Origin of the sequence: Pseudomonas sp. YNh (genome assembly GCF_037993085.1) — a bacterium.
Classification (GTDB): Bacteria; Pseudomonadota; Gammaproteobacteria; order Pseudomonadales; family Pseudomonadaceae; genus Aquipseudomonas; species Aquipseudomonas putida.
The window spans coordinates 55840-112539 of the sequence record NZ_JBBMRJ010000018.1 but is presented as its reverse complement, the minus strand read 5'-3'; the positions used below and the strand labels follow the sequence as shown (position 1 = coordinate 112539).

55 protein-coding genes and 1 pseudogene (2 of these 56 cut by a window edge) are annotated in these 56700 nt (G+C 62.7%); 32 read left to right on the top strand and 24 right to left on the bottom strand.

Annotated features, from left to right (window positions below):
- From WF331_RS18995 to WF331_RS18950, 10 genes are all read left to right on the top strand, one after another.
- Positions 1 to 668, top strand: partial view of a LysR family transcriptional regulator gene (locus WF331_RS18995; protein WP_016497450.1) — the 3' portion only. Its footprint begins 232 nt before the window's first position; only the last 668 of its 900 coding nucleotides appear in the window; the start codon falls outside the window, past its left edge; its stop codon occupies positions 666 to 668.
- A gap of 436 nt (positions 669 to 1104) precedes the next feature.
- Positions 1105 to 2226 carry a Re/Si-specific NAD(P)(+) transhydrogenase subunit alpha gene (locus WF331_RS18990; RefSeq protein WP_016497449.1) on the top strand — a complete coding sequence of 374 codons (1122 nt, stop codon included), beginning with the start codon at positions 1105 to 1107 and terminating at the stop codon, positions 2224 to 2226.
- An 11-nt stretch (positions 2227 to 2237) separates the two neighbouring features.
- Positions 2238 to 2552 carry an NAD(P) transhydrogenase subunit alpha gene (locus WF331_RS18985; RefSeq protein ID WP_016484308.1) on the top strand — a complete coding sequence of 105 codons (315 nt, stop codon included), beginning with the start codon at positions 2238 to 2240 and terminating at the stop codon, positions 2550 to 2552.
- Between the two features lie 2 nt (positions 2553 to 2554).
- On the top strand, positions 2555 to 3991 hold the full coding sequence (locus WF331_RS18980; RefSeq protein ID WP_229609753.1) for an NAD(P)(+) transhydrogenase (Re/Si-specific) subunit beta: 1437 nt from the start codon (positions 2555 to 2557) through the stop codon (positions 3989 to 3991).
- Between the two features lie 186 nt (positions 3992 to 4177).
- Positions 4178 to 5671, top strand: a complete 1494-nt coding sequence (locus tag WF331_RS18975) for an acetyl-CoA hydrolase/transferase family protein (protein ID WP_049273105.1) — start codon at positions 4178 to 4180, stop codon at positions 5669 to 5671.
- Positions 5672 to 6054: 383 nt separating this feature from the next.
- Positions 6055 to 6270, top strand: coding sequence for a DUF1127 domain-containing protein (locus tag WF331_RS18970; protein WP_016497446.1), 216 nt, complete (start codon positions 6055 to 6057; stop codon positions 6268 to 6270).
- Positions 6271 to 6573: 303 nt separating this feature from the next.
- Entirely contained in the window at positions 6574 to 6891 is a 318-nt protein-coding gene (locus WF331_RS18965) for a DUF2388 domain-containing protein (protein WP_043198703.1), read from the top strand.
- A gap of 88 nt (positions 6892 to 6979) precedes the next feature.
- Positions 6980 to 7273 carry a DUF2388 domain-containing protein gene (locus tag WF331_RS18960; protein ID WP_016497444.1) on the top strand — a complete coding sequence of 98 codons (294 nt, stop codon included), beginning with the start codon at positions 6980 to 6982 and terminating at the stop codon, positions 7271 to 7273.
- Positions 7274 to 7310: 37 nt separating this feature from the next.
- The gene (locus WF331_RS18955) at positions 7311 to 7631 is read left to right on the top strand and encodes a DUF2388 domain-containing protein (protein WP_019473446.1); all 321 of its coding nucleotides are present in this window, start codon (positions 7311 to 7313) and stop codon (positions 7629 to 7631) included.
- The gene (locus WF331_RS18950; RefSeq protein ID WP_340623202.1) at positions 7628 to 9583 is read left to right on the top strand and encodes a DUF7844 domain-containing protein; all 1956 of its coding nucleotides are present in this window, start codon (positions 7628 to 7630) and stop codon (positions 9581 to 9583) included. Before WF331_RS18955 ends, WF331_RS18950 begins: the two co-directional genes overlap by 4 nt.
- A 127-nt stretch (positions 9584 to 9710) precedes the next feature.
- Here the strand turns inward: WF331_RS18950 and WF331_RS18945 are convergent, their stop codons facing one another.
- Positions 9711 to 10112 (bottom strand): GFA family protein, encoded by a 402-nt coding sequence (locus tag WF331_RS18945; RefSeq protein ID WP_151325808.1) that lies wholly within the window; start codon positions 10110 to 10112, stop codon positions 9711 to 9713.
- Between the two features lie 267 nt (positions 10113 to 10379).
- On the opposite strand from WF331_RS18945, the gene WF331_RS18940 reads away from it, so the two are divergent.
- The 9 genes from WF331_RS18940 to WF331_RS18900 all read left to right on the top strand — a co-directional run bounded on the left by WF331_RS18940 (position 10380) and on the right by WF331_RS18900 (position 20576).
- A complete protein-coding gene (locus WF331_RS18940; RefSeq protein ID WP_016497440.1) occupies positions 10380 to 11687 on the top strand; it encodes a CitMHS family transporter in 1308 nt (435 codons plus the stop codon).
- 69 nt (positions 11688 to 11756) lie between these two features.
- A complete protein-coding gene (locus WF331_RS18935; RefSeq protein ID WP_016497439.1) occupies positions 11757 to 12527 on the top strand; it encodes a TerC family protein in 771 nt (256 codons plus the stop codon).
- 199 nt (positions 12528 to 12726) lie between these two features.
- Positions 12727 to 14385 carry a Na/Pi cotransporter family protein gene (locus WF331_RS18930; protein WP_016497438.1) on the top strand — a complete coding sequence of 553 codons (1659 nt, stop codon included), beginning with the start codon at positions 12727 to 12729 and terminating at the stop codon, positions 14383 to 14385.
- Positions 14386 to 14415: 30 nt separating this feature from the next.
- The gene (locus tag WF331_RS18925; RefSeq protein ID WP_241800260.1) at positions 14416 to 15822 is read left to right on the top strand and encodes a M16 family metallopeptidase; all 1407 of its coding nucleotides are present in this window, start codon (positions 14416 to 14418) and stop codon (positions 15820 to 15822) included.
- 121 nt (positions 15823 to 15943) lie between these two features.
- Positions 15944 to 16966, top strand: a complete 1023-nt coding sequence (locus WF331_RS18920; protein ID WP_016484295.1) for a DUF5924 family protein — start codon at positions 15944 to 15946, stop codon at positions 16964 to 16966.
- A gap of 114 nt (positions 16967 to 17080) precedes the next feature.
- Positions 17081 to 18214 (top strand): ABC transporter permease, encoded by a 1134-nt coding sequence (locus WF331_RS18915; protein ID WP_041167477.1) that lies wholly within the window; start codon positions 17081 to 17083, stop codon positions 18212 to 18214.
- Complete coding sequence (locus tag WF331_RS18910) at positions 18211 to 19002, top strand: ABC transporter ATP-binding protein (protein WP_049273090.1); 792 nt, start codon at positions 18211 to 18213, stop codon at positions 19000 to 19002. Before WF331_RS18915 ends, WF331_RS18910 begins: the two co-directional genes overlap by 4 nt.
- Before the next feature lie 3 nt (positions 19003 to 19005).
- Complete coding sequence (locus WF331_RS18905; protein ID WP_016497434.1) at positions 19006 to 19944, top strand: MlaD family protein; 939 nt, start codon at positions 19006 to 19008, stop codon at positions 19942 to 19944.
- On the top strand, positions 19941 to 20576 hold the full coding sequence (locus tag WF331_RS18900; protein WP_197899058.1) for an ABC-type transport auxiliary lipoprotein family protein: 636 nt from the start codon (positions 19941 to 19943) through the stop codon (positions 20574 to 20576). Before WF331_RS18905 ends, WF331_RS18900 begins: the two co-directional genes overlap by 4 nt.
- Here WF331_RS18900 and WF331_RS18895 read toward each other — a convergent pair.
- The 6 genes from WF331_RS18895 to WF331_RS18870 form a co-directional block, all read right to left on the bottom strand.
- The gene (locus WF331_RS18895; RefSeq protein WP_016497432.1) at positions 20558 to 21787 is read right to left on the bottom strand and encodes a nucleoside recognition domain-containing protein; all 1230 of its coding nucleotides are present in this window, start codon (positions 21785 to 21787) and stop codon (positions 20558 to 20560) included. The genes WF331_RS18900 and WF331_RS18895 overlap by 19 nt on opposite strands.
- A 173-nt stretch (positions 21788 to 21960) precedes the next feature.
- Entirely contained in the window at positions 21961 to 23289 is a 1329-nt protein-coding gene (gene gltP, locus WF331_RS18890; protein ID WP_016497431.1) for a glutamate/aspartate:proton symporter GltP, read from the bottom strand.
- A gap of 744 nt (positions 23290 to 24033) precedes the next feature.
- Positions 24034 to 24504 (bottom strand): inhibitor of vertebrate lysozyme family protein, encoded by a 471-nt coding sequence (locus WF331_RS18885; protein WP_041167476.1) that lies wholly within the window; start codon positions 24502 to 24504, stop codon positions 24034 to 24036.
- Positions 24505 to 24506: 2 nt separating this feature from the next.
- Positions 24507 to 24668 (bottom strand): DUF1328 domain-containing protein, encoded by a 162-nt coding sequence (locus WF331_RS18880; RefSeq protein ID WP_003252966.1) that lies wholly within the window; start codon positions 24666 to 24668, stop codon positions 24507 to 24509.
- Positions 24669 to 24711: 43 nt separating this feature from the next.
- Complete coding sequence (locus tag WF331_RS18875; protein ID WP_049273081.1) at positions 24712 to 25002, bottom strand: hypothetical protein; 291 nt, start codon at positions 25000 to 25002, stop codon at positions 24712 to 24714.
- A 174-nt stretch (positions 25003 to 25176) separates the two neighbouring features.
- Positions 25177 to 25998, bottom strand: a complete 822-nt coding sequence (locus tag WF331_RS18870; protein ID WP_016497428.1) for a BON domain-containing protein — start codon at positions 25996 to 25998, stop codon at positions 25177 to 25179.
- Between the two features lie 210 nt (positions 25999 to 26208).
- Here WF331_RS18870 and algB point away from each other — a divergent pair, with 210 nt between their 5' ends.
- Positions 26209 to 27555 (top strand): sigma-54-dependent response regulator transcription factor AlgB, encoded by a 1347-nt coding sequence (gene algB, locus WF331_RS18865; protein WP_016497427.1) that lies wholly within the window; start codon positions 26209 to 26211, stop codon positions 27553 to 27555.
- Positions 27552 to 29333 carry a KinB sensor domain-containing domain gene (locus tag WF331_RS18860; RefSeq protein ID WP_016497426.1) on the top strand — a complete coding sequence of 594 codons (1782 nt, stop codon included), beginning with the start codon at positions 27552 to 27554 and terminating at the stop codon, positions 29331 to 29333. The genes algB and WF331_RS18860 overlap by 4 nt, the downstream gene beginning before the upstream one ends.
- Before the next feature lie 38 nt (positions 29334 to 29371).
- Here the strand turns inward: WF331_RS18860 and WF331_RS18855 are convergent, their stop codons facing one another.
- The 7 genes and pseudogenes from WF331_RS18855 to WF331_RS18825 form a co-directional block, all read right to left on the bottom strand.
- Positions 29372 to 30976 carry an EAL domain-containing protein gene (locus WF331_RS18855; RefSeq protein WP_016497425.1) on the bottom strand — a complete coding sequence of 535 codons (1605 nt, stop codon included), beginning with the start codon at positions 30974 to 30976 and terminating at the stop codon, positions 29372 to 29374.
- A gap of 173 nt (positions 30977 to 31149) precedes the next feature.
- Positions 31150 to 31938 (bottom strand): N-acetylmuramoyl-L-alanine amidase, encoded by a 789-nt coding sequence (locus tag WF331_RS18850; RefSeq protein ID WP_016497424.1) that lies wholly within the window; start codon positions 31936 to 31938, stop codon positions 31150 to 31152.
- A 79-nt stretch (positions 31939 to 32017) separates the two neighbouring features.
- Positions 32018 to 33937, bottom strand: a complete 1920-nt coding sequence (locus WF331_RS18845) for a GGDEF domain-containing protein (protein WP_340623201.1) — start codon at positions 33935 to 33937, stop codon at positions 32018 to 32020.
- Positions 33938 to 33964: 27 nt separating this feature from the next.
- Positions 33965 to 34797 (bottom strand): annotated as a pseudogene (locus WF331_RS18840) (endonuclease/exonuclease/phosphatase family protein).
- A gap of 34 nt (positions 34798 to 34831) precedes the next feature.
- On the bottom strand, positions 34832 to 35464 hold the full coding sequence (gene dsbA, locus WF331_RS18835) for a thiol:disulfide interchange protein DsbA (protein ID WP_016497421.1): 633 nt from the start codon (positions 35462 to 35464) through the stop codon (positions 34832 to 34834).
- Between the two features lie 151 nt (positions 35465 to 35615).
- Positions 35616 to 36233 carry a c-type cytochrome gene (locus WF331_RS18830; RefSeq protein WP_016497420.1) on the bottom strand — a complete coding sequence of 206 codons (618 nt, stop codon included), beginning with the start codon at positions 36231 to 36233 and terminating at the stop codon, positions 35616 to 35618.
- Positions 36234 to 36264: 31 nt separating this feature from the next.
- Positions 36265 to 36567 (bottom strand): c-type cytochrome, encoded by a 303-nt coding sequence (locus WF331_RS18825; RefSeq protein ID WP_340623200.1) that lies wholly within the window; start codon positions 36565 to 36567, stop codon positions 36265 to 36267.
- A gap of 201 nt (positions 36568 to 36768) precedes the next feature.
- Between WF331_RS18825 and yihA the strand changes: the two genes are divergently transcribed.
- Positions 36769 to 37401: a ribosome biogenesis GTP-binding protein YihA/YsxC gene (gene yihA, locus WF331_RS18820; RefSeq protein WP_016497419.1), complete on the top strand. Its 633-nt coding sequence runs from the start codon at positions 36769 to 36771 to the stop codon at positions 37399 to 37401.
- Positions 37402 to 37826: 425 nt separating this feature from the next.
- Here yihA and polA read toward each other — a convergent pair whose 3' ends face one another.
- A complete protein-coding gene (gene polA / locus WF331_RS18815) occupies positions 37827 to 40574 on the bottom strand; it encodes a DNA polymerase I (protein ID WP_197899062.1) in 2748 nt (915 codons plus the stop codon).
- Between the two features lie 75 nt (positions 40575 to 40649).
- On the opposite strand from polA, the gene WF331_RS18810 reads away from it, so the two are divergent.
- On the top strand, positions 40650 to 40937 hold the full coding sequence (locus WF331_RS18810; protein WP_003252997.1) for a DUF2782 domain-containing protein: 288 nt from the start codon (positions 40650 to 40652) through the stop codon (positions 40935 to 40937).
- A 69-nt stretch (positions 40938 to 41006) separates the two neighbouring features.
- The gene (locus WF331_RS18805) at positions 41007 to 41957 is read left to right on the top strand and encodes a homoserine kinase (RefSeq protein WP_016497417.1); all 951 of its coding nucleotides are present in this window, start codon (positions 41007 to 41009) and stop codon (positions 41955 to 41957) included.
- A 111-nt stretch (positions 41958 to 42068) separates the two neighbouring features.
- Here WF331_RS18805 and WF331_RS18800 read toward each other — a convergent pair whose 3' ends face one another.
- Positions 42069 to 43025: a zinc ABC transporter substrate-binding protein gene (locus tag WF331_RS18800; RefSeq protein WP_016497416.1), complete on the bottom strand. Its 957-nt coding sequence runs from the start codon at positions 43023 to 43025 to the stop codon at positions 42069 to 42071.
- Between the two features lie 18 nt (positions 43026 to 43043).
- Between WF331_RS18800 and zur the strand changes: the two genes are divergently transcribed.
- The 4 genes from zur (at position 43044) to WF331_RS18780 (ending at position 45909) form a co-directional block, all read left to right on the top strand.
- Entirely contained in the window at positions 43044 to 43529 is a 486-nt protein-coding gene (gene zur, locus WF331_RS18795) for a zinc uptake transcriptional repressor Zur (RefSeq protein ID WP_016497415.1), read from the top strand.
- Positions 43526 to 44299 carry a zinc ABC transporter ATP-binding protein ZnuC gene (gene znuC, locus WF331_RS18790; protein ID WP_012269923.1) on the top strand — a complete coding sequence of 258 codons (774 nt, stop codon included), beginning with the start codon at positions 43526 to 43528 and terminating at the stop codon, positions 44297 to 44299. Before zur ends, znuC begins: the two co-directional genes overlap by 4 nt.
- A complete protein-coding gene (gene znuB, locus WF331_RS18785; protein ID WP_016497414.1) occupies positions 44292 to 45074 on the top strand; it encodes a zinc ABC transporter permease subunit ZnuB in 783 nt (260 codons plus the stop codon). Before znuC ends, znuB begins: the two co-directional genes overlap by 8 nt.
- A gap of 127 nt (positions 45075 to 45201) precedes the next feature.
- The gene (locus WF331_RS18780) at positions 45202 to 45909 is read left to right on the top strand and encodes a PA5502 family lipoprotein (protein WP_284363580.1); all 708 of its coding nucleotides are present in this window, start codon (positions 45202 to 45204) and stop codon (positions 45907 to 45909) included.
- 110 nt (positions 45910 to 46019) lie between these two features.
- On the opposite strand, the gene katE is transcribed toward WF331_RS18780, so the two are convergent.
- Positions 46020 to 48164: a catalase HPII gene (gene katE, locus WF331_RS18775; protein WP_059395861.1), complete on the bottom strand. Its 2145-nt coding sequence runs from the start codon at positions 48162 to 48164 to the stop codon at positions 46020 to 46022.
- Between the two features lie 227 nt (positions 48165 to 48391).
- Between katE and WF331_RS18770 the strand changes: the two genes are divergently transcribed.
- The 3 genes from WF331_RS18770 to WF331_RS18760 all read left to right on the top strand — a co-directional run bounded on the left by WF331_RS18770 (position 48392) and on the right by WF331_RS18760 (position 50905).
- Entirely contained in the window at positions 48392 to 49399 is a 1008-nt protein-coding gene (locus WF331_RS18770) for a methionine ABC transporter ATP-binding protein (protein ID WP_016497411.1), read from the top strand.
- Positions 49399 to 50070: a methionine ABC transporter permease gene (locus tag WF331_RS18765; RefSeq protein ID WP_012269918.1), complete on the top strand. Its 672-nt coding sequence runs from the start codon at positions 49399 to 49401 to the stop codon at positions 50068 to 50070. Before WF331_RS18770 ends, WF331_RS18765 begins: the two co-directional genes overlap by 1 nt.
- A gap of 64 nt (positions 50071 to 50134) precedes the next feature.
- A complete protein-coding gene (locus WF331_RS18760) occupies positions 50135 to 50905 on the top strand; it encodes a MetQ/NlpA family ABC transporter substrate-binding protein (RefSeq protein ID WP_340623199.1) in 771 nt (256 codons plus the stop codon).
- Positions 50906 to 51027: 122 nt separating this feature from the next.
- Here the strand turns inward: WF331_RS18760 and WF331_RS18755 are convergent, their stop codons facing one another.
- The 5 genes from WF331_RS18755 to WF331_RS18735 are packed head-to-tail and all read right to left on the bottom strand — an operon-like array spanning position 51028 to position 54911.
- Positions 51028 to 51660, bottom strand: a complete 633-nt coding sequence (locus WF331_RS18755) for an SCO family protein (RefSeq protein ID WP_049275720.1) — start codon at positions 51658 to 51660, stop codon at positions 51028 to 51030.
- Entirely contained in the window at positions 51657 to 52550 is an 894-nt protein-coding gene (cyoE, locus tag WF331_RS18750) for a heme o synthase (RefSeq protein ID WP_234226116.1), read from the bottom strand. The genes WF331_RS18755 and cyoE overlap by 4 nt, the downstream gene beginning before the upstream one ends.
- Positions 52535 to 53614, bottom strand: coding sequence for a COX15/CtaA family protein (locus WF331_RS18745; RefSeq protein ID WP_016497407.1), 1080 nt, complete (start codon positions 53612 to 53614; stop codon positions 52535 to 52537). The genes cyoE and WF331_RS18745 overlap by 16 nt, the downstream gene beginning before the upstream one ends.
- A 9-nt stretch (positions 53615 to 53623) precedes the next feature.
- Positions 53624 to 54205 carry a hypothetical protein gene (locus WF331_RS18740; RefSeq protein WP_023047106.1) on the bottom strand — a complete coding sequence of 194 codons (582 nt, stop codon included), beginning with the start codon at positions 54203 to 54205 and terminating at the stop codon, positions 53624 to 53626.
- Positions 54174 to 54911, bottom strand: coding sequence for an SURF1 family protein (locus WF331_RS18735; protein WP_174371211.1), 738 nt, complete (start codon positions 54909 to 54911; stop codon positions 54174 to 54176). The genes WF331_RS18740 and WF331_RS18735 overlap by 32 nt, the downstream gene beginning before the upstream one ends.
- 51 nt (positions 54912 to 54962) lie before the next feature.
- Between WF331_RS18735 and WF331_RS18730 the strand changes: the two genes are divergently transcribed.
- Positions 54963 to 55166, top strand: a complete 204-nt coding sequence (locus WF331_RS18730; protein ID WP_016484259.1) for a twin transmembrane helix small protein — start codon at positions 54963 to 54965, stop codon at positions 55164 to 55166.
- A gap of 111 nt (positions 55167 to 55277) precedes the next feature.
- Here WF331_RS18730 and WF331_RS18725 read toward each other — a convergent pair whose 3' ends face one another.
- Positions 55278 to 56165 carry a cytochrome c oxidase subunit 3 gene (locus WF331_RS18725; RefSeq protein ID WP_016497404.1) on the bottom strand — a complete coding sequence of 296 codons (888 nt, stop codon included), beginning with the start codon at positions 56163 to 56165 and terminating at the stop codon, positions 55278 to 55280.
- A gap of 16 nt (positions 56166 to 56181) precedes the next feature.
- Positions 56182 to 56700: the 3' portion of a cytochrome c oxidase assembly protein gene (locus WF331_RS18720; RefSeq protein ID WP_016484257.1), read on the bottom strand. 48 nt of this gene lie beyond the right edge of the window; only the last 519 of its 567 coding nucleotides appear in the window; the start codon falls outside the window, past its right edge; its stop codon occupies positions 56182 to 56184.

Here is a 56700-nt window from a genome sequence, read left to right as displayed (position 1 = left end):
ACGCCGTAGAGCGCGATACCCTGTCGGTGATGGGCCAGCAGGGCGCCAGCGTGGTCGAACTGGCCGTAGTGCCTACCTTTGGCACCCAATGGCTGCTTCCGCGCCTCAAGGACTTCCAGCAACGCCACCCGGAGGTCACGATCAACCTCACCAACCGCACCCGGCCATTCCTCTTCGCCGACACCCCCTTTGATGCCGCTATCTATTTCGGTGATGCCGACTGGTCCGGCACCCAGTCGCACCGGCTGATGGGGGAGAACCCGGTCCCCGTCTGCAGCCCGGCATTGCTGGCTGGGCAGGGCATGCTCGAAGCACAGCGCATCGCCCAACTGCCGCTGCTGCAGCAAAGCACGCGCCCCTACGCCTGGCGGCAGTGGTTTGGCAGCCTGGGGATGAATGTGGAGCGCGACATGACAGGCCCGCGTTATGAACTATTCTCGATGCTCGCCCAGGCGGCGATACATGAAATGGGGATCGCGCTGATTCCCCCGTTCCTGATCCAGCGCGAGTTGGGGGAGGGTAGGTTGGTGGTCGCTAACAGGCATGCCCTGAGCAGCAACAAGGCCTACTATCTGATGATTCCGGAGCGCAAGGTGGAGTCGGCCTCGCTGCGCGCCTTCCGTGACTGGCTGGTGAGCCAGGCCCGGGCCTACACCGCAACAAACTGACCAAGTGCGACAAATTGACTCTGTAGTCAATTATTTTAAACACCTACAGATATATGTATTTGTCGCATATGCATAAACTGTTATGCCAGCGTGTAAACCCTCTTTAACCCTGCTAACCACGCGGCTTTGCGCGGTATTTTGCGACATTCACCGTGCAATAAGCGAATTGACCGAAATATTTTTGATTTTCTCTCCTAATCTCCCAATAGCCTATGTTTGACGGGCTGGAGCCTTACCGCTGCGACAAGCGGTCACAGGGTGACTTGTAGTTTTAACTTCGTTTCGCTCCATAACCGGTTGAAGGCCTCAGGGTTCGTCTGCAAAATGCTTCGCCCGCCCGGGATTCGGCGGGTCGGCGCTCCACAGCCGCCCCAGCGCACCATCCGAAGTGCGCTGGCTCTTACAAAGACAAAAGGTCACCGCAGGAGAAATAGTCGTGCACATTGGTGTTCCTCTCGAGACGCAGACCGGTGAGACAAGGGTCGCTGCGACCCCGGAAACCATCAAGAAACTGATTGGCCAGGGCCATCAGGTCACCGTCCAACGGGGGGCAGGGCTCAACGCCAGCATTCCGGACAGTGCCTATGAGGCCGTGGGCGCTTCCCTTGGGAGCGCAGCCGATGCCTACGGCGCCCAATTGGTACTCAAGGTGGTCGCCCCCAACGACCAGGAGCTGGCCCTGATCAACAGCGGCAGCCTGCTGGCGGGCATGCTCAACCCCTTCAACAGCGAGCTGATCGGCAAGATGGCCGAACGCGGTATCACCGCTTTCGCCCTAGAAGCCGCGCCACGCACCTCGCGGGCGCAGAGCCTGGACGTGCTGTCGTCGCAGGCCAACATCGCCGGTTACAAGGCCGTGCTACTGGCTGCCCACTACTACCCACGCTTCATGCCCATGCTGATGACCGCCGCCGGTACCGTGAAGGCCGCGCGCGTGCTGATCCTGGGGGCGGGTGTTGCCGGCCTGCAGGCCATCGCCACCGCCAAACGCCTGGGTGCAGTGATCGAAGCGTCCGACGTACGCCCGGCCGTGAAGGAGCAGATCGAGTCGCTGGGTGCCAAGTTCATCGACGTGCCTTACGAGACCGATGAGGAACGTGAGTGCGCTGAAGGCGTCGGCGGTTACGCCCGCCCCATGCCCGCCAGCTGGATGCAACGCCAGGCCCAGGCGGTGCACGAGCGCGCCAGGCAAGCGGATATCGTCATCACCACGGCGCTGATCCCAGGCCGCAAGGCACCCACGCTGCTCAGCGCCGAAACCGTTGCGCAGATGAAGCCCGGCTCGGTGGTCATCGACCTCGCTGCAGCCCAGGGTGGCAACTGCCCGCTCACCGTTGCTGACCAGGTGGTAAAGGAAAACGGCGTGACGATCGTCGGCCCGACCAACCTGCCGGCCCAGCTGGGTGCCGATGCTTCGGCGCTGTATGCGCGCAACCTGCTGGACTTCATGAAGCTGCTGTTCGACAAAGACGGCGCGCTGGTCATCAACCTCGAAGACGACATCGTCGCGGCCTGCCTCATGTGCCGTGATGGTCAAGTCGTCCGCAAGAACGGCTAAGGAGCACGACAATGGAAGACATGCTGATTTCCCATGGCATCTACAACCTCATCATCTTCGTGCTGGCCATCTATGTGGGCTACCACGTGGTGTGGAACGTCACCCCGGCACTGCACACGCCGCTGATGGCCGTGACCAACGCCATCTCTGCCATCGTGATCGTCGGTGCCATGCTGGCCGCCGCCCTCACCGTGACCCCTGCCGGCAAGCTGATGGGCACCCTCGCCGTGGCCCTGGCCGCGGTCAATGTGTTCGGTGGCTTCCTGGTCACCCGCCGCATGCTTGAGATGTTCAAGAAGAAAGCCAAGAACGAGGGGCAGAAGTAAGCATGAGCATGAATCTGGTAACACTTCTGTACCTGGTCGCTTCGGTCTGCTTCATCCAGGCGCTCAAGGGCCTGTCGCACCCGACCACGTCGCGGCGCGGCAACCTGTTCGGCATGATCGGCATGGGCATCGCCATGCTCACCACGGTTGGCCTCATCTATAAGCTGGGCGCCGAGCTGGCTACCGCGGGTATTGGCTACGTCGTCGTCGGCCTGCTGGTCGGTGGTACTGCCGGTTCGATCATGGCCAAGCGCGTCGAGATGACCAAGATGCCGGAACTGGTCGCCTTCATGCACAGCATGATCGGCCTGGCTGCGGTGTTCATCGCCATTGCCGCCGTGCTGGAGCCGCAGTCGATGGGCATCGTTGCCGCAATCAGCGACCCGATCCCCACCGGCAACCGCCTGGAGCTGTTCCTCGGCGCTGCAATCGGTGCAATCACCTTCTCCGGTTCGGTGATCGCCTTCGGCAAGCTGTCGGGCAAGTACAAGTTCCGCCTGTTCCAGGGCGCCCCGGTACAGTTCCCCGGCCAGCACAAGCTGAACCTGATCCTCGGCCTGACCACCATCGCCCTGGGCCTGCTGTTCACCTTCACCGGTCATTACAGCGCCTTCACCCTGATGCTGGCCCTGGCCTTCGTCATGGGCGTGCTGATCATCATCCCGATCGGCGGCGCCGACATGCCGGTGGTGGTGTCGATGCTCAACAGCTATTCGGGCTGGGCAGCCGCCGGTATCGGCTTCTCCCTGAACAACTCGATGCTGATCATCGCAGGCTCGCTGGTGGGTTCGTCCGGTGCCATCCTCTCGTACATCATGTGCAAGGCGATGAACCGGTCGTTCTTCAACGTCATCCTCGGTGGCTTTGGCGGCGATACCGACGCCGGCGCCGCTCAAGGCTCGAAAGAGCAACGCCCGGTGAAGTCCGGTTCGGCCGACGATGCCACCTTCCTGCTCAGCAACGCCGACAGCGTGATCATCGTCCCGGGCTATGGCCTGGCGGTGGCCCGTGCCCAGCACGCGCTGAAGGAGCTGACCGAGAAGCTGACCCACAACGGCGTGACCGTGAAGTATGCCATCCACCCGGTGGCGGGGCGCATGCCCGGGCACATGAACGTGCTGCTGGCCGAGGCCGAGGTGCCGTACGATCAGGTGTTCGAGATGGACGACATCAACGCCGAGTTCGGCCAGGCCGACGTGGTGCTGGTGCTGGGTGCCAACGACGTGGTCAACCCGGCGGCGAAGAATGACCCCAAATCGCCAATCGCCGGCATGCCCATCCTAGAAGCGTTCAAGGCCAAGACCATCATCGTCAACAAGCGCTCCATGGCCAGCGGCTATGCCGGCCTGGATAACGAACTGTTCTACCTGGACAAGACCATGATGGTGTTCGGTGACGCCAAGAAGGTCATCGAAGACATGGTCAAGGCGGTGGAGTGAAAACCGCCGCTGCAAACCAACTGATATAAAGGAAGCCCCGGTCAGATTCTGCCGGGGCTTTCCTTTTATTGATCCGGATCAACGGCTCTACTTCAAGGCTTCTCATACGACCATGGTCGTGGGACGGCAATGGGCTAAATCTCTAGACTGCGCTGCAGTAGTTTCAGTAGCCCGAGATAACAATCCATGTACCGTGATCGTATCCGCTTGTCCTCCCTGCACAGCAAGGTAATGAGTGCGGCTGATGCCGCTGGTCTGATCGAGGACGGCATGACCGTCGGCATGAGCGGTTTCACCCGCGCCGGCGAAGCCAAGGCCGTACCGCATGCACTGGCCGAACGTGCCAAGCAGTCGCCACTGAAAATCAGCCTGATGACCGGCGCCAGCCTGGGCAACGACCTGGACAAGCAACTGACCGAGGCCGGCGTGCTGGCTCGCCGCATGCCGTTCCAGGTCGACAGCACCCTGCGCAAGGCCATCAACGACGGCCAGGTGATGTTCATCGACCAGCACCTGTCGGAAACCGTCGAACAATTGCGTAACCAGCAGCTGAAGCTGCCGGACATCGCTGTCATCGAAGCCGTGGCCATCACCGAACAAGGCCACATCGTGCCAACCACGTCGGTAGGCAACTCGGCCAGCTTCGCGATCTTTGCCAAGCAGGTGATTGTCGAGATCAACCTCTCGCACAACCCCAACCTCGAAGGCCTGCACGACATCTATATCCCGACCTACCGCCCGACCCGCACGCCAATCCCGCTTGTCAAGGTCGATGACCGCATCGGCAGCACCGCCATTCCGATCGACCCGGCCAAGATTGTCGGCATTGTCATCAGCAACCAGCCGGACTCACCGTCCACCGTACTGCCGCCGGACGACGAAACCCAAGGCATCGCCGACCACCTGATCAACTTCCTCAAGAATGAAGTTGAAGCCGGCCGAATGACCAACAAGCTCGGCCCGCTGCAAGCCGGTATCGGCAGCATCGCCAACGCCGTGATGTGCGGCCTGATCGAGTCGCCGTTCGAAGACCTGACCATGTACTCCGAAGTACTGCAGGACTCCACCTTCGACCTGATCGACGCCGGCAAGCTGAGCTTCGCGTCGGGCAGCTCGATCACCTTGTCCGGCCGCCGCAATGCCGACGTTTTCGGCAACCTGGAGCGGTACAAGGACAAGCTGGTGCTGCGCCCGCAAGAAATCTCCAACCACCCGGAAGTGGTTCGTCGCTTGGGCATCATTGGTATCAACACCGCCCTGGAGTTCGATATCTACGGCAACGTCAACTCCACCCACGTGTGCGGTACCCGGATGATGAACGGCATCGGCGGCTCGGGTGACTTCGCCCGCAACGCCCACCTGGCCGTATTCGTCACCAAGTCGATTGCCAAAGGCGGCGCGATCTCCAGCGTGGTGCCGATGGTCAGCCATGTCGACCACACCGAGCACGACGTGGACATCCTGGTCACCGAGCAAGGGCTGGCCGACCTGCGTGGCCTGGCGCCGCGCGAGCGGGCACGGGCGATCATCGACAACTGCGTGCACCCAGACTACCGCGCTGCGCTGAACGATTACTTCGATCGCGCCTGCCAGCGTGGCGGCCACACTCCGCACATCCTGCGTGAAGCGCTGAGCTGGCACGAGAACCTGGAAGAAACCGGGCGCATGCTGGCTAGCTGATGCAGATGGGCTGCACAGCAGCGCCTCCAACTCAGCTGTGACATCGCAATACTGGGGCCGCTCTGCGGCCCTATCGCGACACAAGGCCACCCCTACAAGCCTGTGCTACACAGTTGGGTCATCTACCTCGACATAAACTGTTCTACTGTACCGGTTTTGTGCCGGTCCCTGCCGTTCAAAACCTTCTCACGACCTTAAAATGCACCATATTCGTGCAGACCAGTACAGTTGCGCCATTTTCGAGTGCAACAGTAGGGTTACACAGTTAACTGAGCCATCGTCTTTCAACAGAACTGTATCTACTGTTATGGACAACAGAGGAGGATCATTGGCATCAGTTAAATCACTACCTAATCCCGCCATAAGCGGAAGGATGAAGCATCATGGAACGTACCCTCAGTTCCGGTCTGGTTTTTGAAAGCAACGCCCAGCAATCCAACGCCTCGCTGCCCCTGCGCGCACTGTCGACCCTGCTGCTGTGGCAGCGCCGTATGGCCAGCCGCCGTCAACTGGCTCGCCTGGACGGCCGTCTGCTGGCTGACGCCGGTATCAGCGAGTCGCAGCGTTACGAAGAGCTGAGCAAGCCTTTCTGGCGCTAAGCTCCGGCTTGCCGGCTTCGCTGGCACCGCGAATTCCCAAACCCGTTGCAGGTGACTGCGACGGGTTTTTTTATTTCCAGGCCGCGCGCTAGAGCCGTTTTCATGCTAATAGGTACAGTTTATAAATATTGAAAAAAAGCCAGTACAGTTATCTGGCGTGCCGTTCATTAACTTCCACAAACAACGGCGCGTGATACGCTTGGCTTAACAGTCTGTTGAAAGCCGCTGTTAAACGTACCGCGACGAGCTGTATGAGCGTCCGATAAACAGAACCACCCGATCCTAGTCCAGGAGTTCACCATCATGTCCCGTAAATACCTGATTGGCGCCGCCCTGATGCTGAGCCTGGCCGGCACCGCACACGCCACCAGCTTCGTTGTCACCACCGACGCCGTCGTTGGCGCAGTAGCCGCATCCACCGATGCCACTTCCGATATCTCCTCGTCTTTCAAAGACGACAAGATCGTGCAGGCCGCCCGTGACGACGCCGCCAGCTTCGTTGGCAGCCAAGGCGACATCCGCGGTGCCAAGCTGGAGAGCGCTTTCCTGCACATCCGCTCGCAGATGCCGGCCCTGCAGGCCAGCGACGCGCAACTGGCCCAGGCCATCCTGGCGCTCTGAGCCCGGCTGAGCCGTTCAGCTGTGCTGGTCACCCCCAGCACAGCCGCACCCAACTTTGCCGCCCACGTTCCGAGCCGTTGTAGAGCCCATGCGTTATCTGTTGCCGCTGCTGTTCTCCGTTGCCGGCATGGCCAGTGCCCATGCCATGGATACCACCACGCAAAGCCTGGTCATCACCGGCTATGTCACCAGCCAGGTCACCACCGCACCGTTTGATCGCAAGCTGGTTCGCCAGGCGCGCGACGATGCGGCTGCCTTCGTTGCCAGCGACGGCCAGATCCGCGGCGTGCGGCTGGAGGCCGCGCTGGAATCATTACGCCACAATTGTTCACAGCACGCCGTCGGCGACCTGGAACTGGCGCAGGCGATTCTCGTCCAATAACTACATCTGACTCCCTGTATTTTTTCGGAGATGCTCCATGCGTAAACCGCTGATTGCCGCTACCCTCGGCATGCTGCTGCTGGCCGACCTGGCTCATGCACAGACCTTGGTGGCCACCAGCAACATCATCGTGCGTGCCTTTGGCCGCTCGATCGACTTCACCTCAGACACCACCACATCCATTCGCGACTCCAAAGTGGTACGCGAAGCCCACGATGACGCCGCCAGCTTCGTCGCCAGCAATGGTGACATTCGCGGTGTCCAGCTCGAGGCCGCCTTCAGCACCCTGCGCGAGCGTGTGCCAGAAGCCCGCGGTGCCAGCGATCAGGTACTGGCTGAAGCCATCCTCGCGCTGTGAACCGCATACGTGCCTGGCTGCTCGGCTGCGTCCTGACGCTGCTCGGCACACCCGCATTGGCCGACCTGCAGCTTGAGCTGCAGGCATCCGGCCTTGACCCCCAACAAACCCAAGCCACCCAGGCCCTGCTCGACGAGGCCATGGGCAAGCTGCCTCCGCGCTTCAAGCAACAGCTGGACCGCCGCGTGCGGGTCAGCTGGAGCGACAACATGCCTGCCGACGCCTACGGCCAGGCATCGCTGGTGTCCACACTCGAACTCAACCGTCGCCTGCTGCCCGGCCTCACCGATGGCAGCGCCGCCACCGAGCGCACCAACCGCCCGCATGGCACGGTACGTGAGGAGCTGCTGGCCACCGTGCTGCACGAGCTCACCCATATCTACGACCGTGCCCGCCTGTGGACCGGTGCCGAGAATTCGCTGATTGCCCGCTGCAAGCGCCAGCAAGGCACACTGGGCAAGATTGGCCTGCCCGAAGAATGCCGCGGCCAGGCCGAGCGCCGCTTCACCCTCAGCGACGACCCGCGCCTGCTCGACCTGGCCGGCTGGCAGCAATATGTGGGCCGACGCGGGGAGCGCGAACAGCACAATGGCCAGTTCGTGCGCAGCCCCGACAGCTATGAGCTGAGCAGCCCCAAGGAGTACATCGCGGTCAACATGGAGTACTTCCTCCTCGACCCGAGCTACGGCTGCCGCCGCCCGGCACTCAACCAATACCTGCGCGAACATTTCGGCTGGGCACCCCAACAGGACACTTGCGCCAAGGGCCTGCCGTTCATCAACGCGGGCAGCGACTTCGCCCGCCAGCCGCTGGGTGAAATCGACCCCGAGCGGGTGTATGAAGTGGATTACCTGCTGGCCGAAGCCAACCAGAACCTGGTCAGCCGGTGGGGCCACAGCATGCTGCGCCTGGTGATCTGCAAGCCCGGCCGCCCACGCGGGCCGGACTGCCGCCTGGACCTCGACCAGAGCCTGGTGCTGTCGTACCGCGCCTTCGTCAACGACGTGCAGCTGTCCAGCTGGGACGGCCTGGTGGGTGTCTACCCCTCGCGATTGTTCGTACTGCCGCTGGGCCAGGTGATCGATGAGTACACCAAGACCGAACTGCGTAGCCTGGCGTCGGTACCCCTGAAGCTCAGCCGCGATGAAGTCGAGAACCTGGTGCGTCAGGCCGCCGAGATGCACTGGAGCTATGACGGCAACTATTGGTTCCTGTCCAACAACTGTGCGGTGGAGTCACTGAAACTGCTGCGCAGCGGCACCGCCAACCCACGCCTGAACGACCTCGACAGCATCATGCCCAACGGTTTGCTGGCCGTGCTCAAGGGCAGGGGGCTGGCCGACACCAGCGTACTCGACGACCCACGCGAGGCGTTGCGCCTGGGCTACCGCTTCGACTCTTACCGCGACCGCTACCAGGCCATGTTCGAGGTACTGAGGAAACAGCTGCCGATCAAGCAGGCCCTGGTTGAAGACTGGCTGGCCCAGGATGCCGAACAGCGCCGCCCCTGGTTCGCCAAGGCCGACCTGCGCACCAGCGCTGCGTTGCTGCTGCTTGAACAGGCCAGCTTGCGCCGGCAACTGCTGCTGGCCCAGGACGAGGTCAAGCAACGTTACCTGAATGCCGCAGCGCTGAAAGATGGCAGCATCAACAAAGCTGACGCCACCCTCAAGCAGATGCTCGCCAACAGTGGTTTCCTCAGCCGCCCGGCAGAGTTGCTCGATGCCAAGGGCTACGGGCTGCCACAACCCGAAGAGCGCAAGCACCTCGAGCAGGTCAGCAGCGAACGCCAGGCGCAGCTGCTGCGCTTGAGCACCAGCCTGGACAAAGAGGTGAGGGCGCTGCTGGAACCATCACGGGCCAAGGAAATTGCCGCGGTCGAGGCCAATGTGAAGCAGATCGGTGAGCATTTGCGGGCGCTGCATAAAGCTGCGGGTGGCCTGCAATTGTAAGCATGGCTGTGCCGGCCCTATCGCCGGCAAGCCAGCTCCCACAAATTCTGCACAGGCCTTGAATATTGCGCAGTACCTGTAGGAGCTGGCTTGCCGGCGATAGGGCCTGCAGCACCAGCACAATTGCTTACTGGCTTTCGCCATCCTCTTCTGGCAAATCCTCATCCAGATGCAACCACGGCAACCGGCTGCCCACCCAGATATGCCGGTTGGCCCGCACCCGCTCCGGGTGATCCAGCGTCGCCACCGTCACGTCGATCGTCTCAGGGCTGTGCGTGGTCACCAGCGCGACGTGCGCCCCACACTGCCCGCAGAAGTACCGGCTGCAACTGGCCGGTGCCACATAGCAGTTCGGTTCACCCGCCAGCCACACAAACCCCGAACGGGGCAGGGTGACCCAGGTCACAACCAGCCCACCGCTTACCCGGCGGCAAATCGTGCAGTGGCAGTGGGCAATGTCTGTCAGGTCACCCTCCAACCGGTAACGCAAGGCGCCGCAATGGCAGCCCCCTTCGGTCACATTCTGCATCACCTACCTCTCGTCGCCTTTGCCTCAGCGAAAGCTGGCTGAAAGCTTGCCCTCATAGGATAGCCGCCACTACCGGCACAAGACCGGTCAGCCAGGGCACCCGGTAAACACTGCGCCCGGCCCAATCAACAACAACAATGGTGATTCTGATGTATTCCTGTGCCCGCCTTCCTGCAGTACCCCTCCGCATGCTCCCTGCGCAGCGCCTGACGCGCTGATCCGCCCGAATAGACTTTCCTTTCGCCGCGCCACCCCTGGAGTATTGCCATGCTGACCTTCCTCGGCTTTGCCATGGTCATCACCTTCATGTACCTGATCATGACCAAGCGCCTGTCGGCCTTGATCGCACTGATCCTGGTACCGATCCTGTTCGCCCTGTTCGGCGGTTTCTCCGCCAAGATCGGCCCCATGATGCTCGAAGGCATCAGCAAGCTTGCGCCTACCGGCGTGATGCTGATGTTCGCCATCCTCTACTTCGCCCTGATGATCGACTCCGGCCTGTTCGACCCAGCCGTGCGCAAGATCCTCAAACTGGTCAAGGGCGACCCACTGAAAGTCTCGGTCGGTACCGCCGTGCTGGCCCTGGTGGTCTCGCTCGACGGTGACGGCGCCACCACCTACATGATCTGCTGCGCCGCCATGCTGCCTATGTACAGCCGCCTGGGCATGAGCCCGCGGATCATGGCCGGCCTCATCATCCTCGCCGGCGGGGTGATGAACATGACCCCTTGGGGTGGCCCGACCGCCCGTGCCGCCAGTGCGCTGCATGTGGACCCTTCGGACATCTTCGTGCCGATGATCCCGGCCATGCTGTTCGGCGTGGTGGCGATCCTGGCCATTGCCTACATGTACGGCAAGCGTGAACGTGCCCGCCTGGGCGAACTGCACCTGCCGACCGACGATATCGACCACAGCGAAATCACCGTTTCGCAATTCCCGGAGGCACGCCGGCCCAAGCTGCTGTACTTCAACGGTGCCCTGACCGCCGCCCTGATGGTCGCGCTGATCGCCGGCGTGCTGCCACTGCCCGTGCTGTTCATGATCGCCTTCAGCATCGCCATGATCGTCAACTACCCGTGCCTGCAGCAGCAGAAGGACCGCATCGCCGCCCACGCCGGCAGCGTGCTGGCCGTGACCGGGCTGATCTTCGCTGCTGGCATCTTCACCGGTATCCTGTCGGGTACCGGCATGGTCGACGCCATGTCCAAGAGCCTGCTGGCCGTCATCCCCGAAGCGCTGGGCCCTTACCTGGCGGTAATCACCGCGATCGTGAGCATGCCGTTCACCTTCTTCATGTCCAACGATGCCTTCTACTACGGCGTATTGCCGGTGCTGGCCGAAGCCGCCAGCCACTACGGCATCACCCCGGTGGAAATGGCCCGTGCGTCGATCGTCGGGCAACCGGTACACCTGCTCAGCCCGCTGGTACCCTCCACCTACCTGCTGGTGGCCCTGGCCGGCATCGAGTTCGGCGATCATCAGCGCTTCACGCTCAAGTGGGCAGTGCTGGTGTGCCTGTGCATAATGCTCGCCGCACTTCTGATGGGGATTTTCCCGCTGTTCAGTAGTCTTTAATACAGACGTATCAACTACGCGACGCGCCCTGACCGGGGCGCGTTGCCATTACCGCTCGAAGGAAATTACATGGAATGGCTGACCAGCCCGGAAATCTGGGTTGCCTTTTTTACCCTCACCGCGCTTGAGATCGTCCTCGGGATCGACAACATCATCATGATCTCGATCCTGGTCAGCCGCATGCCCAAGCACATGCAGCCGCGCACCCGGATCTTCGGCCTGGCCCTGGCCATGGTCACCCGTATCCTGCTGCTGCTGTCGATCACCTGGGTCATGCGCCTTACCGCCGACCTGTTCGTGGTGTTCGGCCAAGGCATCTCCGGGCGTGACCTGATCCTGTTCTTCGGTGGCCTGTTCCTGCTATGGAAGAGCTCGCAAGAGATCTACCACGGCCTGGAAGGCGAAGACGAAAACCCGGATGAGCCGAAAGGCGCAGGTGGCAAGTTCTTCTACACCATCATCCAGATCGCCATCATCGACATCGTGTTCTCGCTGGACTCGGTAATCACTGCAGTGGGCATGGTGTCCCACGTGCCGGTGATGATCGCCGCCATCGTTGTCGCCGTACTGGTGATGATGCTGTGCGCCGGTGCCATCAGCAATTTCATCGACAAACACCCGTCGCTGAAGATGCTCGCACTTTCGTTCCTGATCGTGGTCGGTACCGTACTGATCGCCGAATCTTTCGACGTGCACGTGCCGAAGGGTTACGTCTACTTCGCCATGGCGTTCTCGCTGGCGGTGGAAGCCATCAACATCCGCATGCGCACCGCCTCAGCCCGCAAAGAGGGCAAAGAGCAAGACCCGGTGAAACTGCGCAAAGACATTCCGGGTCAATAACCCCCGGAAGTGCAAAACAGAAAGGGCCCTTCGCAGGGCCCTTTTTTCATGTCTGATCGTTTTCAAACAAATGACAGCCATGCGAAGCTGGCGACAGCTGCGCAAAACAACTAAAGCTTTGAGTGAGCACTGAAAATTCTTCAAAAGCTCACGTATCTTTTCTTGGCCCGGTGGGCCAGTGCAACAGGGGGCCTTCGCCATGCTGACCCTGCTCAACCTGCTCTCAGCCGTGACGCTTCTGGTCTGGGGCACCCATATCGTGCGTACCGGCATCCTCCGGGTATTCGGCTCGAACCTGCGGCGCATCATCAGCCAGAACATGGACAAGCGACCGCTGGCGTTCATCGCCGGCATTCTGGTCACCGCCATGGTCCAGAGCAGTAACGCCACGGCCATGTTGGTCACATCTTTCGTCGGTCAGGGCCTGATGGCCATGACCCCGGCCCTGGCGATCATGCTGGGTGCCGATGTGGGTACCGCGCTGATGGCCCGTGTACTGACCTTCGACCTGTCGTGGCTGTCACCGCTGCTGATTTTCCTGGGCGTAATCTTCTTCCTCTCGCGCAAACAGACACGGGCAGGCCAACTGGGCCGGGTTGGTATCGGGCTTGGCCTGATCATTCTGGCACTGGAACTGATCGTGCAGGCAGCTGCACCGATCACCCATGCCCAAGGCGTTAAAGTGCTGTTCGCTTCACTAACCGGCGACATCATGCTGGACGCCTTGGTCGGCGCCATGTTCGCGATGGTTTCCTATTCCAGCCTTGCCGCCGTGCTGCTCACCGCAACGTTGGCAGGCGCCGAAGTCATCAGCCTGCCGGTGGCCATCGGCCTGGTGGTCGGCGCCAACATCGGCAGTGGCTTGCTGGCCTTCATCAGCACCAGCATGCAGAACACCGCCGGGCGCCGGGTGGCCTTGGGCAGCCTGCTGTACAAGCTGCTCGGCCTGCTGCTGATCATTCCCGTGCTGCACCCGCTGGTGGAGTGGATGGACTCCCTCAGCTTCAGCCCGCAAGAGCTGGTGATCGGCTTCCACCTGCTCTACAACACACTGCGCTGCCTGCTCATGCTACCCACAGTCAAACTGATGGGCCGGCTATGCAATACCCTGCTGCCCGAGCGCGAAGCCGGCAACGGACAAGTGCGCCCACGCCACCTCGACGCCTCGGCACTGGAGACGCCCAGCCTGGCCTTGGCCAACGCCTGCCGCGAAACCCTGCGCCTGGGCGATATCGTCGACAGCCTGCTCGAAGCCGTGCTCGGTGCCCTGCGCGGCACCCAGACCGCCCTGCCACAGCAGGTCCGCGTCCTGGGCGAAGACGCCGAAGCGCTGTACAGCGCGATCAAGCTGTACCTGGCGCAAATGTCGCGCGAGGACCTCAGCGAGCCGGACAACCGCCGCTGGGCCGAGATCATCGAGCTGGCGATCAACCTCAAGCTGGCCTGCGACCTGATCGAGCGCATGCTACGCAAGGTCCAGCAGCAGAAAACCAGCCAGCGCCGGGAGTTTTCCCAGACAGGCCTGGAAGAGCTCACCGGCCTGCAGGAGCAATTACTGGCCAACCTGCGCCTGGGTCTGTCGGTGTTTCTCAGCGCCGACCCGGAGAGCGCCCGCTTGCTGCTGCGTGAAAAACGCCGTTTTCGCGCCCAGGAACGGCGCTTGGCGCACGCCCATGTCAGCCGCTTGCAGCGTAAGGTGGTGCAAAGTATCGAGACCAGTTCGCTACACTTGGAGCTGATTGCCGACATGAAGCGGTTGAACTCTTTGTTCTGCAGCAGTGCCTATGTGGTACTGGGCGGCTCGGACACCGGCGGCCTGATGCTCGACAGCGTGCCGGACGAAGCCCGTCTGCCCTGATTTTGCCTACCAGAGGATTCTCGCTCGCCCATGCGTTGCCTGATGTTCGTTTGTCTGCTGATCTGCAGCCTGTCCTCATTGGCCCTCGACCGCTCACGCGTTGAGGGCTACCTGCTGCCCAACGGCCTGCAGGTCATCCTGAAAGACGGCTACGAGCGTGACCATGTGGCGATCCGCCTGGTGGTCGGGGTCGGCCTGGACGACTTCGATTGCGAGCAGAAAGAACTGCCGCACCTGCTTGAGCACCTGCTGTTCAGCGGCATCGACGAAACAGGCGAGGGCGGCCTGGAAGAGCGTTTGCAAACGCTGGGCGGCGAGTGGAACGCCTATACCAGCAGTGCCGACACCACCTTCGTGATCGAAGCCCCGGCGCGCAACCAGCGCAAGGTACTCGACCTGCTGCTGGCGGTCATCCGCGACACCCCTATCGATGCCAAGGCCCTGGTCACCGCCAAGCGCATCATCGAACGCGAAGATGGCGGTCATTATGGCCACCTGCAGCGCTGGCTCGACCGCCAGGACATCGGCCACCCCGCCAGCGATCAGCTGGCCACCGAGCTGGGGCTGAAATGCCCGGAGCGCTCCAATATCGACGACATGACCCTGGAGCAGGTGCAAGCCTTGCGTGACCGCTGGTACGCGGCCAACAACATGACCCTGATCATGGTCGGCGGCCTCGACCGGCTGCTGCCGGCTTATCTGGAACGGACCTTTGGCGAACTGCCAGCCACCGAACCGGAGGAGCGCCGCAACCTGGAGAGCATCACCCACCAGGCCGAACAACGTCGCGACCTGACCCGGGGCTGGCTGGGTGACAGCGTCAAACTGCACTGGCTGTTCATCGAGCCGGTGCTGGACAACGACCACCAGGCCACCCTCGACCTGCTGTCGCGCTACCTGGACTGGGCGCTGTACGACCAGCTACGCCTGCGCAACGGGCTGTCCTACGGTCCATCGGTGCAGCGCGAGAGCTTTGGCGACACCGGCCTGCTCAGCCTCAACGCCGACCTTGAGCGCGATGACATCGACAAGGCGGTAAAGGTAATGCAGGCCCTGTTCGAGCACCTGCGCAAGGAAGGCCTGGACCCGGACACCTTCGCCCGCATCAAGGACGCTAGCGTCGCCAAGGAGAGCTGGAGCACCCAAGGCAACAGCGCCCTGGCCGACTATTACTGGGGCGCGCTGAACGACTATACCGACGGGCGTTTTGCCAACCCGGTGCGCAAGCTGCGCCAGGTCAGCCTGGAACAGGCCAACGCGGCGCTGAAAGAACTGCTCAGGGAAGAGGGCTACCTGCGTATCGAGAAGCCGTTGCTTGGCTACGACGAGCTTTACGGGCTGGCCGCCTTGCTTGTGGGGCTGATCCTGGCGGCAGGGTTGCTGCGCTGGCGACGGCATGGGCCTGAACGGCCGAGTGGTGCTACACGGGAGCGGTGAATCGGCGGTATCCTTTTGCCAGTACCGGCCCCTTCGCGGGCGTTAGCGCCGAACCCTATGGGAGCGGGCAAGCCCGCGAAGGGGCCGTACAGCCACCTCACCCTTTCTGTTGTAGCCCCCAATGCCCCAAATCCCCCATATCGTCCAGCGCATCATCGAACTGCTCAAACGCTACCCCGGCATCATCGCGCTCGGCGGTTTCCTCTCCGGTATCGGCAGCTTCATCCTGGTCGACCGCCAGGCCGGCCTGGCCAGCTGGGTTGCCGTACTCATGCTGGTCAGCTGGGTCTGGCTGATGCTGGAAAACACCCTCACCGGCCTGTTCGCCCGCACCTTCAACCGCGAAATCCCGCAGCCGCTGTTGCGCTACGCGACGCAGATGATCCACCAGGAAACGCTGTTCTTCGTGCTGCCGTTCTTCTTCATCACCACCACCTGGAACAGCGGCCAGCTGGTATTCACCGGCTTGCTCGGCGCCGCGGGCCTGATTTCGATCATCGACCCGTTGTACTACAAGTGGCTGGCACCGCGGCGCTGGCTGTTCCTGGCGCTGCATACCCTGACGCTGTTCGCCGCCCTGCTGACCGCACTGCCGATCATCCTGCATCTGACCACCGCGCAAAGCTTCAAGCTGGCCCTGATCGCGGCCATGGCCCTGTCGTTCCCCAGCCTGGCCAGCAGCTTCCCGATCAACAACTGGCGCCGCGCCGTGGCGCTGGTACTGGTTACCCTGTCGGTCGGTGCCGGGGGCTGGCTGCTGCGCTCCTGGGTACCGCCAGCCACCCTGTGGATGACCGAGGTGGCGGTGAGTACCGAAGTGCTGAACCGCCAGCCAGGCGAGTCGCTGGACGAGATTGCCGCCAGCCGCATCCGCAGCAGTGGCCTGTACGCCTACACCGCCATCAACGCACCCCGCGGCCTGAACGAGCGGATCTACCATGTGTGGCAAAAGGACGGTAAGGAAGTTGACCGCATCGCCCTGGACATCCACGGCGGGCGCAAGGAAGGCTACCGGGCCTGGACCCACAAGCAGAACTTCCCGCCAAACCCGGTGGGCAAATGGCAGGTCAGGGTGCTGACCGAAGATGGCCAGGTGATTGGCGTACTGCGCTTCAAGGTGGTCGACGACACGCCAGCGCAGTAAATGAAAGGGGGCGCTATGCGCCCCCGGGGCATCAACACACAGCACATAATCACCAAACAGCCCATGCCCGCTGCGCTATGATCAGCCCCTAAGCCTTAGCGCCGAGTCAATTGCATGGAGCCTATGACCACCCCCAGCGCCACCCTGGACGCCAGCAGCCAACCGGCCTGCCTGCGCATAACCGGTGACTGGACCCTGGCGCACTACGCCAGCCTCAGGCGCGAGAGCGAGCAGCTGCGCGCCCAATACCCTGCCGACACCGTCGCCGATCTCAGCCAACTGGGCCGCCTGGACACCGCCGGGGCATCGCTTCTGGCCGAGCTGCTTGGCTCCGAGCGCCTGTCACACTGCACCGAAGACCTGCCCGAAGCCAGCCGCGCACTGCTCAAGAACGTCTACTGCTCGGTCCAGGACTACTGCATCCCGGTCAAGGAACCCGAGCGCAACGTACTGCTGATGCTGCTGGAACGCATCGGCCGTGCCGTCGGCACCCTGTGGCAAGACTCCATGCAGTTGCTGGGCTTCATCGGGGTCATCCTCGAAACCCTGCTGCGCCGCGCCCTCACACCGCACCGCTGGCGCCTCACGCCGGTTGTTGCACATATCGAGCAGACCGGGCTGGACGCAGCCCCTATCGTCGCCTTGCTGACCTTCCTGGTAGGCGCGGTGGTGGCCTTCCTCGGTGCCACGGTGCTGGCCGCGTTCGGCGCGACCATTTTCACCGTCGACCTGGTGGCGTTCTCGTTCCTGCGCGAGTTCGCCGTGCTGCTGACCGCCATCCTCATGGCCGGCCGCACCGCCAGCGCCTTCACCGCGCAGATCGGCTCGATGAAGGCCAACGAAGAAATCGACGCCATCCGCACCCTGGGCCTGAACCCCATGGAGCTGCTGGTGGTGCCACGGGTACTGGCGTTGCTGATTACGCTGCCCTTGCTCACCTTCATCGCGATGATCTGCGGCATCGTCGGCGGCGCAGTGGTCTGCGCCCTGTCGCTGGACATCTCACCGGCCATGTTCCTGTCGCTGCTGCAAAGCGATATCGGCGTGCAACACTTCCTGGTGGGCCTGGCCAAGGCGCCGTTCTTTGCCTTCCTGATCGCCGCCATCGGCTGCCTCGAAGGCTTCAAGGTCAGCGGCAGCGCCGAATCGGTGGGCGCACACACCACCTCGGCGGTGGTGCAGTCAATTTTCGTGGTCATCGTGCTGGACGCCGTGGCCGCCCTGTTCTTCATGGAGATGGGCTGGTGAATGACCGGGAAAAAGTGATCGAAGCCCGCGGCATCTGCAACCGCTTCGGCTCCCAGGTTGTGCATGAAAACCTGGACCTGGACCTGTACCGTGGTGAAATCCTGGCCGTGGTCGGCGGTTCGGGCAGCGGCAAGTCGGTACTGCTGCGCAGCATCATTGGCCTGCGCCGGCCCAATGAGGGGCTGATCAAGGTGTTCGGCCAGGACCTCGCGGGCCTTGGCGAAGAGCAGCGCTCGCTGGTGGAACGGCGCTTCGGCGTGCTGTTCCAGAAGGGCGCGCTGTTCTCTTCGCTTACCGTCACCGAGAACGTAGCGTTGCCGTTGATCGAACACGCCGGGCTGTCCCGCGCCGATGCCGAGCACCTGGCCGGCGTGAAGCTGGCCCTGGCCGGGTTGCCCATTTCCGCCGCCGACAAGTACCCGTCCTCGCTGTCGGGGGGCATGATCAAGCGTGCAGCGCTGGCCCGTGCCCTGGCACTGGACCCGGACATCCTGTTTCTCGACGAGCCCACCGCCGGCCTGGACCCGATCGGCGCCGCCGCGTTCGACCAGCTGATCCTGACCCTGCGCGATGCACTGGGCTTGTCGGTGTTCCTCATCACACACGACCTCGACACCCTTTACACCATTACCGACCGCATCGCGGTGCTGTCGCAGAAAAAGGTCCTGGTGGCCGGCCCGCTGGCCGAGGTCGAACAGACCAACGACGCCTGGATTCAAGAATACTTTCACGGCCCACGCGGGCGCGCCGCCGAGCAGGCCGCCACCCGTGCCGGGCAGGAGCGCTGAGCAATGGAAACCCGAGCCCATCACGTTCTTATCGGCCTGGTCACCGTCCTGGTGGTGGCTGGTGCCATGCTGTTCGGCCTTTGGCTGACCAAGTCCAGCGTCGATGACGCCTTCAAGGATTACGAAGTGGTGTTCAACGAAGCCGTTTCCGGTCTGTCGCGCGGCAGCCCGGTGCAGTACAACGGCATCAAGGTCGGCGATGTATCCACCCTGCGACTGGACCCGAAAGACCCGCGCCGGGTACTGGCCCGGGTGCGCCTGAGCGGCGACACCCCGGTAAAAGAAGACACCCAGGCCAAGCTGACCCTGGCCGGCGTGACAGGCAACTCGTTCATCCAGCTCAGCGGCGGCACCCCGCAAAGCCCGGAACTGAAAGGCAAGGATGGCAAGCTGCCGGTGATCATCGCCTCGCCGTCGCCGATCTCGCGACTGCTCAACGACAGCAGTGACCTGGTCACCAACATCAACCTGCTGCTGCACAACGCCAACCAGATGTTCTCCGAGGACAACATCGGCCACCTCAGCAGCACCCTGGCCAACCTCGACAAGACCACGGGTGCCTTCGCCGGCCAGCACGGCAGCATCGCCCAGGCCATCGAGCAACTGGTGCAGGTGGGCAAGCAGGCCAGTGCCACGTTGGCCGAAACCCAGGCACTGATGCGCAATGCCAACGGCCTGCTGGCCAGCGATGGCAAGCAGGCAATCGGCAGTGCCGAACAGGCCATGCAGTCCTTGGCCGAAAGCACTGCCACCATCAACAACTTGCTGAAAAACAACAGCGAGGCCATCGGCGATGGCGCCCAGGGCCTGAATCAGCTCACCCCAGCCATTCGCGAGCTGCGCGAAACCCTCAACGCGCTAAAAGGCATTTCCCGGCAACTGGAGGCCGACCCGAGCGGCTACCTGCTCGGCCGCGACAACAACAAGGAGTTCCAGCCATGAAACTGTCGATGCGCCTGCTGGCCCTCGCGGCCGCGCTTAGCCTGGCCAGTGCCTGCTCAATCCTGCCCAAGACCGAACCCTTCGACCTCTATCGCCTGCCGGTAAACCAGCCCAGCCGCACGGCGGCGCCGCTGGACTGGTCCTTGCGCCTGAACAAGCCGCTGGCCAGTGAAGTGCTGGCGGGGCCCCGCATTGCCGTCATCCCGCAGGGCGATGTGGTCAGCAGTTACAAGGGCGCGCGCTGGAGCGATGCGGCCCCGGTGCTGCTGCGCAACCGCCTGCTCGATGGTTTTCAGCGCGACGGCCAGGTGCAGCGCCTGAGCGCCGACGACAGCAACCTGCAGGCCGACTACGAGCTGGCTGGCGAGTTGCAGGCGTTTCAGAGTGAATACCGCCCGGGCGGGGCAGTGGAGGTGGTGATCCGCTACGACGCGCGTCTGGTCCAGGGCCGCACCCAGCGTATCCTGGCCAGCAAGCGCTTCGAGGTCCGCCAGCCGCTGGCCGACAAGCAGGTGTCAGCGGTGGTCGCCGGCTTCGGCCAGGCCAGCGACCAGCTGGTGGGGCAGGTGGTGGGCTGGACCATTGGCCAGGCCAACCAGGCTCAACTGAAGGTTCAGGCGAAGAACCAGTAGCAGATGAAAATCGCCGCAATCACCCCGGAAAACTCGGCCAGCAGTGCGCAACCCACCGCATGGCGCACGCGCTGGATGCCCACTGCGCCAAAGTACACGGCCAGTACGTAGAAGGTGGTTTCGGTGCTGCCTTGAATCGTTGCCGCTACCAGGGCCGGGAAGCTGTCCACGCCTTGGGTCTGCATGGTCTCGATCAGCATGGCCCGAGCTGCGCTGCCGGAGAACGGCTTGACCAGCGCGGTGGGCAGGCCCTCGACGAAGCGGGTATCCAGGCCCATCCAGTTCACCGCATGACGGATACCGTCCAGGGCCAGCTCCAGGGCGCCAGAGGCGCGCAGCACACCCACCGCCACCAGCATCGCCACCAGGTACGGCAGCAGGTTCTTGGCCACGTCGAAGCCTTCCTTGGCGCCTTCGACAAAGGCTTCATACACCTTCACCCGCCTCATGGCGCCAATCACCAGGAATAGCATGATCACGCCAAACAGCGTGAGGTTGCCCAGGATCGATGACAGGCTAGCCAGCGCGGCGGCCGACAGGGTGCCAAGAAACGCCATGAAACCGCCCAGCAGCAAAGCGCCGGGGATGAAGTAGGCAAGCACCACCGGGTCCCACAGACGCAAACGCTGCATCACAGCCACCGACAGCAGGCCGACCAGGGTCGAGACGCTGGTCGCCAGCAGTATTGGCAGGAACACCATGGTCGGGTCGGGCGCGCCCTGCTGGGCCCGGTACATGAAGATGGTGACCGGTAGCAGCGTCAGCGACGAGGCGTTGAGCACCAGGAACAGGATCTGCGCGTTGCTCGCGGTGGTGCTGCTGGGGTTCAGCTCCTGCAGTGCGCGCATGGCCTTCAGGCCAATCGGCGTGGCGGCGTTGTCCAGGCCCAGGCCGTTGGCGGCGAAGTTCATGGTAATCAGGCCCAGGGCAGGGTGGCCGGGCGGTACCTCAGGCATCAGGCGGGCAAACAGCGGGCCCAGCACCTTGGCCAACCATTCGACGATACCGGCCTTCTCGGCGATCTTCAGAAAGCCCAGCCACAGGGTCAGGGTGCCGAACAGCAGCACCATCACCTCGACCGACAGCTTGGCCATGGCAAAGATGCTTTCGACCATTGCCGCGAAGATGCCAGCGTTGCCGCCTACCAGCCATTGGGCCAGGGCGGACACCGCCGCCACCAGGAAAAAGCCAAGCCAAAGGCCGTTGAGCATCCGCGTGTACCCCCTGAAAAATGCCCGAATGATAGCGTATCGCAGCCCCTGACTGGCGATCGCAGGCGAAGGCTGCGGCCTTGCGTCGCGATAGGGCCGCAACGCGGCCCAAGATCTCACAGACAACAAAAAGCCCCGACAGGTCGGGGCTCTTGGTCAAGCTGCCATCAGGCTCAGCGCTTGGCGGTTTCGCCAGCGACTACAGCTTCCTTTTTGTCGGCCATCAGCGAGGCGTAGTACTTCTCACCCTTGGCCGCGTCGTACATGCCTTCCCAGCGCGCGATGACCAGTGCCGCCAGGGCGTTGCCCACCACGTTCAGCGCGGTACGGGCCATGTCCATGATGCGGTCGACACCGGCGATGAAGGCCAGGCCTTCCAGCGGGATGCCCACGCTGCCCAGGGTAGCCAGCAGGACCACGAACGATACGCCCGGCACGCCAGCGATGCCTTTGGAGGTGACCATCAGGGTCAGCACCAGCAGCAGCTGCTGGCTCCACGACAGGTCGATACCGTACAGCTGGGCGATGAAGATGGCCGCGATGCTCTGGTACAGGGTCGAACCGTCAAGGTTGAAGGAGTAGCCGGTCGGTACCACGAACGAGCAGATCGACTTCGGCGCGCCGTACTTTTCCATTTTCTCGATCACGCGCGGCAGCACGGTTTCGGAGCTGGAGGTGGAGTAGGCCAGGATCAGCTCATCTTTCATGATGCGCATGATCTTGATCACCGAGAAGCCGAACACGCGGGCCACCAGCCCCAGCACCATGAAGGCGAAGAAGGCGATGGCGAAGTACACCAGCAGTACCAGCTTGGCCAGCGGCAGCAGCGAGCTGAAGCCGAAGTTGGCCACGGTCACGGCGATCAGGGCGAACACACCGATCGGGGCGTAGTTCATGATCATGTGGGTGACCTTGAACATGGTTTCCGAGACGGCCTGGAAGGTGCGTACCAGTGGGTCGCGCAGTTCTGCCTGCAGGCTCGAAAGGCCCAGGCCGAACATGACCGAGAAGAAGATGATCGGCAGCATTTCGCCACGCATCAGCGCTGCGAAGATGTTTGACGGGATCAGATTCAGCAGGGTTTCGATGAACGCGTGCTCATGCTGCACCTCAGCCGCAGTGGCCTGGTACTTGGAGATGTCCACGGTACCCAGGGTGCTCATGTCGATACCGGCGCCCGGGTGGAACAGGTTGGCCAGCACCAAACCCACGACGATGGCGATGGTGGTCACCACTTCGAAGTAGATGATGGTCTTCAGGCCGATGCTGCCCAGTTTCTTCGCATCGCCAACCCCGGCGATACCCACGATCAGCGACGAAATCACGATCGGGACGACGATCATCTTGATCAGGCGAATGAAGATGTCACCGGCGGGCTGGAGGACGTTGCTGATCCACCAGGCCTTTTCCGCGCTGAAGTGGTTCAGCAGCGCGCCGATTGCAACGCCCAGGACCAGACCGATAACGATCTGCCAGGCGAGGCTCAGTTTTGCCTTCTTCATGTCTTTACCCTTTGTTCTAGTGGTCATGGCACCGGACGAAAACGCCCGTGACGGAGCCATTGGCCAGCTCACGGGCAGCAAATCAATCCATCCGGCGACTTCATGTAAGGACAGCGCAGGCGAGCGACAGGGCGCTCTGGCCAGCGAAAAAGGCGGCAACTATTGCGATGGCAAGGGGGGAAATCTAATGCCGGAAACGCATACCCCATACCGCTTTCGCATACCGGTTCGCACGAAAATAGGGCGCTCGCAAGTGCTTGATTTATAACGTTCGGAATCCCGAACAAGACCAAACCGCCATATTTAGGCAGATTTGACGGTACGGGATGGAGAGGGAAGATGGCCTGTTCGACAATCCGAATGGCGGAAATGACACTTGAAGACGCGTCATTGAAGTCGAAAAAAATTGACGTGCGGTCGAGACAAAATGTGTCTCAAGGTAAAAATCGCGCAAGAGAAGAGGTGTTTTCTGCAGGGCTCCTCGGAAGTCAGATCGGCTCAGGTGTCCCTTTGACACCGCCGATCTGAGACTTCCGATTCCGCCTTTCCTGACCCGGCCCATCGCTGGAGGCACTCCCTGTACCCCTAGGCCACTCCGATCCTGCAACAATCAGAACAGCCCGGCCCCTTGGTCATGTGCTGCCCCTCCTCGGGGCGGCGCATCATAGAAGGCTGAAATATAGAAAGGTTCAGCTTCTATTACGTGACAGTCGGTGACCTTTCATCCGTACCGGCAACAAAGGCTCAGTACCAGTTCGGGTCACGCTTGAGCTGCTCCTGCAGCATTGCCTTCATGCCGTCGTCGGGTTCGCCCAGCCAGCGGTACTGCGCATGGCGAGTGGGCGACTTGTCACTCGGCAAGCCTTCGGGTACCTCCACGAGCATCCCGTAGGCATCATCCTTGTCCCAGCTGAATGCAACGATCAGCCGCTTGTAGGTGCAGTTGTCCTGCGACTCGCACAGCGGGCCTACCAGGTACTTGTCGCCATCTTCGGTCACGGCGGACATCTGCTGCTGGGCACTGCCGGTCAAGTTGACCACCCAATCAGGCAGGCGTTCCTCGCCCTTGATTGTGTCCTGCCAGGTTTCCCGGTACTCCGGATCCGAGCCGAGCAACTGGTCGACCCGGACCTGGCCGTCATTGGCCGCCATCGCCGCCGCACTGCCACCCATCAGCAGGGCGGCAGCCAGGGCTGTTGAAAGCATCCTGCTCATCTTCAACCTCGTCCACGTCCAAAGAAGAAGGAGGCTACGAACAGCACCAGGAAGACAATGAACAGGATCTTCGCGATACCCGTCGCAGCGCCGGCGATACCACCGAAGCCCAGTACGGCAGCGACAATGGCGATGATGAGGAAAGTGATAGCCCAACTCAGCATGGTGGTTCTCCTTTCTTTTTCAGAATCGGTCCGGATCGGCAGGTCAGAAGACCCAACGGTCCTGTGGTACGACATTTTCCAAGGTGGCCGGGGAGGCAGTCGCCTGGCCAGCGGGCAGCGGGTCAGCGGCCTTGACCAGGGTATTGGCACGGGTTGCCTGAATCTGCGTCAACAGTGCAGTCTGCGCTGCTACCTGCTCAGCCAGGCGCGCGGTCTGCCAGCTGTAATAAAAGAGGCCAGCGGCCAAGGTCAGCAGCAGCGCCATGCCGAGTGTCAGCATCTGGCGCAGGGGCAGTGCGGCGATCTGCGAGCGATTGACGGATTGGCGGTTCATGCCGGCTCCTCCTGCTGTAATTTTTGTTCAAACCTGAACAGGTAATTGCAGCCTGCATGCCAGCCTTGTTAATTAAATTAAATCCTTATAAATCAATTACTTAACTAGATAGCAGATGATCCCCAAGCGCGTATCCTGCACGATGGGGCCTGCGGGGTCGTGCGAATTGCACGATCAGCCTTCCACCTTGGTCGCCACCTTGAGCAAGTCGGCATCCACCCCGCGTACACCGATGATCTGCCGGGCGATCTCCACGGCGATGGTTTTCTGCTCAGCGCTGACTACCTCGCCCGATAGCCGCACCATCCCCGCTTCGCTGGCCACTTTCAGGTTCAAGCCATCGAGATTGCGGCTGAAGCGGTAGCTGTTCTGGATCTTGTCGATGATCCAGCTGTCACTCGGCTGCGGCCCGGTTGGCGCGCCCACGGGCATTTCCCGCGCCTTGGCCATGGCCGCGGTATCCAGGCTGACCAGGTTGTTGACCAGGTGTACGCCGTCGGTGGTACGCGCCACCACGCCTGCCAGCTCCTTGGCTTCGGCACTGTCGACCCTGCCGCGCAACGTCACCACGCCGTCACTGCTTTGTACTTCTATAGGGGCCTTTTCGGTGGTGCGGCTCCACAACAGCCGGGCACGGATCACCGCCGCCAGGGTGGCATCCTCCAGGCGTTGGGCGTAGGCACGTAGCTCCAGCGGGCGCTCAACCAGTTGGGCATTGACCTGGAGCTGGTTCTCCACCTGTTCGATGCCCCGGGTAGCCCGCGCCACATCTTCAGCCAGTTGCCGCTCGACCTCGTTCTCCACCTCACCTGAAAGCCGCGCCTGCTTGCCGTCCACCTCTACCTTGATACGAAATGGGTTGAGCATGCGGTTCAATGACAGCGCGGTTTGCAGGGCGCCTTCCAGGCGCGCGTCCTGCACAGGGTCGGCGAAGGCCGGGGTAAAGATTGGCAGCAGGGTAGCTGCCAAAACAGCTGTACGTAGGTAAAAGGGCATGGCAGTGCCTCCTTCGTAGGCAAAATCTGAAAATCATCGCAACCAATGTGCCACCGCGTGCCTCTAAGCAAATCATTGGAATATCGCGGTCTGCAGGCATCATTTGGCCATTGGCTAGCATGCAAAGGACAGAATCCTTCAGAATTCACCATGCAACTTGCCCGATTTTTCCCACACTATATGTAGATCTATCCTTAAGGAGCGCAGGAAATGGAATCAGCCCAGGACAACCAAGGCCGCATTCTGCTGGTGGATGACGAGTCCGCGATCCTGCGCACCTTCCGCTATTGCCTGGAAGACGAGGGCTATAGCGTGGCCACGGCCAACAGCGCCGCCCAGGCCGAAACCTTGCTGCAGCGCCAGGTATTCGACCTGTGCTTCCTCGATTTACGCCTGGGCGAGGACAACGGCCTCGACGTACTGGCGCAGATGCGCATCCAGGCACCCTGGATGCGCGTTGTGATTGTCACCGCGCACTCGGCGATCGACACGGCGGTGGACGCCATCCAGGCCGGCGCCGCCGACTACCTGGTCAAGCCCTGCAGCCCCGACCAGCTGCGCCTGGCCACCGCCAAGCAGCTGGAAGTGCGCCAGCTTTCCGCGCGCCTGGAGGCACTGGAAGGTGAAGTGCGCAAACCCAAGGACGGCCTCGACTCGCACACACCGGCCATGATGGCGGTGCTGGAAACCGCCCGCCAGGTCGCCACCACCGACGCCAACATCCTCATCCTTGGCGAGTCCGGCACCGGCAAAGGCGAGCTGGCCCGGGCCATCCATGGCTGGAGCAAGCGTGCACGCAAAGCCTGCGTGACCATCAACTGCCCGTCGCTGAATGCCGAGCTGATGGAAAGCGAACTGTTCGGCCACACCCGCGGCGCCTTCACCGGCGCCAGCGAAAGTACCCTGGGGCGGGTCAGCCAGGCCGACGGGGGCACGCTTTTTCTTGACGAGATCGGTGATTTTCCGCTGACCTTGCAGCCCAAGTTGCTGCGGTTCATTCAGGACAAGGAATACGAGCGCGTCGGTGACCCGGTTACCCGGCGCGCCGATGTACGCATTCTGGCCGCCACCAACCTCAACCTCGAAGAGATGGTGCGCGAAAGCCGCTTCCGCGAAGACCTGCTGTACCGCCTCAATGTCATTACCTTGCACTTGCCGCCCCTGCGCGAGCGCAGCGAGGACATCTTGACCCTGGCTGACCGCTTCCTCGCCCGCTTCGTCAAGGAATACTCCCGCCCCGCCCGGGGCTTCAGCGACGAAGCACGCTCGGCCCTGCTCAACTACCGCTGGCCCGGCAACATTCGCGAACTGCGTAACGTGGTAGAGCGGGCCAGCATCATCTGCCCGCAAGAACGTGTGGAAATCAGCCACCTGGGCATGGGTGAACAGCCTGCCGGCAATGCCCCGCGCGTGGGTGCAGCACTAAGCCTGGATGAGCTGGAGCGCGCCCATATCGGCGCCGTGCTGGCGGCCAGCGACACCCTCGACCAAGCTGCCAAGACCTTGGGCATCGATGCCTCCACCCTGTACCGCAAACGCAAGCAGTACAACCTATGAAGTGGCCACCCATGAAGCTGCGCACGCGGCTTTTCCTCAGCATATCGGCGCTCGTGACCGTGGCATTGCTTGGGTTGTTGCTGGGCCTGGTCAGTGTGCTGCAGATGGCCACGGTGCAGCAGCAGCTGGTTCGCGAGACCACCCATGCCTTGGAAGTGGGGCTGAAGTTGCGCCAGAACCTGGGTGAACAGCTGACCCTGATTCTTGATGAAGACACCGCCCCGGAAAGCCTGCGGCTGTTGCAGGAAAACTTCCAGGCCCTGCTAAACCAAGGGCTGGAGCAAGGCGGTGAGCGCACCGGTTTCAGCAAGGCCAGCAGCAATTACCAGACGTTCCTCCAGGCCTATCGCGACAGCGCCGCCCCCGCTCGCAGCATGGGTGTGGATCAACCGCTGGGGGCCGCGTTCAACCAGGTGCGCAGCGACCTGATCGATTCCCACAGGCAGGCATTGGACCTGATCACCCGTAGCGAGGAACGCACCCGGGACCGCGCCTTGCTGGTCAGTGGTGTGCTTGGCTTGATGGGCCTGGTGGTGCTGGTACTGGGCTTTATTACCGCGCACAACATCGCCCGGCGTTTCGGCCAACCGATCGAAGCCTTGGCCATCGCGGCCGACCAACTGGGCAAAGGTAATTTCGACGTCACACTGCCAGTCACCCAGGCCACCGAGCTGAACCAGCTGACCCGCCGCTTCGGCCTCATGGCCGATGCCTTGCGCAAGCACCAGGCCACCAACGTCGACGAGCTGCTGGCCGGCCAGCAGCGGCTGCAGGCCGTGCTCGACAGCATCGACGACGGCCTGCTGATCATCGACCGCCAAGGTCGCCTGGAGCACCTCAACCCGGTGGCGCAACGCCAACTGGGCTGGAACCACAGCCGCGTGGGCAGCAGCCTGGCCGAGGCCCTGCAGCGCCCGGAACTGGAGCAGCAGCTGCGCCAGGTGCTGCGCGGCGGCAGCCTGGACCGGCCGCCGGACGACTTGAACATGGAGGTCGATGAAGAAGCGCGCCTGCTCACCTACAGCCTCACCCCGGTCAGCCACCCGCAGGGCCCGATCCTTGGCGCGGTGATGGTGCTGCACGATGTGACCGAGCAGCGGGCATTCGAACGCGTGCGCAGCGAGTTCGTGCTACGTGCTTCCCACGAGCTACGCACCCCGGTCACCGGCATGCACATGGCATTCGGCCTGTTGCGCGAGCGGGTCAAGTTCCCTGCCGAGGCGCGCGAAAACGACCTGCTGGAAACCATCGGCGAAGAAATGCAGCGCCTGACCCAGCTGATCAACGACCTGCTCAACTTCTCCCGCTACCAGAGTGGGCTGCAGAAACTCGATCTGGCCCCCTGCGCCCTTGACGAACTGCTGGAGCGGGCGCAACTGCGTTTTGCCGAGCAGGCGGCACACAAGCAGATCGAGTTGACCAAGGAACTGGAACCGCCGCTGCCGCGCCTGCGGGCTGATGCTGCCCAGTTGGACCGGGTGCTGGACAACCTGCTGCACAACGCCATCCGTCATACCGCCAACGGCGGGCGTATCCGTTTGCATGCAAGACGGCATGCGGAGCGGGTGATCATCAGTGTCGAGGACAACGGCGAGGGCATTGCCTACGGGCAGCAGGGGCGCATCTTCGAGCCCTTCGTGCAGGTAGGCCGCAAGAAAGGGGGTGCAGGGCTGGGGCTGGCGTTGTGCAAAGAAATCGTGCAGCTGCATGGCGGGCGGATGGGTGTGTTTTCCCGGCCGGGGCAGGGGACCCAGTTCTATATGGCGCTGCCGGTTTGACAGTCGCCTGCACCGGCCTCACCGCCGGGCAGGATTACTCAGTGCTCTGCGCGTCGTGGTAGCTGCCCGCGGGTTACCAGCTCGGCAAACTGCCTGGCGTTCAGCGGCCGGGCAAACAGCCAGCCCTGGCCGTAATTGACCCCTTCACTGTTCAGCAGCACCGCCTGGTCCTCACACTCTATGCCCTCTGCTATCACCCGCAGGTGAAGGTCATGGGCCATGCGGATGATATGCGGAGCAACGCCACTGCTGGCGGCATCGTGGCCCAGCGCGTCGATGAACGCCTTGTCGATCTTCAGGCAGTCCACCGGGAGGGTCTGCAGGTAGGCCAGGCTGCAATAGCCTGTACCAAAGTCGTCGATGAGCACCTGATGCCCCGAAGCGCGCAGCGATTGCAGGTTGTCACGGGCCACCACCACATCCACCAGGCCTCGCTCGGTGACCTCGAAGGCAATCTGGCTGGGCGCCACCCGATGCAAGGCCAGCAGGCGGGCCGCCACCCGGCCGATACGCGGCACCATCACATCGCAGGCGGCCAGGTTCACCGATATGTACAGTTTGGGGTGCGAGCGCAGCAACTGGCCCAGCTGTTCGAGCACGCGCTGCAGGACAAAGTCGGTGATCTGGCGAATCTGCCCGGTGTTTTCCGCCAGCGGGATGAACAAGTCCGGGCTGGTCAGGGTACCGTCCGGGCGCCGCCAGCGCACCAGCGCTTCGGCACCCACGCAGCGTCGGCTGTCGAGTTCGAAGATCGGCTGGTACAGCACCTGCAGCTCCCCACGGCGCAAAGCATGCTGCAACTCCGAGCTCATCGACCGCCGCTGCAGGATCAATTGCAGCACCAGCCAACCAATGCAACAAGCCGCCAACACACTGCCGGGGAACAGCAGCCAGAGCATGCCGTTCATCCTCAATGGCAGGCTGGCCCGCGGGGCAATCAGCACCAGTTGGTAATCCGGCGACTTGGTCGGCATGCGGTAAATCAGGCGGTCGCTGAGTTCAAGTAGCGACTTGTGGCTTGTCGACCAGGCCGAGGGCGGCGGCCACACTTGTGGCGGCCCCAGCACGGGGATGGCGCGGGCACCGTTATCCAGCACCACCACCAGGCTGCCGCCCGGAGGCAGATCGACCACATCGGTCAGGTGCCCGCGCGAGGTGGAGACCACGAACTGGCCCCGGCCTAGCATGAGCGCAGCCAGGTTCTCGTTCGGTTCGGTGGTGGTGTTCAACCAGTAGCTGTAGGTCGGCCCCTGGATATCCGGTGCCCGCAAAGGTTCGAACGCCCGCTCATCACCACGGTTGGAGCAGGCGATATCACCATCCACGTAAGCCGCTTCATAAATGAACCGCGAACTCAGCCCCACCTGCTGCAACGCCGCCAGCATCGCTGGGCTGCAGCCACGCAAGGGCTGTGCCTGCAACAAGTCTACCCCTTCACGCAGCTGGCCAAACACTTGTTCGAGGCGGTCGAGAAAACGCTCTCCCTGAGCGTTCATCTGTTCGCTCTCGCTTTGCTTCATCTGTTGCAGGGCAATACCGATGCTGGCAGAGAGCAACAGGGCCGCGCTGGCCAGCGCTGCCAACGTGGCCAGCATCCAGGGACGGTAAAAAATTTGGCGCAGCAAGGTGATGATGGCTGACATCAAAGGCATCCAGTTGATAACTAAGGTATAGCAACTGAATCGAGAATCACCCTCACCGTCTGGCACTTCGCTGCACGCCACACTGTTTTTTTGTGGGGGGCGGCTGCCTTATTAAAACCCAAAGGTTTGCGCGATCACTGTGGGATGGTGCAAAACGGTTGCGCCTAGAGGGCTCAACGCATGCGGTTGAGCACCTGCAGCATCGCCGCCGTCTGCGCATCGGGCATGCCGTCGAAGCGCTGCGGGCGGAAGCGCATCTGGAACGCAGTGATCACATGGCGGGTGGCAACATCCAGCACCCCGGTCTGCTCGATTTGATAGCCAAACCGCGCCAGTTCCTGTTGGTACCAGCCAATGCTCGGCGGGTTGACGCTGAAGTAGGCCTGCTGCCGTGCCACGGCGTTGGCATCTGGCCAGATACCCAGCCCGGCATCGGCCAGGCGCTTCCACGGGAACAGCGGCCCCGGGTCCAGCTTGCGTGATGGAGCGATATCACTGTGACCAATGATGTGCCGCGGTTCGATGTTGTTGCGCTTTACGATGTCCTTGAGCAGCGCAATCAGCGACTGGACCTGCGCTTCGCTGTAAGGGTGCCAGACCCGGCCATTGGGTGTGTCGGTGAACCCAGGGTTGACGATCTCGATGCCAATGGACGAGGAGTTCAGCCAGGTGCGCCCCTGCCACTGGCTGTCGCCGGCATGCCAGGCACGGCGGTTTTCATCCACCAGTTGATACACCGTCGCAGGCCCGTCGCCGATCAGGTAATGGCTGCTGACCTCACCATGGGTGAGCAACGCGAGCGAGCGCTCCAGCGAAGCATTGGTGTAATGCAGGACAACGAACTGGATGCGGTTGTCCTGGTTGGCCGAGGGATGGCTGCGGTCGATGCGCAGGCCCGTCGAGCAACCGGCGACAGATAACAGCAAAAAGGAAATCAGCGTTTTTTTCAGCGTGGAAAGCACGTCAGTGGCCTCAGCGAATGAGCGCTACAGTATAACGTGCTCCCCATGGCCGCGCTTGCCGTGGGTCTGCGTTTGCAGGCTAGTTCTGCTCGACGCGGTTGCGCCCCTGCTCCTTGGCCCGGTACAGCGCCGCATCGGCGCGCTTGAGTACCTGGTCGCCGCGCTCGCCGGAGCGGAACGCACCCAGGCCGATGGAGGTGGTGATCACCACCCGCTCGCCCTTGAAGTGGAACGGGCAGGCTTCCACCGTGGCCCGCATTGTTTCCGCCACTTGAGCAGCAGCGGCCGGTGATGTCTGTGGCAGCAGCAGGACGAATTCCTCGCCACCGAAGCGGGCGATGAAGTCACGGCCCCGCAGGCGCTTGCGCAGCTGGTCGGCGACAATCTTCAACACCTTGTCCCCGGCCAGATGCCCATAACTGTCGTTGATGCGCTTGAAATGATCCAGGTCGAGGATCGCCATGGCCAGATGGCCGCCATTCTCCTGCCATTCGATTATTTCGCGCTCGACCCGCTCGCTCCAGGCCGCGCGGTTGGGCAGACCGGTCAGGGGGTCGAGCAGGGCTTTCTGGCGTTGCTCTTCCAGGTGCTCGCGGTAACCGAGCGCTTCGTGCTCCATGTTCGCCACCCGTTCCGACAACCCTTGCAGGCGCCCCGCCAGCTCTTGCTCGCGGCGGTCCCGCTCGTGCTTGTGCTCGTCCATGGTGACCAGCAGGCCTTCCAGGCGGTTTTCCAGGATGTGCTTGAGGCTATCGACGTCGGCAGCGCCCTGCACACTGCTTTGCAACCCATCGACATGCTCGCGCAACTGGGTGTCCAGCTCGCGAGCGGCGGAGCTGTTGTCAGCATGGCCGGCGCTGGCCTCGTGCAGGTGGCTCTGGAAGCCTTCAAGGCGCTCATTGAGTTGCTGCAGGTAGGTTTCGAACTCGTGCTGGCCGCTGTCGGTGATCGCCAGCATGAGCACGGCGAGGTCATCCAGCACCGGAATCAGCTCGTACCAGTTCAGGCCCCGGGCAACGCGCTCGCGCATCTCCAGCGCCTGGGCCTTGTGCCGCTCGGGCAGGCTCAGGTCATCGAGCAGGCCGATCAGGGTCTTCTCGATGTGCGCAGCAACCTGGCTGTAGGGCGGCTCTACGGCGTAGGGCAGGGCATAGGGGCCGTCTTCGCCAAAGGTTTCTTCAAGCGGTTGTGCCGGTTGTACTTCTGCCAAGGGTTCGCTGACGGCCGCTTCCGGCTCGGGCGCTTCTTCCTGTGGCAGTGGCTGGGCGGCCGGGGCGTCAATTGTTTCGATCAACGCCGGGCCGGATACCTCAAGCTCAGGTTCGGGCGTTACGGTCGCTTCGGCGCTAGAGGCTGAAAGCGGTTGCAGCGCATCCACATCGTCTGGCTGGGGGGCATCGATACTGTGCTGTGCAGCCGGGGGCGCATCAGCAGCAGGCACCGCTGCCGGCGCGGGCTCGCCTTGTGGCTCATCCTCGCGGCTACCGAACAGGCGTTGCAAAAAGCCGGGCCGGGTTTCGTCCCCCGGTTTGCCGAGGGCGGACAGTGCAAGGCCCTGCAAGCCGCTCAGCTCGCCCAGCAGGGGCGGCAGGTCACGGGACTGGGCAACGCCACCATCGAGTTTTTTTGCGAGCTTTTTCAATGGCCGCGAAATATCGCTGGGCAGCGGCAAGCCTTGCAGCTGGCCGACCAGCGCGGTCAGCGCATCGCTGACCTGGGTCATGCGGGTTTCCCGGCGCTGTTCGGAGTCCAGCACCGCTTTCTCAAGGCGCGGAATCAACCCGGCGAGGCCGGCGTCCATGTTGTCGCTGCGGATAACCTCGCGCATTTCCTTCATGCACGCGTCCACCACCTTGTCACTGCCTTCGGCAGCCAGGGTGCTGCGCACCAGACCGCGACGCAGCAGGTCGAGACGGGCGTCCCAACGGCGCTCGAGCTTTTCTTGCTGCTCGATGCTTTTAAGGTATTTTTCTTTCCAGCGCTCAGCGTCTTCAGTCATGCCCGGGTCCGCAAACGGTGATGGCAATTAGCTCAAGACCGGCAGCGTATCCACAGTCAATGCATCAGGCAATCGAATCTCGACAGCGACGGGAAGGTGGTCGGAAATTGGCCGCGCCAACACCTCGACACGCTCAAGCGTGAGGCTTGGGCTGAGCAGGATATGGTCCAGGCAACGCTGGGGGCGCCAGCTGGGGAAAGTCGCCTCGACTTGCGGGGCGATCAGGCCCAGGTCGCGCAGCGGCGAGTGCTCCAGCAGGTCGGTGGCATGGGTGTTCATGTCGCCCATCAGCACCTGGTGACGGTAACCGCCAATCAGCTCGCGGATGTAGCCCAGTTGCAGGGCCCGGGTCTTGGCGCCAAGCGCCAGGTGCATCATCACCACGATCAGCGCATCTTCGCCTTCACCAAAACGCACCAGGATCGCCCCACGGCCGGCCGGGCCGGGCAACGGGTGGTCTTCGAGCGCTTGCGGCTTCAGGCGGCTGAGCACGCCATTGCTGTGCTGGGCGAAACGCCCGAGGTTGCGGTTGAGTTGCTGGTACCAGTAGGGGAAGGCCCCCAGATGAGCCAGGTGCTCGACCTGGTTTACATAGCCTGAGCGCAGGCTGCCACCGTCGGCTTCCTGCAAGGCCACCAGGTCGAAGTCGCCCAGCAAATCACCGATTTTCTGCAGGTTGCCGGCACGCCCGTTGTGCGGCAGCAAGTGCTGCCAGCTGCGGGTCAGGTAATGCCGGTAGCGCTCGGTGCTGATGCCGACCTGAATGTTGAAACTGAGCAGCCGCAGGCGACCATCCTCGGGCAAGCCGGAGGCCTGCAGGTGATGCTCGTTGACCTGCGGCTGGTGCAGGCCAATGCCACGCGTGGTTCTGAAGCGGGGCATGGGTTACGCCGCCTACTTGGCGGCGCGCTCCTTGGCGATCAGCTGGTCGGCGACGTTCAGTACGCCTTCCGGCCCGCCAGCGGTACCCAGGTCGAAGCGGTACTTGCCGTTGACGACCAAGCTCGGTACGCCGGTGATTTCGTACTTCTTCGCCAGTTCCTTGGCCTGGTTGACCTGGCCCTTGATGGCGAACGAATTGAAGGTAGCCAGGAACTTGTCCTTGTCCACACCCTGGGTGGCGAGGAAGTCGGCCATGTCCTGCGGGTCGGTCAGGCGCTTTTTCTGGTTCTGGATGGCGTCGAAGACGGCAGCATGCACCTTGTGCTCGACGCCCATGGCTTCGAGGGTCAGGAACATCTGGCCGTGTGCGTCCCATGGGCCACCGAACATGGCAGGAACACGTTTGAAGTTGACGTCAGCCGGCAGCTTTTCAGCCCACGGGTTGATGGTCGGCTCGAAGTGGTAACAGTGTGGGCAGCCGTACCAGAACAGCTCGACCACTTCGATCTTGCCAGGCACGGAAACTGGAACAGGGTTGCTCAGCTCGAGGTATTCCTTGCCAGCAACAGGCTCGGCGGCCTGGACGGCAGTCATACCAAATACGCTGGCAGCGACCAGCGCGGCGCTGAGAATCAGTTTACGCATGCTTTACTCCTGAGCAGTCATAGGTCGCCACGACCCTACCTGCACTGAGACAGGCCGGGAAGGGATCGAGTTCTGTAGTGTAACGGCTGCGGACTGAAAAAAGGGCGGCCCGGCCGCCCTTTCATCATCGGCCTACAACATTAACTGAAGGTTAATGCAGGCCCTGGATGTAGCTGGCCAACGCCTCGATGTCGTGGTTGCTCAGCTTGCCGGCGATGGTGCGCATGGTCATGGCATCACCATCGTTGGTGCGGTTGCCTTCGCGGAAGTCCGTGAGCTGCTTGGTCACGTACTGCGAGTGCTGGCCGCTCAGGTGCGGGAAGCCGGCCAAAGCAATACCTGCGCCGTTGGGGGAGTGGCAACCGGTGCAGGCAGGCATGCCTTTTTCCAGGTCGCCGCCATTGAACAGCGAACGGCCACGTTCGACCAGCTTTGGATCGGCGGCACCCACGCTGCCTTTCTGGCTGGAGAAGTAGGCGGCGATATCGGCCAGGTCCTGGTCGCTGAACGCGGTCAGCATGCCGGTCATCTCCAGCACGGTACGCTTGCCCGACTTGATATCGTGCAGTTGTTTTTCGAGGTAACGCTGGCCCTGGCCGGCCAGTTTCGGGAAGTTTGGTGCCAGGCTATTGCCGTCGGGGTTGTGGCAGGCGCCACACACGGCCGTCTTGGCCTGACCGGCGGCGGCATCGCCCTTGACAGTTTGCGCAGCAGTGGCCGCACCTGCGACACCCAGGGTCAACAGCAGACTCACGACTAGTTTGTTCATCAGCTAATCCAACACGGCTAAGGGTGAAATGTTATGTATCGGGACTGCCGCTCATCCAAAGGATGACCAAACGGTAGTCCTCGGCACTGCAGTCCATGCACAATCCACGCGGCGGCATAGCCTTGAAACCCTGGGTCACGTGCTTCACCAGTACATCCATGCCTTGCGCCAGCCTTGGCTCCCATGCTGCCCGGTCACCCTGTCTGGGCGCCTGTGGCAACTGCCCGGTGTGACAGGCCGCACACGTGCGGTTGTACAACACCTCGGGATCCTGTGTAGCCTGTGCGCTGAAAACCGGCAGGAACATACCGACAGCAACCAGCCATTTCGCCATGCGGAACGACCTTCAGGGTTGGGGGCCGCGCTGCGTTCTGATGCGCGAGCTATTGTTCGACACCCCATGCCCGTTCCCCTTCGCTGGGAGAATGAGCACACAAAAACTGGGGCATTATATACTTCCGCCATCCAAACGGAAACGACACCGCTTGCCAGGCTCGGGCCTTCAGAGTCAGGCAACACCCACATCGGATATCCCATGCAAGTCAAGAACCCCATCCTCGGCCTCTGCCAGAAAGCCACATTCGCCCTCAGCGCTGCCAAGGTCGAACAATGTCCGGAAGACCAGGGTTACGAGGTGGCTTTTGCCGGCCGCTCCAACGCCGGCAAATCCAGCGCCCTCAACACCCTGACCCATGCCAGCCTGGCGCGTACCTCGAAAACCCCGGGGCGCACCCAGCTGTTGAATTTCTTCAGTCTGGACGATGAACGGCGTTTGGTCGACCTGCCGGGCTACGGTTATGCGAAAGTGCCGATCCCGCTCAAGCAGCACTGGCAGAAACACCTGGAAGCCTACCTGGGCAGCCGTGAGTGCCTACGCGGCGTGATCCTGATGATGGACGTGCGCCACCCGATGACCGACTTCGACAAGATGATGCTCGACTGGGCCAAGGCCAGCCGCATGCCCATGCACATCCTGCTGACCAAGGCCGACAAGCTCACCCATGGCGCGGGCAAGAACACCTTGCTGAAAGTGCAGTCGGAAATCCGCAAGGGCTGGGGTGATGGTGTGACCATCCAGCTGTTCTCGGCGCCCAAGCGCCTGGGCGTGGAAGACGCCTACCGCGTGCTGGCGGGCTGGATGGAGCTGGAAGACAAGCCTGTGGCCTGAGGGCCTGCGCAGACCTGTAGGAGCAGCCTTGTGCTGCGAAGAGGCCATGACAGGCTGTAGAAATCTGTTGTCCATACCGGCCCTTTCGCAGCACTAGGCTGCTCCTGCAATAGGGAGCAGCAGCGGCTGCCTGTCAAATTGCGGGCAAAAAAAACCCCGGACTTCGTATGGGGAGGGGGAAGTTCGGGGTCCAAGTCCGGACCGCTAGGGCGGGGTCCAGATATCTGCCAACACTTAACACAACATAGGAGCATCGAAGGGCTTCACCAGCCATTCAGTTACTCTGAGTTCCGCTTCACCGGTTTAGTTCCGAAGCCCTGAAAACTATTTGCGATAGTTTCATGAAACTTCAGCACCAACGGCACTGAGCAGTGCCAGGATCCGCGTCACTACGTCGCAGATCCTACACAGCTTTCCCCGCTCAATCAGTGAGCTTCGTCCCAATTTGCGCCAATTCCTGCCTCCACCAGCAGCGGCACATCCAGTTGTGCGGCCTGGCTCATGTGCTGGCGAATTTCATCTTTCACCTGCTGAACCAGGTCTTCACGCACCTCCAGCACCAGTTCGTCGTGAACCTGCAGGATCACCCGGGCATCCAGCCCGCTCTCGCTAAGCCAGTTATCCACATTGACCATGGCCCGCTTGATGATGTCGGCTGCGGTGCCCTGCATCGGCGCGTTGATCGCCGTACGCTCGGCGCCTTTGCGCAGGGCCGGGTTCTTGGCGTTGATGTCTGGCAGGTACAGGCGGCGGCCGAACAGGGTTTCGACAAAGCCTTGCTCGGCGGCCTGCGCACGGGTGCGCTCCATGTAGGCCAGCACGCCCGGGTAGCGGGCGAAGTAACGGTCGATGTAGTCCTGCGACTGCTTGCGGTCGACGCCGATCTGCTTGGCCAGGCCAAAGGCGCTCATCCCGTAGATCAGGCCGAAGTTGATGGCTTTGGCCTTGCGACGCTGGTCGGTGGTAACGTCTTCCAGGGCAACACCGAACACTTCCGCCGCCGTTGCCCGGTGCACGTCGAGGTCGTTGCGGAAGGCGTGCAGCAGGCCTTCGTCCTTGGCCAGGTGGGCCATGATGCGCAGCTCGATCTGCGAGTAGTCCGCCGCCAGCAGTTTGTAGCCCGGGCTGGCAATGAACGCCTGGCGGATACGCCGGCCCTCGGCGGTACGGATCGGGATGTTCTGCAGGTTCGGGTCGCTCGACGACAACCGGCCGGTCGCTGCCACTGCCTGCTGATAGGAGGTGTGGATTCGCCCGGTGCGCGGGTTGATCTGGCCCGGCAGCTTGTCGGTGTAGGTGCTCTTGAGCTTGCTCAGGCTGCGGTACTGCATCAGTACCTCAGGCAGTGGGTAGCCGAGCAAGGCCAGTTCATCGAGTACGGCTTCGGCGGTGGATGGCTGGCCCTTGGCGGTCTTGCTCAGCACCGGCATGCCCAGTTTGTCGTAAAGGATCGAACCCAGCTGCTTGGGCGAGCCGAGGTTGAATTCTTCACCGGCCAGCTCGTAGGCCCGCAGCTCCAGCTCGGCCATCTTCACGCCCAGCTCACCGCTCTGTACGTGCAGCAGTGCGGCATCGACCAGCGCACCTTGGCGCTCGATCTTGGCCAGCACCGGCACCAGCGGCATTTCGATGTCCATCAGCACCGGCAGCACGCCCGGCGTCTGCGCCAGGCGCGCCTGCAGAGCCTGGTGCAACCGCAGGGTGATGTCGGCGTCTTCGGCAGCGTAAGGGCCGGCCTTGTCCAGATGGATCTGGTTGAAGGTGAGCTGCTTGGCGCCTTTGCCGGCGATGTCCTCGAAGGCAATGGTGGTGTGGTCGAGGTACTTTTGCGCCAGGCTGTCCATGTCGTGACGGGTAGCGGTGGAATTCAGCACATACGACTCGAGCATGGTGTCGTAGGCCACGCCGCGCATTTCGATGGCGGGCGAACCGTTGGCGAGGATATTGATGTCGTACTTGGCGTTCTGCCCGACCTTGGCCTTGGCCGGGTCTTCCAGCAGCGGTTTCAGCGCCAGCAATACAGCCTCGCGGTTCAACTGGGCCGGCGCACCTTCATAGTCGTGCGCCAAGGGCACATAAGCCGCCTCATGGGGCGCGACAGCGAAAGACAGGCCAACCAGCTGCGCCTTCTGAGCATCCAGGCCGGTTGTTTCGGTATCAAAGGCAAACAGCGGCGCCTGGCGCAGCTTTTCCAGCCATGCGTCGAAACGGGCCTGGTCCAGAACGGTTTCGTACTGCGGCTCGACCTTGGCCGTCGGCTCAGCGACCGGCGCAACCTCAGTACCAGCCCTTGCCGCGTCGCGCTGCACCTCGGCAACCCAGCTCTTGAACTCCATCTCGGTGTACAGCGCCAACAGCGCATCGCGGTCGGGCTCGCCACACACCAGTGCCTCGACCTCGACATCCAGCGGCACATCGACCTTGATGGTGGCCAGTTCGTAGGAAAGGAACGCCGCATCGCGGTGCTCCTCCAGCTTGGCCGGCAAGGTCTTGGCGCCGCGAATGGCCAGCGCCGGCACCTTGTCCAGGTTGGCGTAAAGGTCGCTGAGGCCACCGCCGATACCGGTCAGCAGGCCCACCGCGGTTTTTTCGCCAACGCCGGGTACGCCTGGGATGTTGTCGACCTTGTCACCCATCAGGGCCAGGAAGTCGATGATATGTTCCGGGCCGACGCCAAATTTCTCGTGCACGCCAGCCACGTCCAGCACGCTACCGGTCATGGTGTTGACCAGGGTAATGTGCCCGTCCACCAGCTGGGCCATGTCCTTGTCGCCGGTCGAGATGATCACCGGGCGGCCCTGGGCGGCGCTGCTGCGCGCCAGGGTGCCGATCACGTCGTCGGCTTCGACGCCCTCAACGCACAACAGCGGGTAGCCAAGTGCCCTCACGCTGGCGTGCAGCGGCTCGACCTGCACCCGCAGGTCGTCAGGCATGCTTGGGCGGTTGGCCTTGTACTCTGCGAACATGGCATCACGGAATGTGCCGCCCTTGGCGTCGAACACCACCGCGAACAGGCTGTCCGGGTACTGCTTGCGCAGGCTCTTGAGCATGTTCAGCACACCCTTCACCGCACCGGTCGGCATGCCCTTGGACGTGGTCAGCGGCGGCAGCGCGTGGAAGGCGCGGTACAGGTAGGAGGAACCGTCCACCAGGACGAGGGGGGCTTGGCTCATGAGCAGAATCAACCTTTTCGACGGGTCCGGCGCTAGAATAGCCAGAATCATTGACGACAAAGGGACTAGGTTATCATGCGTACACTCAATCGCCTGTTACTGCTCGGCCTGTTGGCAACCACGCCAGTCGTCACCCTGGCGGCGGACGACGCCCCCTCGGCCGATCCCGAGGTGACCATTCGCACGGAAGGCGACAAAACCATCCAGGAGTACCGGCAGAACGGCTTCCTGTATGCGATCAAGATCACGCCGAAAAACGGCAAGCCTTATTTTCTGGTACGCGCTGATGGCACTGATGCCAATTTCATTCGATCCGACCAGCCGGACATGCTGATTCCGTCCTGGAAGATCTTCGAGTGGTAATCTGACGCGCACCGTTCACATCAACCCGGCACTTCCCGGCGGAAGTGCCCGTATGGGCAAATTTTCATCATGTCAGTCTTCACCCCCGTGACCCGGCCTGAGCTGGAAACCTTTCTGGCGCCGTACGAGCTGGGCCGTCTGCTCGACTTCCAGGGCATTGCCGCCGGCACCGAGAACAGCAATTTCTTCGTCAGCCTCGAACAGGGGGAGTTCGTCCTGACGCTGATCGAGCGCGGGCCCAGCGAGGACATGCCGTTCTTCATCGAACTGCTCGACACCCTGCACGACGCCGACATGCCGGTGCCCTATGCCATTCGTGACCGCGACGGCAATGGCCTGCGCGAGTTGTGCGGCAAGCCGGCACTGCTGCAGCCACGGCTGTCGGGCAAGCACATCAAGGCGCCGAACAACCAGCACTGCGCCCAGGTTGGCGAGCTGCTGGCACACATTCACCTGGCCACCCGCGAGCACATCATCGAGCGCCGCACCGACCGTGGCCTGGACTGGATGCTGGCCTCGGGTGCCGAGCTGTTGCCGCGCCTGACTGCCGAACAGGCCGCATTGCTGCAGCCGGCGCTGGATGAAATCACCGCGCACAAGGCGCAGATCCTTGCGTTGCCACGGGCCAACCTGCATGCCGACCTGTTCCGCGACAACGTGATGTTCGAAGGCACCCACCTGACCGGCGTGATCGACTTCTACAACGCCTGCTCCGGGCCGATGCTGTATGACATCGCCATCACCGTGAACGACTGGTGCCTGGATGAGAAGGGCGCGGTGGATGTACCGCGTGCCCAGGCATTGCTGGCGGCCTATGCGGCGCTGCGGCCGTTCACGGCGGCCGAAGCCGGGCTGTGGCCGGAAATGTTGCGGGTAGGTTGCGTGCGCTTCTGGCTGTCGCGCCTGATCGCAGCCGAATCGTTTGCCGGGATGGATGTGATGATCCACGACCCGAGCGAGTTCGAAGTGCGCCTGGCCCAGCGCCAGCAAGTGGCCTTGCACCTGCCGTTCGCCCTTTAGACCCCGTCTGCTTCTTCGCGGGCACGCCCGCTCCCACAGGGATAACACAACCCTGAAAGTTATCGTTGTTCCTGTGGGAGCGGGCATGCCCGCGAAAAGGCCGGTACAGGCTTACAGCTGTTCCAGGCAACCAGCCAGATCACCACCCAGCTTCTCAAGCAAGCGCTCATACCCTTTGCCATCCACCGGGTCGGTGCCACCCAGTGCATCCAGCTCGGCCAGGCGCACCGGCAGCCCGGCAGTCAGGGTCTCGGCCAGGCGCGGTCGCAGTGGCGGTTCGCTGAACACGCACGTCTTGCCCACTTCCTGCAGGCGCTTGCGCATGGCTGCCACATGTTGCGCCCCAGGCTGCACCTCAGACGCCACGCTGAACACGCCGGTGTGCTTCAAGCCATATTCAGCCTCGAAGTAATCGAACGCTTCGTGAAACACGAAGTACGGCCTGTCGGCAATACCCTCCACCCGCGCCTTGATACGCCCATCCAGTGCATCCAGCCGCTCATCGAAGGCCTTCAGGTTGCTCTGGTAGCGAGCTGCGTTGGCAGGGTCGACCTGTGCCAGGTCAGCCGCCATTTTGGCCGCGATTACTCGCGCGTTGACCGACGATAACCACAAATGTGCATCCAGGCTGCCTGGACGGTGATCGTGGTCATGGTCGTCGTGGTCTTCTTCCTCATGGGAATGGCTGTCCTCGCCAAAATGGCGCAGCTTCATGCCCGTCAGCGACTGCACGGCCACCGTAGGCTTGCTACGGCTGCCCAGCACCCGCGGCAGGAAGCTCTCCATGTCCGGGCCGATCCAGTACAGCAGGTCGGCATCACCTACGCGGCGCACATCGGACGGGCGCAAGGCATAGTGGTGCGGCGAAGCGCCTGGCGGCAGCAACACGTCAGGGCTGCCAACGCCATCCTGCACGGCAGCGGCAATCTGCTGCAGGGGCTTGATACTGGTGAGCACACGCACATCGGCCTGGGCAGAAAATGCGATGAAAGCGACAAACAGAGCTAGGAATCGGGACACGGTGGATACTCGAGTCGTCAGAAACAGGTAACATAATAACGTCTCCATCCAGAACCGTCGCTGCCCATGTCCATCACGCCGCTGGCCAACCGTCCTCACGATCATTCCCATTGCGTACACAGCGCACTGGCTGAAGCCGACGCCTTGTGCACCCGCCAGGGCCTGCGCCTGACCGCGCTGCGCCGCCGTGTGCTGGAGCTGGTGTGGCAAAGCCACAAGCCGCTGGGCGCCTACGACATCCTCGCCGTGCTCAGCGAGCAGGACGGCCGCCGCGCCGCGCCGCCCACGGTATACCGCGCGCTGGACTTCCTGCTGGAAAACGGCCTGGTGCACCGCATCGCCTCGCTCAACGCCTTCATCGGCTGCAGCCACCCCGAACACGTGCACCAAGGCCAGTTCCTGATTTGCCGGGCCTGCCATGTGGCCATCGAGCTGGAGCAGAGCAGTATCAGCGACGCCATCATCAACAGCGCCAAAGACGTGGGCTTCACTGTCGAGACCCAGACCGTGGAAGTGGTCGGCCTGTGCGGCAGCTGCCGGAGCGCGGCATGAGCGATGCCCTGATCCGCCTGGAGCAGGTCGGCGTCACCTTTGGCGGCGAGGCGGTGCTCGACAGCATCGACCTGTCGGTCGCACCCGGCCAGATCGTCACCCTGATCGGCCCCAACGGGGCGGGCAAGACCACCCTGGTGCGCGCCGTACTCGGGTTGCTCAAGCCGCACCGTGGCAAAGTATGGCGCAAGCCGAAGCTGCGCATTGGCTACATGCCGCAAAAGATTCAGGTCGATGCCACGCTGCCGCTGTCGGTGCTGCGCTTCCTGCGCCTGGTGCCCGGCGTAGACCGCGCCGCAGCCTTGTCGGCGCTGCAGGAAGTGGGTGCCGAACAGGTCATCGACAGCCCGATCCAGACCATTTCCGGCGGCGAGATGCAACGCGTGCTGCTGGCCCGCGCCCTGCTGCGCGAACCCCAGTTGCTGGTGCTCGACGAGCCGGTGCAGGGTGTGGACGTGGTTGGCCAGACCGAGCTGTACAACCTCATCACCCGCCTGCGCGACCGCCATGGCTGCGGCGTGCTGATGGTGTCCCACGACCTGCACCTGGTGATGAGCGCCACCGACCAGGTGGTGTGCCTGAACCGTCACGTGTGCTGCTCGGGCCACCCCGAGCAAGTCAGCGGCGACCCGGCGTTCGTCGAACTGTTCGGCCAGACCGCACCTAGCCTGGCCATTTACCACCACCACCACGACCACAGCCACGACCTGCACGGCTCGGTGGTCGCCCCTGGCACCCATGTTCACGGAGAGCACTGCAAGCATGGCTGATTTTCTTCTCTACGCCTTGCTTGCCGGCTTGTCCCTGGCGCTGGTTGCCGGCCCGCTGGGTTCCTTCGTGGTATGGCGGCGCATGGCCTATTTTGGCGACACCCTGTCCCATGCCGCTTTGCTCGGTGTGGCCATGGGCTTTGCCCTGGACGTCAGCCCGGCACTGGCAGTGACCATCGGCTGCCTGCTACTGGCGATTTTGCTGGTGACCTTGCAGCAACGCCAACCGCTGGCCTCCGATACCCTGCTCGGCATTCTCGCCCCCAGCACGCTGTCGCTGGGCCTGGTGGTACTGAGCTTCATGCACGATGTGCGCATCGACCTGATGGCCTACCTGTTCGGTGACCTGCTGGCCATCAGCACCACCGACCTGGCCTGGATCCTCGGCGGCAGTGCGCTGGTGCTGGTGCTGCTTGCCGCGCTGTGGCGGCCGCTGCTGGCAGTCACCGTGCACGAAGAACTGGCCACGGTCGAAGGCCTGCCCGTTGCCGGCCTGCGCCTGGCACTGATGCTGCTGATTGCGGTGGTGATTGCGGTGGCCATGAAGATCGTCGGTGTGCTGCTGATCACCTCGCTGCTGATCATCCCCGCGGCTGCGGCGCAGCGTCACGCCCGCTCCCCCGAGCAGATGGCCGTGGGCGCCAGCCTGCTGGGCGTCACCGCGGTCTGCTGTGGCCTGGCCATGTCGTGGTTCAAGGATACCCCCGCCGGCCCGTCGATCGTGGTTTGCGCGGCGGTGCTATTCTTGCTGAGCCTGGCCCTGCCAAAACGCTGAACAGCAGGGCGTGTGAAGGCACGCCTTGCAACCTTTTGCCGGGTAAAGGGTCTGTAAGACCTGTTTTCGAGCGTGCGCACCTGGGTGTAGACTTGCTCGCTTTTTGCGCAAATAGAGAGTCGCAGGAATGAAGCCGTTCGCCTCCCGTTATCTGCTTGTTGCCGCGTTTTCCCTGCTCCTGGCTGCCTGTTCCAGCGCGCCGGTCGAACAGGCCCCCGCACCTGCCCAAGCCGATGCCTGGCAGCAGTTGCAACAAAACATCGCCAGCAACGAGCTGGCCACCGCCGAAGACCAGCTGGCAGCCCTGCAAGCGCAGTCGCCTGACGACGCGCGCCTGGAGCAATACCAGCGTCAGTTGGCCGAAGCCTACCTGCAACGCAGCCAGATCGTCCTGCAAAAGGGTGATGTGAATGCGGCCGCTACCGCCCTGGCCCGTGCCCGGGCACTGATGCCGCAAGCCCCGGCAGTGACCGGTGGCGATCCCCTGTCCCAGGCACGCAAGGCCGAGCTGGAGAAGGCAGAGGCTGCCTTGAAAGCCGCCGAAGCCAAGCCCACGGCACGCATCATCGACCCGACTGCGCCAAGCACGGTGGTTGCCTTGAAGACCACTGACAGCCGCGCCCTGCGCCGCCAGCTCGATGACATTGCCGCCGATGTGGTGAGCTATGACTGCGAAGTGGTGTTCCAGGTGCCGCGCACCGACGATGCGCCGTGGCTGAAGACCTTGCTGGAGAAGCGCGTGCGCAAGATCGACAGTGGGTTCCAGCTCAAGCAGAAGCATGAAATTCAACGCTCGCTGCCGGCGCAGGTGGTTCTGGTACCGCATCAGCGCTGAAAACACTGGCGGCGCTGCGCGCCCCTTTCGCGACACAAGGCCGCTCCTACCAGGGCATGCAATCTCCGGTAGGAGCGGCCTTGTGCCGCGATGGGGTGCGAAGCAGCTCCTTAGGCTGGTACAGCCTCCGCAGCAGCTTCACGCTCCCACACCCGGTGCCCCTCGACCGCTTTGACGAAAGCGTCCAGCGTCTTCTGGTCATCGCCCAGCAACAGCCCCTTGTCCTCCTTCAGGCCCAGCGCGTCCACCAGCACCTTGCCCTCCTTGGCAAAGCCGATCGCCTTCAGGTGCTTGTAGGCTTCGAGCAGGAAGTGCTTGGCCAGGCCACTCGCCCCCAGCGCATCCAGCGCGGCCTTCCCGGCCGGTACCAGCACCCCGTCGAACATGATCGAAGGCATGCCCTCCATCGAGGCATCCACGGGCAGTGCCTTGCCGCCGGCAGCCTTGACCGGTGCCGAGGTGGGCCCAAGCAGCATGATGCGCGCGCTGTGGGCCTCAAGCGCCTTGACCAACCGGTCGACACTGCCGGCATCCACGCCATCGGCCAGCAGCACAGCTATCTTGCGCCCCTTGATGCCCACAACCCCTGGGTGGTTCATCTGGCTCAATGCCGGGGACTCGGCAAGCTTGCTGCCTTTCACCTGAACGGTGCCCGCCTTGGGCGCCGGCAACCCCAGGTTGGCGGCTACCGCAGCCGCCAGCTTGAGATCGATGTTGGCCAGGATTTCGTTCACCTCACGGGCACGAATGGCCTCGCGCTCGACCTTGCCCAGCTCGAAGCTGTAGGCCTTGATGATGTGCTGTTGCTCTGTCGGGCTCATGCTCTGGAAGAACAACCGCGCTTGCGAGAAATGGTCGCCGAACGAATCGCTGCGCTGGCGAATCTTGTGCGCATCGATGCGCTCCTGGAAGCTCTCGAAGCCGCCATCCTGTGCTGCGGGTGGCGTTTCCTTCGGCCAGCCGCCGTCGATGGAGTTCGGCTCATACGAGGCACGGCCCCTGTGCACGGTGTGCTGGTGCAAAGCGTCGCGCTGGTTGTTGTGGTTGGGGGCCACAGGGCGGTTGATCGGGATCTGGTGGAAGTTCGGCCCGCCCAGCCGGCTCAGTTGCGTGTCGGTATAGGAGAACAGCCGGCCCTGCAGGAGGGGGTCATTGGTGAAGTCGATACCCGGCACGATATGGCCAGGGCAGAAGGCAACCTGCTCGACCTCGGCGAAGAAGTTGTCCGGGTTGCGGTTCAGCACCATCTTGCCCAGCGGGGTGACGGGTACCAGTTCTTCGGGAATGATCTTGGTCGGGTCCAGCAGGTCGAAGTCGAATTTGTGTTCGTCAGCCTCCGGCACAATCTGCACGCCCAGTTCCCATTCCGGGTAATCGCCGGTTTCAATGGCTTCCCACAGGTCACGGCGCTGGAAGTCGGTGTCCTTGCCCGCCAGTTTCTGGGCTTCGTCCCACAGCAGCGAATGCACGCCCTGGCTCGGCTTCCAGTGAAACTTGACGAAGCTGGCCACACCTTCGGCATTGATCAGGCGGAAGGTGTGCACGCCAAAGCCCTCCATCATTCGCAGGCTGCGCGGGATGGCGCGATCAGACATGGCCCACATGACCATGTGGGCCGACTCCGGCACCAGCGAGACAAAATCCCAGAAGGTGTCATGCGCCGAGCCGCCGGTAGGTATCTCGTTGTGTGGCTCTGGCTTTACCGCGTGGACAAAATCGGGAAACTTGATGGCATCCTGGATGAAAAACACCGGCATGTTGTTGCCGACCAGGTCGAAATTGCCTTCGTCGGTGTAAAACTTGACGGCAAAGCCCCGCACATCGCGCACCGTGTCGCCAGAACCGCGTGGGCCCTGCACTGTGGAAAAGCGCACGAAAACCGGGGTGATCTTTTCCGGGTCCTGCAAGAAGCCGGCCTTGGTCAGCTCCGCGTGGTTGCCATAGCTCTGGAAGAACCCGTGGGCCCCGGTACCGCGGGCGTGCACGATGCGCTCGGGGATCCGCTCATGGTCAAAGTGGGTGATCTTCTCGCGCATGATGAAGTCTTCAAGCAGCGAAGGCCCGCGATCACCTGCCTTCAAGGTGTTCTGGTTGTCAGCGATGCGTACGCCTTGATTAGTGCGCAGCGCATGCCCGGTCGCATCGCTGCGGTCGGCCTCCAGGCTCTGCAGCTTGGCATTGGTATTGGCCCGGTCAGGGGTCTGGGTGCCGGCGGCTTCACTCTGCTTGGGCGCGTCCGTTTTCTTGCTGGGCATGATCGGCTCTCCTCATCAGTCTTAAGGCTTGCCCGTTCAGGGCTTGTCCAAGTAGTGACTGGAGGGCGTTGCCGAGCGTTCAATCAGGATTACCGGTTGTCGCGATATGCCCGAAGGATTGGTGCATTACGAAATAAATGCTAAGAACAGCTATGGGAAAAGGCTAAAATGCGCGACCCCAGCTAACCGCTGACCCAAATTTCAATGCGCCCCACAAGGTTCGCTACGTGATCGAGTTCCAACAGGTACATAAGACCTACCGCGTTGCCGGTAGGGAAATCCCCGCACTGAATCCGACCAGCCTGACCATCGAAGATGGCCAGGTGTTCGGCCTGATCGGCCATTCCGGCGCCGGCAAAAGCACCATGCTGCGCCTGATCAACCGCCTGGAAGAACCCTCCGGCGGCAAGATCATCGTCGACGGCGAAGACGTCACCGCGTTCAACGCCAGCCAGCTCCGCGGCTTCCGTCAGCAGGTCGGGATGATTTTCCAGCACTTCAACCTGCTGGCCTCCAAGACCGTCGCCGACAACGTGGCCCTGCCACTGACCCTGGCCGGCGAGCTGTCGCGCAGCGAAATCGACAAGCGCGTCACCGAGCTACTGGCCCGTGTCGGCCTGCAAGACCACGCCAAAAAGTACCCGGCGCAGTTGTCCGGCGGCCAAAAGCAGCGCGTCGGCATCGCCCGCGCCCTGTCCACCAACCCGAAGATCCTGCTGTGCGACGAGGCCACCAGTGCCCTCGACCCGCAAACCACGGCCTCGGTCCTGCAACTGCTGGCCGAAATCAACCGTGAGCTGAAGCTGACCATTGTGCTGATCACCCATGAAATGGACGTGATCCGCCGTGTCTGCGACTGTGTGGCGGTGATGGACGCCGGCCAGATCGTCGAGCAAGGCTCGGTGGCCGATGTGTTCCTGCACCCGCAGCACCCCACCACCAAGCGCTTTGTCCAGGAAGACGAGCAGGTCGACGAAGGCGAACAGCGCGACGACTTTGCCCACGTACCTGGCCGCATCGTGCGCCTGACCTTCCAGGGCGACGCCACGTACGCGCCGCTGCTGGGCACCGTGGCCCGCGAAACCGGTGTGGACTACAGCATCCTCGCCGGGCGTATCGACCGCATCAAGGATGTCCCCTATGGCCAGCTCACCCTCGCCCTGATCGGCGGTGACATGGAAGCGGCCTTCGCCCGCTTCAAGGCAGCTGACGTACATATGGAGGTACTGCGTTGATGGACGCCCTGAATTTCTTTGCCAACGTCGACTGGGCCGAAATCTGGCTGGCCACCATCGACACCATGATCATGCTGTTCGGCTCGCTGTTCTTCACCGTGCTGCTGGGCCTGCCACTGGGTGTGCTGCTGTTCCTCTGCGGGCCAAAGCAGATGTTCGAGCAGAAGGGCGTGTACGCGTTACTGTCGCTGGTGGTCAACATCCTGCGCTCGCTGCCGTTCATCATCCTGCTGATCGTGATGATCCCGTTCACCGTACTGATCACCGGCACCTCGCTGGGCGTTGCCGGCGCCATCCCGCCACTGGTGGTGGGTGCCACGCCGTTCTTCGCCCGCCTGGTGGAAACCGCCCTGCGTGAAGTGGACCGCGGCATCATCGAGGCTACCCAGTCGATGGGCGCCACCACCCGCCAGATCATCACCAGTGCGCTGCTGCCAGAGGCCCGTCCGGGTATCTTCGCGGCCATTACCGTCACCGCCATCACCCTGGTTTCGTACACCGCCATGGCCGGTGTGGTGGGCGCCGGTGGTCTGGGCGACCTGGCTATCCGCTTCGGTTACCAGCGGTTCCAGACCGATGTGATGGTAGTGACCGTGGTACTGCTGCTGGTACTGGTTCAAGTACTGCAGAGCGTGGGCGACAAACTGGTCGTGCATTTTTCCCGTAAGTAACCCCAATGGGGTCGGCCTGGCCGACCCGTTCGGGGGCCGTCGCGGCCCTCACAAGGAGTGATCAATGAAGAAGCTGCTTGCTGTCGCTGCCGCTGTTGCGGCCTTCTCGGCCCACGCCGATACCCTGACCCTTGCCGCCACCCCGGTGCCGCACGCCGAAATCCTCAACTTCGTCAAACCGCAGTTGGCCAAAGAAGGCGTGGAGCTGAAGGTCAAGGAATTCACCGACTATATCCAGCCGAACGTACAGGTTGCCGAAAAGCGCCTGGACGCCAACTTCTTCCAGCACCAGCCGTACCTGGATGAGTTCAACAAGGCCAAGGGCACCAACCTGGTCAGCGTGGCCGGCGTGCACATCGAGCCGCTGGGCGTGTATTCCACCAAGATCAAGAAGCTGGACGAGCTGTCCTCCGGCGCCACCGTGGTCATCCCCAACGACGCCACCAACGGCGGCCGCGCCCTGCTGCTGCTGGACAAGGCAGGCGTGATCAAGCTCAAGGACAACAAGAACATCCTGTCCACCGTGAAGGATGTTGCCGAGAACCCGAAAAACGTGAAGTTCCGTGAGCTGGAAGCCGCCACCATCCCGCGCGTGCTGACCCAGGTCGATGCTGCCCTGATCAACACCAACTACGCGCTGGAAGCCAAGCTGAACCCGGAAAAAGACGCGCTGGCCATCGAAGGCAGCGACTCGCCTTACGTGAACATCCTGGTTGCCCGCCCGGACAACAAGGATTCGGAAGACATGAAGAAACTGGCGGCTGCACTGCACTCGCCAGAGGTGAAGCAGTTCATCATCGAGAAGTACAAAGGCGCTGTGGTTCCGGCATTTTAAGCTGAAACCCCTGGGGCCGCTTTGCGGCCCTTTCGCGGCACAAGGCCGCTCCTACAGGGGATCGCGTACCCCTGTAGGAGCGGCCTTGTGCCGCGAAAGGCCTGCAAAGCAGGCCCGAAATCTCAATCCCGCTTCACAAGCCCGGGCAACTGCGCCACCAGCTTCTGGTTGTTGAACGGCGCACGAATGAACCCGCGCTGACGCCCATCAGGCCCGACTACCGCCAGGTTGCCGCTGTGATCCACGGTATACCCCGGTTTGCTGGTATCCGCCGGAATGAACGGAATGCTCAAGGCATTGGCCAGCTTCTGGGTATCTTCGATCGACCCCGCCACCCCGACAAAGTCCTTGTCGAAATAGCCCAGGTACTGCTTCAGCTGGTTCGGCGTATCGCGGTTCGGGTCCACACTCACCAACACCACCTGCAGCCGGTCGACGGCTTCCTTGGGCAGCTCGCTCTTCACCTGGCGCAACTGGGCCAGGGTGGTCGGGCAGATGTCCGGGCAGTAGGTGTAGCCGAAGAACAACAGCGACCATTTGCCTTTCAGGTCATCCAGCTGTACCGGCTGCCCGTCCTGGTTGGTCATGGTCACGTCAGCCACGGTGCGGCTCTGCGGCAGCAGGATAATGCCGGCGTCGATCAGCTCGGCGGGGTTGGGCTGGTCGCGGCCATTGAGCACCTTGTTGACGGTAAGGCCCAGGATCAACGCGACCAGGGCGACGAGGATGAAGACGGTTTTCTGGGTTCGGGTCATAGGTTCAGCAACAGGTAGTGGTCGAGGAGCAACGCGATGAACAGCGCGAACAGGTAGCCGATAGAGTACTTGAAGGTGCCGATCGCCGCGTGCGGCCGGCTGCCACGGTACAACACCCAGGCCCATTGCAGGAAGCGCAGCCCCAAGGCCAGGGCACAAGCCAGGTACAGTGGGCCGCTCATGTGGATGGCATAGGGCAGCAGGCTCACCGCCAGCAGAATCAGGGTGTACAGCAAAATATGCAGCTTGGTGTAGCGCTCGCCATGGGTCACCGGCAGCATCGGGATATCGGCCTTGGCGTACTCTTCCTTGCGGTGGATGGCCAGCGCCCAGAAGTGCGGCGGGGTCCAGGCGAAAATGATCAGCACCAGCAGCAAGGGCTCGGCGCTGACATGGCCGCTTACCGCCACCCAGCCGAGCAACGGCGGGGCGGCGCCGGCCAGGCCGCCGATGACGATGTTCTGTGGCGTGGCACGCTTGAGAAAGCCGGTGTAGAGCACCGCATAACCCAGCAGCGAAGCCAGGGTCAGCCAGGCGGTGAGGGCGTTGGTGAACGCCAGCAGCAGGGCCATGCCAAGCAGCGCCAACGCCAGTGCAAACAGCAAGGCCGGTAGCGGCTCGACCCGGCCTTGGGCCAGCGGCCGCTTGTGGGTGCGGGCCATCAGCGCATCGATGCGCCGGTCCACCACATGGTTCACCACCGCCGCAGCGCCAGCGCACAGGCCGATGCCCAGGTTGCCGAACAGCAGCACGCTCCAGCCGACCCCCGCCCGTGTGGCCAGGAACATGCCGGCCAGCGAAGTGATCAGCATCAGTACCACCACCTTGGGCTTGGTCAGCTCCAGGTAATCGCGCCAGCTGGCCCGTCGTGCGCTCAGAAGCGTCGCCACGAGTCGTTCCTCATGTGATGGGAAATGCCCACGCCGGCCACCGGACGCAGGCGCCAACCTTGGCCGACACCCACGCGAACCTTGTCGACCACTCGAATGCGGTAGTTCACCAGCACCATGCTCAACAGCAACAGCGCTCCGCCGGCATTGTGCGCAACCGCTACCGCCAGCGGCAGGTGGAATACCACGTTGCTGATGCCCAGGCCCACTTGCAAGGCCAGCGCCAGCAGCACCAGCCGCGCCAGGCCGGGGAGGCCACAGCGGTACAGCTTCCAACTGAGCATCAGCAGCACGCAGGTGACCAGTAGCGCGCCCAGGCGGTGGCTGATGTGGATGGCCGTGCGGGCATCACTGTCCAGTTGCCCGCCCAGGTAATTGGGGCCGACGTGCTGGGTCAGGTGGAAGCCATTGCTGAAGTCCGCCGCTGGCCACCACTGGCCGTGACAGGTCGGCAGGTCAATGCAGGCGACCGCTGCATAGTTGGCACTGACCCAGCCGCCCAGGGCGATCTGGCCGACCACCACCAACAGCGCCAGCGCAGCGATCCGCCGCAGGCTCAGTGGCAGTTTCGGCAAGGGCGCAAAGGCCCGGGATAGACGCAGTGACAACAGGAACAGCAAGCTCAGGGTGGTGAAGCCGCCCAGCAAATGCGCCGTGACCACCTGCGGCCACAGCTTCAGGGTGACCGTCCACATGCCGAAAGCCGCCTGGGCCAGCACCACACCCAGCAACAGCACCGGCAGGCGGTAAGGCTGGCCATCGCGGGCATGCCGACGCAGCGCCTGGAAGGCGAGCAGGGCAATCACCATGGCCAAGGTACCGGCGAAATAGCGATGGACCATTTCCGCCCAGCCCTTGGCCTCTTCCACCGGGTGATCGGGGAAGTGCAGCTCGGCATGGGCAAGCTGGGCCTCGCTCTTGGGCACGCTGATGAAGCCATAGCAACCCGGCCAGTCGGGGCAGCCGAGGCCGGCGTGGGTCAGGCGGGTGTAGGCCCCCAGCAGGACGACCAGCAGTGCCAACAGGGTGGCGAACACAGCAATGCGGAATCCAGGTCTGGCCATGGCAGGCTCCTAGCCGATGTTGGACAGCTTGAGCAGGTGGCGCAGGTCATCCAGCACATGCTTGCCGTTGGCCTTGCCGTCGTAACGCAGCACCAGGTTGCCGTGGGGGTCGACGATCCACAGTTGCGGGCCAGGCTCGCCCACCTTCTGCAAGTAGCGCGGGGCATCCAGCGGGTAGCGTTGCAGCTGCGGATACTCGCGGCCCAGCAGCGCCTGGTAGTCGGCGCTCAGCGGCTGGGCGGTGGCCAGTGCATGGCTGGCACGGCTGGCGTCGCGGCCCAGGCCCACCTGGATCTGCCGGGCGAGGTACACCAGGCGCTGGCAGTCCTCGGCACAGGCTTCGGGGGCGCTGACCAGCAATTGCCAACGCTCGTCCTCGCCTGACACGCCGATATCAGTGCGGCTCTCACCGTTGCCGATCATATCGCCGTGGTAGCTGCGGCCCTCCGGCACCCAGAACTTCAGCTTGTACATGCTGGTGGCCAAAATCATCGGTCCGAGCACTACCAGCAGGATCAGCAAAAGCTGCAAACGCCCGCGGGCTCTGGGTTTGCTACGTTCAGGCACGTCCAGTGGAGTGGCGGTGGCCATGGCGTTTCTCCTTGTTGTGGTGCCAGCCGAAATAGAGGTAAAGCAGAACCAGTGCACCCGCCAGGGCAAACCACTGCACGGCGTAGCCAAGGTGTTTTTCCGGGCCCATGGCGACAACCGGCCAGTCCAGGCGATAGGCCGCCGGGCCGGGCTCCAGGCGCAACTCATGGGCAAAGCCTTCACGGCCCAGCGCCGGCCATAGCTGCGCGGCATCAACGGCAGTGAGCAGGTGCGGCCATTGGCCGCCTTCAGGGTCGGGATGCAGCTGGAACGTGCTGCCCGGCGATACATACACCGAAGCGTCCAGTGCCAAGGCGTGTGCAGGGGTATCGAAATGCACCGGCACACGGCGGTCTGGCCATGGCAGCCAGCCGCGGTTGATCAGTAGCCACTGGCCACTGGCCTGGTCATGGAAGGGTTGCAGGAGTTCGACACCGGCCTGGCCATCGCGCATGCGGTTGTCCAGCAATACGCTGTGCTCGGCGTCGAAGCGGCCGTACAGGTGCACGCGGCGAAACGCATTGTCGTCGCTTGATGCGAGCTGGGCGGTGGTGATCGGCGCCTCGATGCGCCGCTCGGCATAGGTGGCCAACAGCGCGCGCTTCTCCTCGGCGCGGCCGAGTTGCCAGCAGCCGAGCGCAACCAGCCCCGGCAGCAGTGCAAGCACCACCAGGGTCGGTACCCAGCCTGGGCGAAACGGCCTCACGGGCGCCTCGCTATACTTATCCACATCACCGCATCCCCCGGGAGTAGCGCCATGCTCAAGGCCGCGATTGTCCTGATGCTGTTGGCCACGATTGCCAGCCTGTTCAGTGGCCTGGTGTTTCTGGTCAAGGACGACGAAAACTCGACGCGTCTGCTGAAGGCTCTGACCGTGCGGGTGACTCTGGCGGCCCTGACCATTGCCTTGGTCGCCTGGGGTTTGCTCAGCGGTCAGCTGGTTTCACACGCGCCCTTCTGAAACTGCACTCGTTTTGCTGGCCTCATCGCCGGCAAGCCAGCTCCCACAGTAATCGGCATAGGCCACAGGCCCTGTGTAACCCTGTGGGAGCTGGCTTGCCGGCGATTGGCCCTACAGCACATACACAAAGATGAACAACCCCACCCACACCACGTCGACGAAGTGCCAATACCAGCTGGCTGCCTCGAAGCCGAAGTGTTTCTCGGGGTTGAAATGCCCGCGCAAGATGCGCACGAACATCACTATCAGGATGATCGTGCCCAAGGTCACGTGGGCACCGTGGAACCCGGTGAGCATGAAGAACGTCGCGCCATAGATCCCCGACCCCAACGTCAGCCCCAGCTTGGTATAGGCTTCGTGATACTCGAAGGCTTGCAATGCAATGAAGCTGAGCCCCAGCAGGATGGTCAGGGCCATCCAAAATTTCAGCGGCCCGCGGTGATCACGGCGCAGGGCGTGGTGGGCAATGGTGATGGTCACACTGGAACTGACCAGCAAGATGGTGTTGATCAGCGGCAGGTGCCACGGGTCGATCACTTCCTTGGGCGGCGGGAACAGTTTCGGGTCGGGCGTGTGCAGCAGCGGCCAGGTGAATTCGAACGTGGGCCACAGCATGTGTGCAACACCCTTGGCCCCGTCGCCACCCAGCCACGGCCCTGCCAGGACGCGCACGTAGAACAGCGCACCGAAGAAGGCCAGGAAGAACATGACTTCAGAAAAGATGAACCAGCTCATGCCCCAGCGGAACGAGCGGTCCAGTTGCGGGCTGTACAACCCGGCCCGGCTCTCCTTGACCACTGCGCCAAACCAGCCGAACAGCATGTAGGCCAGAAACAACGCACCCACGAAGAAGATCAGCGGCCCGTGCGATTCCGGGTGGCCGGCCTTCATGTCGTTGAACCAGGTGCCCAGGCCGAACACCGTGATGAACATGCCGATGGTGGCAATGATCGGCCACTTGCTCTGCGCCGGTACGTAGTAGTGCTGATGACTTGCCATTGCTGTTCTCCTTCCCTTAACGGGCGCCCTGGACGTCCTGGGCCGCAACATGCGCGACCGGCGGGTGGCGAGCGGTGATGTCGAACAAGGTGTAGGCCAGTGTCAGGTGCTTCACGCTGGCCGGCAGGTCGCGGTCGACGATGAAGCGCACGGGCATCTCGATGCGTTCGCCGGGCTGCAGCACCTGCTGGGTAAAGCAGAAGCACTCGGTCTTGTGGAAGTACGCCGCGGCCTCGGCCGGGGTGATGCTGGGTATCGCCTGCGCGCTCATGGGTCGGTCGGTCGGGTTGTGCGCGACGAAGATCATCTGGTTCACCGCCCCCGGGTTGACCTCCAGTTGGTCAGCCGTGGAGTAGAAGTCCCAGACCATGTCGCTGGCATTGGTCGACATGAACTGCACCCGCACCGAACGCGACGGGTCACTGACCTGGCTGCCCTCGTATTGCCCGCCGGTCTTGCCGTTGATGCCGAAGGCCTTGCACATCACGTCGTAGATCGGCACCAGGGCGAAGCCAAAGGCGAACATCACCACCGT

Coding starts and splice junctions, on each gene's coding strand:
- algB (WP_016497427.1), top strand. CDS start 26,209: ATGGAATCAGCCCAGGACAACCAAGGCCGCATTCTGCTGGTGGATGAC.
- WF331_RS18935 (WP_016497439.1), top strand. CDS start 11,757: ATGGAATGGCTGACCAGCCCGGAAATCTGGGTTGCCTTTTTTACCCTC.
- WF331_RS18970 (WP_016497446.1), top strand. CDS start 6,055: ATGGAACGTACCCTCAGTTCCGGTCTGGTTTTTGAAAGCAACGCCCAG.
- yihA (WP_016497419.1), top strand. CDS start 36,769: ATGCAAGTCAAGAACCCCATCCTCGGCCTCTGCCAGAAAGCCACATTC.
- WF331_RS18915 (WP_041167477.1), top strand. CDS start 17,081: ATGGAGCCTATGACCACCCCCAGCGCCACCCTGGACGCCAGCAGCCAA.
- WF331_RS18985 (WP_016484308.1), top strand. CDS start 2,238: ATGGAAGACATGCTGATTTCCCATGGCATCTACAACCTCATCATCTTC.
- WF331_RS18925 (WP_241800260.1), top strand. CDS start 14,416: ATGCGTTGCCTGATGTTCGTTTGTCTGCTGATCTGCAGCCTGTCCTCA.
- WF331_RS18965 (WP_043198703.1), top strand. CDS start 6,574: ATGTCCCGTAAATACCTGATTGGCGCCGCCCTGATGCTGAGCCTGGCC.
- WF331_RS18895 (WP_016497432.1), bottom strand. CDS start 21,787: ATGCTCAACGGCCTTTGGCTTGGCTTTTTCCTGGTGGCGGCGGTGTCC.
- WF331_RS18860 (WP_016497426.1), top strand. CDS start 27,552: ATGAAGTGGCCACCCATGAAGCTGCGCACGCGGCTTTTCCTCAGCATA.
- znuB (WP_016497414.1), top strand. CDS start 44,292: ATGGCTGATTTTCTTCTCTACGCCTTGCTTGCCGGCTTGTCCCTGGCG.
- WF331_RS18880 (WP_003252966.1), bottom strand. CDS start 24,668: ATGCTGAGTTGGGCTATCACTTTCCTCATCATCGCCATTGTCGCTGCC.
- WF331_RS18945 (WP_151325808.1), bottom strand. CDS start 10,112: ATGCAGAATGTGACCGAAGGGGGCTGCCATTGCGGCGCCTTGCGTTAC.
- WF331_RS18870 (WP_016497428.1), bottom strand. CDS start 25,998: ATGCCCTTTTACCTACGTACAGCTGTTTTGGCAGCTACCCTGCTGCCA.
- WF331_RS18830 (WP_016497420.1), bottom strand. CDS start 36,233: ATGAACAAACTAGTCGTGAGTCTGCTGTTGACCCTGGGTGTCGCAGGT.
- WF331_RS18920 (WP_016484295.1), top strand. CDS start 15,944: ATGCCCCAAATCCCCCATATCGTCCAGCGCATCATCGAACTGCTCAAA.
- dsbA (WP_016497421.1), bottom strand. CDS start 35,464: ATGCGTAAACTGATTCTCAGCGCCGCGCTGGTCGCTGCCAGCGTATTT.
- WF331_RS18930 (WP_016497438.1), top strand. CDS start 12,727: ATGCTGACCCTGCTCAACCTGCTCTCAGCCGTGACGCTTCTGGTCTGG.
- WF331_RS18875 (WP_049273081.1), bottom strand. CDS start 25,002: ATGAACCGCCAATCCGTCAATCGCTCGCAGATCGCCGCACTGCCCCTG.
- WF331_RS18960 (WP_016497444.1), top strand. CDS start 6,980: ATGCGTTATCTGTTGCCGCTGCTGTTCTCCGTTGCCGGCATGGCCAGT.
- WF331_RS18755 (WP_049275720.1), bottom strand. CDS start 51,660: ATGACCCGAACCCAGAAAACCGTCTTCATCCTCGTCGCCCTGGTCGCG.
- WF331_RS18955 (WP_019473446.1), top strand. CDS start 7,311: ATGCGTAAACCGCTGATTGCCGCTACCCTCGGCATGCTGCTGCTGGCC.
- WF331_RS18855 (WP_016497425.1), bottom strand. CDS start 30,976: ATGTCAGCCATCATCACCTTGCTGCGCCAAATTTTTTACCGTCCCTGG.
- WF331_RS18810 (WP_003252997.1), top strand. CDS start 40,650: ATGCGTACACTCAATCGCCTGTTACTGCTCGGCCTGTTGGCAACCACG.
- WF331_RS18725 (WP_016497404.1), bottom strand. CDS start 56,165: ATGGCAAGTCATCAGCACTACTACGTACCGGCGCAGAGCAAGTGGCCG.
- WF331_RS18980 (WP_229609753.1), top strand. CDS start 2,555: ATGAGCATGAATCTGGTAACACTTCTGTACCTGGTCGCTTCGGTCTGC.
- zur (WP_016497415.1), top strand. CDS start 43,044: ATGTCCATCACGCCGCTGGCCAACCGTCCTCACGATCATTCCCATTGC.
- WF331_RS18765 (WP_012269918.1), top strand. CDS start 49,399: ATGGACGCCCTGAATTTCTTTGCCAACGTCGACTGGGCCGAAATCTGG.
- polA (WP_197899062.1), bottom strand. CDS start 40,574: ATGAGCCAAGCCCCCCTCGTCCTGGTGGACGGTTCCTCCTACCTGTAC.
- WF331_RS18905 (WP_016497434.1), top strand. CDS start 19,006: ATGGAAACCCGAGCCCATCACGTTCTTATCGGCCTGGTCACCGTCCTG.
- WF331_RS18730 (WP_016484259.1), top strand. CDS start 54,963: ATGCTCAAGGCCGCGATTGTCCTGATGCTGTTGGCCACGATTGCCAGC.
- WF331_RS18800 (WP_016497416.1), bottom strand. CDS start 43,025: ATGGAGACGTTATTATGTTACCTGTTTCTGACGACTCGAGTATCCACC.
- WF331_RS18885 (WP_041167476.1), bottom strand. CDS start 24,504: ATGAGCAGGATGCTTTCAACAGCCCTGGCTGCCGCCCTGCTGATGGGT.
- WF331_RS18940 (WP_016497440.1), top strand. CDS start 10,380: ATGCTGACCTTCCTCGGCTTTGCCATGGTCATCACCTTCATGTACCTG.
- WF331_RS18805 (WP_016497417.1), top strand. CDS start 41,007: ATGTCAGTCTTCACCCCCGTGACCCGGCCTGAGCTGGAAACCTTTCTG.
- WF331_RS18900 (WP_197899058.1), top strand. CDS start 19,941: ATGAAACTGTCGATGCGCCTGCTGGCCCTCGCGGCCGCGCTTAGCCTG.
- WF331_RS18825 (WP_340623200.1), bottom strand. CDS start 36,567: ATGGCGAAATGGCTGGTTGCTGTCGGTATGTTCCTGCCGGTTTTCAGC.
- katE (WP_059395861.1), bottom strand. CDS start 48,164: ATGCCCAGCAAGAAAACGGACGCGCCCAAGCAGAGTGAAGCCGCCGGC.
- znuC (WP_012269923.1), top strand. CDS start 43,526: ATGAGCGATGCCCTGATCCGCCTGGAGCAGGTCGGCGTCACCTTTGGC.
- WF331_RS18780 (WP_284363580.1), top strand. CDS start 45,202: ATGAAGCCGTTCGCCTCCCGTTATCTGCTTGTTGCCGCGTTTTCCCTG.
- WF331_RS18845 (WP_340623201.1), bottom strand. CDS start 33,937: ATGACTGAAGACGCTGAGCGCTGGAAAGAAAAATACCTTAAAAGCATC.
- WF331_RS18975 (WP_049273105.1), top strand. CDS start 4,178: ATGTACCGTGATCGTATCCGCTTGTCCTCCCTGCACAGCAAGGTAATG.
- WF331_RS18745 (WP_016497407.1), bottom strand. CDS start 53,614: ATGGCCAGACCTGGATTCCGCATTGCTGTGTTCGCCACCCTGTTGGCA.
- WF331_RS18740 (WP_023047106.1), bottom strand. CDS start 54,205: ATGGCCACCGCCACTCCACTGGACGTGCCTGAACGTAGCAAACCCAGA.
- WF331_RS18760 (WP_340623199.1), top strand. CDS start 50,135: ATGAAGAAGCTGCTTGCTGTCGCTGCCGCTGTTGCGGCCTTCTCGGCC.
- gltP (WP_016497431.1), bottom strand. CDS start 23,289: ATGAAGAAGGCAAAACTGAGCCTCGCCTGGCAGATCGTTATCGGTCTG.